This is a genomic window from Aquirufa aurantiipilula (assembly GCF_019923745.1).
GTDB classification, from domain to species: domain Bacteria; phylum Bacteroidota; class Bacteroidia; order Cytophagales; family Spirosomataceae; genus Aquirufa; species Aquirufa aurantiipilula.
The window spans coordinates 1-57,671 of sequence record NZ_JAANOG010000010.1 but is presented as its reverse complement, the minus strand read 5'-3'; the positions used below and the strand labels follow the sequence as shown (position 1 = coordinate 57,671).

Below are 57,671 nucleotides of genomic sequence, written 5' to 3'. Positions count from 1 at the left end.
CGATGTAGCGCACAGCTGACTCGGCTCTTCTTTGGGATAGTTTCTGGTTATATGGCACACTACCACGTGAATCAGTATGTGAACCTAATTCGATAGAAACATTGGTATTATCTCGTAAGAATTGAACAATTTTCTCTAATTCCTCTGAAGCATCATTTCTGATTTCTGAACGGTCTAAATTGTAATAAATAGGGTTGATTTGATACAATTGAGTAATCTCTTTCCCAACCTCGGCTTTGTCCATGACTATTTGCCAAACAAAAGTGGTATCTGTAAGTTCCTTTTTCAATAATCTTGCTGGGATTTCTCTTCCTTCCATGGAGAAAGTAGATCGCTTCGTTAAATATTCTTCTTTTTCACACACAAAATCGATTTGGTCATTTTCGCTTAAATCCATTATTTCTAAACGACCTTTCTTATTGCTATATCCAGGATCGATGCTTTGTCCATTCCTTCGCATACTAACCTTAACTGAATCTATTGGTTTACCCGTCGGGTCTACTATTTCTGTTTGTAAGAAGTATTGAACAATCTTATTGTCGGTGGCTGCGACCACTGGAGGTGCCTCATTGGTCCACCATCTTTCTGGATTAGCCGTTGGAGACTTGAAATAATAAATATCATCATCTCCTTTTCCTCCAGCTCGATTAGAACTAAAATAGCCTGAGACAGAATCTACTAAACTAATACCAAAATCATCGGAAATAGAATTCATAGGAACCCCCAAATGCTCAATGATGATGTCATTCTCATTGCGCGAGGCAACAAATAAATCAAGCCCACCTAAGCTAGGATGTCCATCCGACGAAAAGTATAATTTACCATCTTCACTGACAAATGGGAAAATTTCATCGCCAGGTGTATTAATGGCCGAACCTAAATTAATGGGTCTTCCAAATCTGCCTGAGTTATCCATTGGCGAGCGATAAATATCCAATCCGCCTTTTCCCCCTCGTCTATTGGAACTAAAATACAGGGTTTTGCCATCGGATGAAAATGCAGGGCTTCCATCCCAAGCAATAGAATCAGAAATAGCCAATCTTTCAGGTACAGACCAATCATTTCCATTTCTACGACTGATATAAAGGTCGACGTCCGGAGATAAATCCTTGTTTTTACCCGTATTACCTCGAGCAAAAACGACGGTATTACCATCTTTGGAAAAGGCAGGAGTTCCCTCATTGGCGTTTTCCTTATCAATCATCGGACTAAATAAATTCAGAGAACCAATTTCCACCGGACTTTTTATGGATGCCTTATACAATCCTAAATAAGGAAGTCCATTGTTTTTATAAATACTTTGTTTTCTAGAACTAGTAATAATCAACTCATCCCCCAGTTTTCTAGCAGAAAACTCAGCCATGGATGTATTGCCTTGGACTGCCTGAACACCAACAGGGCTAGTTTTTTTCTGTAATTCACTTACTTGAGGTAGATTCTCTAATTCAATTTCTGCTTTAAGTTTAAAGGATTTACTCGGTTTGTTCTGAAGGAAATCAGTTAGGGCAGATTGGGCCAAAGCATAATTTCCTGTGGCTTTGGCAGCAAAAGCTAAATTGAATCGAATTGTATTGTCAGTATTCCCTTTAGCTAATGCAGTTTGATAATAAGGTAAAGCAGAAGAAATCCGATTGGACAATCGATAGGATTCTGCAATAAAATAGCTGGTTTGATCTAATTGGTAGCCTTTTTCAGCTAAAGGTTTTAATTGTTGGATGACCAGCTCATATTCCCCTTTATCAAATGAATTTAGTGATTTTTTAAGCTTAAATTCATCTCCTTGGCAAGCAACAAGACATAGCGCAAAACATATTCCCAAGAAGGAATGTACGATCAAGCGCAATGTTGACTTTGGTTTGGCGTATTTCATGGAGTATAAAAGAAATTCAAATGTAACAACCTAAGCTCATTTATTTCATGTACCTTTGTATAAATTTCGAAAATCGAAATAATTACAAGACAAAAGCGTCTTGCTTCTTACAGCAGTGATGTTGCAAATTTATTATCATGAGAAAAAGAATTGAAAAGAACGACGGTCGTCGTTCAGATTCAAACCCCAAGTCTTCGGACGACCGCCGTTCAAGTAGAGGCGGAGAAAGAGCACCTTACGCAGGTCCTCGTTCCAATTCAGAAGGACGTTCCTATTCAGGACCACGTTCAGATAGCCCAAGAAGTTTTTCAGGCCCAAGAAGAGATTCAGGAGATTCTCGTCGCCCATTAGGAGACGGAGAGAGAAGACCTTATTCAGGACCAAGAAGTGATTCAGACCGCAAACCATACGAAGGAAATCGTGATGGTGGAGAGCGTCGTTCATTCTCAGGCCCAAGAAGAGATTCAGGAGATTCTCGTCGCCCATCAGGAGACGGAGAGAGAAGACCTTATTCAGGACCAAGAAGTGATTCAGATCGCAAACCATATGAAGGAAATCGTGAGGGTGGTGAGCGCCGTTCATTCTCAGGACCAAGAAGAGATTCAGGAGATTCTCGTCGCCCCTCAGGAGACGGAGAAAGAAGACCTTATTCAGGACCAAGAAGTGATTCAGACCGCAAACCATACGAAGGAAATCGTGAGGGTGGTGAGCGCCGTTCATTCTCAGGACCAAGAAGAGATTCAGGAGATTCTCGTCGCCCCTCAGGAGACGGAGAAAGAAGGCCTTATTCAGGACCAAGAAGTGATTCAGACCGCAAACCATACGAAGGAAATCGTGAGGGTGGTGAGCGCCGTTCATTCTCAGGACCAAGAAATGATTCAGATCGAAAGCCATACGAAGGAAATCGTGATGATGGAGAACGTCGTTCATTCTCAGGCCCAAGAAGAGACTTAGTAGATTCTCGTCGCCCATATGGAGATAGAGAAAGAAGACCTTATGATGCGAATCGTGAATTTTCTGAAGATAAGCCATTTGTGCCTAAAGACGAATTTCGTTCAGAGCCAACAGGCGATCAAGGAAATGATGAGGTAAAGCCAAGAGCTTATAGCAGTGAGCGTACTCGTCCGAATACCAGAAGAGACGATGCCCCAGAAAGCAGCAATTATTCAGAAGGTAGAAATGCGAAGTTTTCTAAGCGTGATACCTTTAAAAGTAGAAATCGCTATGAAGAGAAACCAGCATTTACTCCTCAATATAAATTAGACCGTTTTAGAGAAAAAGCTCCAGCACGCGTTCAGAAGAAATTCATTCAGGAAGAACGTAAAAATGATTCCATTCGTTTGAATCGTTTCATCGCCAATGCAGGTATTTGTTCTCGTCGTGATGCGGATAAATTGATTGAAGCAGGAGAAATCAAAGTAAACAACAAAGTGATTACAGAAATGGGCTATCAAGTTCAACCTACGGATATTGTAAAATACGGTAACCGTAAATTAAACAGAGAAAAGCCTGTATACGTACTATTAAATAAACCCAAGGATTTCATTACGACCACAGAAGATCCCAATGACCGTAAAACTGTTATGGAATTGGTGAAAAATGCTGGTGATGCTCGCATTTATCCAGTAGGTCGTTTGGATAGAAATACCACTGGTTTGATTTTGTTGACCAATGATGGAGAATTAGCAGATAAATTAACTCATCCTTCAAATGAAATTGAGAAAATCTATCAAGCTGAATTGGACAAGCCTTTGACTGATGAAGATTTGGAGAAGATTAAAGCAGGGTTAACGTTAGAGGACGGTGAAATCAAGGTTGATGATATCGCTAAGGTTACACCAGATGGCTATGTAGTTGGTGTGAAAATACACTCGGGCAAAAACCGTATTGTTCGTCGTATTTTTGAACATGTAGGCTATGAAGTGACCAAATTGGATAGAACTACTTTTGCAGGTTTAAATAAGAAAGATTTACCTAGAGGTAATTGGAGATATTTATCTGAAAGAGAATTGGTTAAGTTGAAATACTTAATGTAGTAACAAACAAAAGGCCCATTTTCATGGGCCTTTTGTTTTAGTCATCTAGAAGGTTTTCGTTGCCACGAACCTTTGATTATATATTCATTAATGATTCTCTTCTTCTCATTTTTCCAGCTGGAATACCGAACATCATTTTGAAACGACGGCAGAAATATGCGGTGTCTTTGTAACCCACTTCAGAACCAATGGCACGAATTGATTTTTTTGTAGTTCTCAATAAACCTACTGCAGCTTCCATGCGTTGGTATTCAATATAATCCTGTGGATTAATACCTGTTAGCATTTTGAAGTACTGTCCAACATAATCTTCCGATACGTTAGCCACGTTCGCTAGTACTTTGTTAGAAAGATCACCACCCAAATTGTCTTTGATGTAGGCGAAGATATCGATTAAGCGAGGGTCTTTGAAATATGTACTATTGGTAGCTAATTGCTCTACAAACAAACGGTTTCGGATGATGTAGCGAATTACTTCAATAACAATTTCTTCTGTCTTAATTTTGATGATACGTCCCTTGCCAATTTCCTCTGACATATCTTCTAACAAGATTTCCTTGATGGATTGAGCTAGGTCATCATCTTTTTTAATCAAAAATGGAGGAATGTCTAAGGAAGTAAAGAAGTTGACAGAGTCAAAAACCTTAGCTTCAAAAGCTACCATACCAAAAGAATTATCTGCTTTACCGATGGTATTTGGATCCATGTTTTGGTCAAAATACAATTCACGGTGAGTCATGAATTCTTCATTATTCACCGCTTTCGGTTTTTCGGAATTACCATAGGTCACACTGACCATTTTTCCGCCAGGTATAAAGAGCATATCACCCTCTTCAACAGGAGTGTCTTCTTCACCAAATGATACCTCCCCTTTGTACAAAATCAAGAGGGAGTTTTCGACATCATAATAATTTTTGATGCGGATTGGTTGTAATATTCTAATGTTTCTCGCCTTAATGAATTTAACACCAAGGGATTCGATAATTTTGTTATAATCTTCCATTTTTTTGCTCGTTTACAAACATTCAGAACATTTGTAGGATTAAACTTGGACAAAACTAATAAAACAGATAATAATTCCAAATTATTTAATCCAATTTTTTCCTTAAATTGACAAATAAATTATTGTAATAAACCTATAATTGGCCGCTTATGGGTAGGAAAGTATTCAAAGCGTACTTTTGATAGACTTTTATAATTATTTCGAGGATATTCCATTTTTTGGTTTAATTTAAATAATTAGCTCGTTTTTTATTGGTAAATTTGTTTTTTAGCTTTAGTTCAGCCACACGACTGGGGTATATTTTAGCAATCAATTATGGGAATTTTTAATTTTCTAACCAAGGATATTGCCATCGACTTAGGTACGGCCAATACCCTGATTATTCACAAAAATCAAGTGGTGGTAGATGAGCCATCCATCATCGCGTTGGATCGAACAACCAACAAAGTGTTAGCTGTTGGTAGACAAGCCATGATGATGCATGAAAAGACCAACGATAACATTAAAACCATTCGTCCATTGAAAGATGGAGTTATTGCAGACTTTACTGCAGCGGAGTTAATGATGCGTGGCTTGATTAAAATGATGGACAAAGGAAATTCATTTTTCTCACCAGCTTTACGTATGGTTATCTGTATTCCGTCGGGTATCACTGAGGTGGAAAAAAGAGCGGTAAAGGATTCAGCAGAGCATGCCGGTGCACGTGAAGTATACATGGTACATGAGCCGATAGCTGCGGCGATTGGAATTGGAATAGATATCGAACAACCTAACGGTTCTTTGGTAGTAGATATTGGAGGAGGTACTACAGAAGTTGCGATTATTTCATTAAGTGGTATTGTCGTTGAAAATTCCATCCGTGTTGCGGGGGATGAGTTCACTCGTGATATCAAAGATTATTTATTAAGAGAACACAAGTTGATTATTGGCGAACGGTCAGCCGAACAAATCAAAATTCAAGTAGGGGCAGCTTTACCAGAACTTGAAAATCCACCAGCGGATTTTGAAATTCGTGGTCGTGATCAGATGACTGGGATCCCGAAAGAGATTTTAATCAACTATTCTGAAATAGCTTATGCCTTGGATTCTTCTATTACTAAAATAGAGGTTGCCATCATGGAGACACTTCAAAGAGCTCCAGCTGAATTGTCGGGTGACATTTTTCACAATGGAATTCACTTAGCTGGTGGTGGCGCCATGTTGCACGGTTTGGATAAGCGTATCGAAAAGAAAACGCAATTGAAAGTCCATGTAGCAGATGATCCATTAAAGGCCGTAGTACGTGGAACAGGAGAAATCTTGAAAAATCTAGAGAAATATAAACCTGTTCTAATCACCTAGTCAAAAAAATTTAGGTATGAATCAATTGTTTCAATTCCTCTTACGACAAAGGAACTTCCTTTTGTTTTTCGTATTGGAATTGATCAGTTTGTGGTCTGTATTTAAATACAATGATTACCAAAGAACACTTTATTTTAATACTACAAATCAGTGGGTGGCTTCTTTGTTGGCTCAAAAGCAAGAAGTTCAGAATTACTATCAACTTAGGGATATCAACCGAGAATTGGCTGCAGAAAATGCAAAATTGCGACAAGATGTGTTTCAATTAAAAGCCAAACAAGCGCCCGATTTAAAATTACCTTATTTTATCAGTGAAGCCGTATTAAATCGCTATCAACCAGTTGCCTGTAAGGTAATCGATTTATCAACTCAGCAATCTCAAAATTATTTGACCATAGATAAAGGAACCAAGGATGGTCTTCATCCCGGAATGGCCGTTATTTCTTCCACAGGTGTAGTCGGTAAGATACTTTCTTGTACAGAAAATTTATCCTTGGTAATTTCCATTTTACATATCAATAATACGGTTTCTGCTAAATTGAAATCCAGTGGTGAGTTGGGATATGTTAAATGGGCAGGCTGGCAGCCTGAGGTGGCGGAAATGATGGATGTATCCAAATATAAAAAAGTAGTAAAAGGAGATACTGTAGTTACCTCGGATTATAATGCGGTTTTTCCTCCCAATGTGCCCATTGGTATTGTAGCTAAATTAGGTTTGAAAAAAGATGGCAATTTTCATGATATTAAAATCATGTTATTGACCCATTTTTCTACATTACAATATGTCTACGTGATCAAAAATCGATTGGCATGGCAACAAGCTAAATTGGAACAATCTAAACCTAAGCCGGAATAAGATGGGATCAAGTAATACATTTCGTTGGATATTGACGGTCACCTTCACTTTATTCATTCAAGTTCTATTTTTACGGGATTTGACCATCGCCTATTTCGCTTTTTGTTTCATTTATGTTTGGCCACTAATTAAAGCTCCTATAGATACACCTCCTGCCTATTTAATGTTGGGGGCTTTTATATTAGGCTGGATTGTCGATGTTTTTTATAATACCCACGGGATGCATGCTTTTGCTTCCGTTCTCATGGCTTCCTTACGCTCACCTATTTTCAGATTATTAACTCCCGCTAATGGATATGACGAGCGCTCCAGAGTAAGTTTACAAGAAATGAGACCATTGTGGTTTTTTTCGTATTTGTTTTTAATGCTATTTAGTCACCACACCATTTTGTTTTTATTAGAAGCTAGTGATTTGGATTTACTAGGTATAAGTCTCCTGAGAGGCTTTACAAGTTGTTTATTAGGAATCGTCGTATTCGGAATATTGGAGCTTTTCAATTTGAACAAATAAGCCTTTTTGTCATATTTTTCCTCTCTTTTTTCTTGGGCATAAAATTGTAGGAAGGAATGTACGTTATCAGAAAATGATAATGCCTTAATATAATGACTATGGACGTCCAAGTAGAAAATGAAATCGACCCTTCGCCTCAGGCGAGACTGATTTTTGAAAAAGAATTTATGCCGCATTTAGATGCGATGTATAATTTTGCTTTGAGATTGACGAATGATGAAGATGATGCACAAGATTTAGTGCAAGATACCTGCTTAAAAGCTTACCGATTTATTCATTCTTTTGAACCGGGCACTTATGCTAAAGCATGGTTATTTCGCATTCTGAAGAATAATTTTATCAATGATTACCGCAAAAAATCTCGAGGACCATCCAAAGTAGAATTTGAATGGGTGGAGCAATCTTTTGCTGGAGACGATGATCCTGAGCCATCTCATCAAGCAGATTTACACGCAGAGACTGTCAACGAAATGTTGGGAGATGAGATTACCAAAGCCATTCAGGCCTTGCCAGTAGACTTCCGCATGATAATTATTTTATGTGATTTGGAAGAGTTTAGCTATGAAGAAATGGCGAAGATTTTGAATATTCCTATCGGTACTGTACGTTCTCGTTTACACCGTGCCAGAGCATTATTGAAAGACTCTTTAGCCACTTATGCTAAATCAAAAGGATATGGAGCTGACACTTTGTCAGATTTGGATTGAACTTTTACACCAAGGCTTGCGTTAGCCCAAACAGAATGAATTAATTAATGAGCATGAAGAAGAGCTGTGAACATCAGAAAGATTGCATGAAGCTAATCCAGCGAATATTGGATAAAGAAGCAAGTCCAGAAGAGGAGGCTGCCTTTTTGGCCAATAAAGATCAATGTATCCCTTGTCAAGAAGGATATGAATTAGAAACCTCTCTGAAAAAGGCGATTAAAGAGAAATGTACAGCAAAATGTCCAGATGAACTTTTCGCCAGGATCAAAGAGAAACTTTTTCTATTAATTATCCTTATTTCCATCTTAATTCCCTTATTTTGTTAGCTTAAACAAACAACAATTTTTTGGAAGGGAAATTAATTATTTTTTCAGCACCTTCGGGTTCAGGTAAAACGACCATCGTTAAAGAACTCATCAAAAATAATTCCAATTTGGGATTTTCTATTTCAGCATGCACCAGAGATAAGCGCGGAAGATCCGAAGAGAATGGTAAAGATTATTATTTTTTAACACCGGAAGAATTTCGTCAAAAAATCAATGAAGATGCATTTGTTGAATGGGAAGAAGTCTATCCAGGAGCTTATTACGGCACTTTAAAATCAGAAATTGAGCGTATTTGGGCATCCGGCAAACATGTCATATTTGATGTAGATGTTAAAGGTGGTCTTGCCCTTAAGAAATATTACGGAGATCGCGCCTTAGCCATATTTGTGAAGGTTCCAACCTTAGAAATATTAGAAGAAAGATTGCGTTCAAGAGGTACAGAAAGTGAGGAGGCTCTATCCAAACGTATTTTTAAAATGAAGTTTGAATGGTCTTTCCAAAGTCAGTTTGATGTCATTTTGGTGAATGATAAATTAGAGGAAGCTATCGAGGAGGCTCAATCCCTTTTTGATGACTTTACCCAATAACCCATGAAAATTGCTCTTTTTTTTGGTTCGTTTAATCCCATTCATCATGGTCATTTGATGATTGCACAAGCGATTTTGAATCAAACGGATGTGCAACAGATTTGGTTTGTGGTTTCCCCTCAAAACCCACACAAAAAGAGTAAAAGCCTACTACATGAATTTGATCGCTTGGATTTAGTAGAAAGAGCAATCGCAGATAATTATCAATTCAAAAGCTGTGACATTGAATTCAGTTTGACAAAGCCTTCCTATACCATTGATACGCTGATTCATCTATCAGAAAAGTATCCGAATCATGAATTTGAATTGATTCTAGGTGGAGATAATTTGGAACAATTTAAAAGTTGGAAAAACTACGATAAGATTCTTGATTATTTTGGTCTTTACGTATATCCACGTGGGGAAGTTCCAACAAGTGACCTTTGGGATCACCCTAAAGTAAAAAAGGTCAATGCGCCTGTTTTGCACATTTCGGCAACTTATATCAGAGAATGCATTCAGAAAAACCAGTCGATTAAATATCTAGTTCCTGATAGCGTGGAGCAATTAATCGCTCAGAAAAAATTCTACATTTAGGCCTTAGCGCTTAAAATTTGTTTTCATTTTTCAGTCCATTCCCTTTTTTGCGAATTTGCCTTTGGTGGGTATTGGGGATTTTAATGGTTCCAGAAAATCCTCAAGAATGGGGTTGTACATTTCTTTTTTGCTTGTTTTTATTGGGGCTATTGATTCTCATCATTTGGGTAAAAAATAGATTCATATTCTTGTCATTTTTATTGTCCTTCGGCTGTTTTTGTGCAGGATACATAAGAACGAAAGACATAAAAAACGCCTTTCAAAAGCTTCCCAACAATGTAATTGCATTTCGATTTCAAGTTCTCAGCTCTCCAATTAAAAAGCCAAGAACCTATGCCTTTGTAGGTGAAATTTCAACCTTTTTGAATACAAAAGGAGAATGGAAAGAAGTTAAATCCAGAAGTCAATTTTACCTCGAGCATACTGCCGGGATTCCCAAATTAGGAGATTATTTTCTGGCAAAAGCCCATCTTCAAAACATCCGTCCTTCAGCGTTTCCTTTCGGTCAAAATTGGCCAGCTTACTATGCTAGAAAAGGAATTTATGCGACTGCCTATTTACCCGCTAAACAAACCAAAAGAATACAGCACAAGGAAGACGATTTTGTTTTTAAGGCATTTTTTGAACGAATTCAATATCAACTGTTACGACATCTTCATCGAGCGCTTCCAAATGAAAGGAATAGGGCTGTAGGGGGCGCAATGTTATTGGGAGGTCATGAAAGTATCGACTTTGAGACTAGAAGTAGTTATGCTGCTTTAGGAGCCATTCATATTTTGTCAGTTTCTGGGATGCATGTGGGAGTTCTTTTTTTGTGCATTCAGTTTTTTCTCCAATTTATACCAAAACGAAATCACATTACCACTGTTGGATCTTTCCTTTTACCCTTGTTTTTTATTTGGATGTATGCTGGGATAACTGGATTTTCTGCTCCTGTTTTAAGGGCTAGTTGTATGTTTTCGGTGGTGCTTTTTGCTCAGACTTTTCGATATCCCCTAAATTCTATCAATCTCTTGGCATTTACTGGATTTGTCATGTTGGTTTGGGATCCTATGCAATTATATGATGCAGGTTTTCAATTGTCGTTTTTAGCTGTATTAGGAATTCTACTTTTTCAAGTTAAGTTACATGCTCTTTGGGAACCGAAAATGAAGCATTCGTGGCTTCAGTATCTGCTTAAGCAAGTTTGGGCATTAACTACGGTAGCCATTACCGCTCAGGTTCTGACTTTTCCTTGGATCTTATTTTACTTTCATCAGTTTCCACACGTAGGAATTATGTTATTGGCGAATCCATTGTTGGTCTTACTATCCACTATTTCATTGATTTTGGGATTGGCTTTTTTGCTGATTGCACCCCTTTTATATGCTTTTGATATTACTTATTTCTATGTATTACTAGGTAAATGGTTGAATATAAGTTTCACTGTTTTACATGAAGTGATGTTTTGGATTGATCATACCCTTCAACCAACTACTCCATTTTTACATTGGGAGACTTGGATGTTTTTTCCATATTATTTGATATTACTATTGGGGATAATTTGGTGGGAAATCAGGCATAAAGTCATTTTAATCCTATTGGCTTCCCTGTTTTTGGGGAGTATTACATATTTTCAATGGGAGCAATGGCAGGCATTTAGAAAACAGAAAATTGCTTATTTGGGCCAGTATCGAGGAGAAACAGTATGGCTAGAAATACATGGTTTAAAAGCTAGGTTGCGGGCTTCGCACAAGATATTCCAAGACCCAGCATGGATTCAATCTAATATTTCACCTGTTTTGGCACATCATTTTATTCAGGATACCATTCATGAAAGATGGAAGTCCGAGGAGAATGTTTCTTGGACTTGGAAAGGGAAGAGATTTTATCTTGCTCATTATTCCACTGTTTTGTTTCCAAAAGGAATCAATGTAATGATTCTCGATAGCAAACTAAAAAAACAAGGTTTTGAATGGTTGAAATGGAGAAGACCGGAAAACAGGTTTTGGACTCAATCATTAACAGATTATTCTCAAAGGAAATTGAATCTAATAGAAACTAAACCCAATTTTCAAATGGCTTTGGATACCGTCACAGCCAAAGGGTATTAAAAAAGGCTGTCGTTTCGGACAGCCTTTGAAATTATTTATTTTTTTGCTCTTGACGTTTACGTTCGTTTGGATCTAAGAAGATCTTACGCATACGTAAAGACTTTGGAGTGATTTCTAAGTATTCATCTTTTTGAATGAATTCCATACACTCTTCAAGTGAGAAGTTCAATTTAGGAGCAATCTTGGTATTGGTATCAGTACCTGAAGCACGCATGTTAGTTAATTGTTTTGCATTCTGCAAGTTAACCTCGATGTCGTTTTGGCGATTGTGCTCACCAACAACCATACCTGAGTAAATCTCCTCACCTGGATCGATGAAGAACACCCCTCTGTCTTGTAATTTATCAATTGCGTATGGTGTAGCAACTCCTGTGTTCATAGAAATCAATGAACCGTTAATTCTTCCTGGGATTGGACCTTTGAAGGGCTCATATCCAATAAAACGGTGTGCCATGATTGCTTCACCAAAGGTAGCTGTTAACACTTTTGAACGTAAACCAATCAATCCTCGTGAAGGAATGTTGAATTCTAAGTGTTGTAAGTCACCTTTAGGTTCCATAATCAACAATTCACCTTTACCTTGTGTAGCTAATTCAATTACTTTACCTGCTACTTCTTCTGGAACGTCAACAACCAAAGATTCAATTGGCTCTAATTTTTCACCATTATCACCTTCTTTGTAGATTACTTGTGGTTGACCAACTTGTAATTCATAACCTTCACGACGCATGGTCTCGATTAAAACCGATAAGTGAAGGATACCACGACCAAAAACTAAGAATTTATCTTCACTTTCAGTAGTCATTACTCTCAAAGCCAAGTTTTTCTCTGTCTCTTTGAATAGACGCTCACGAATATGACGAGAAGTTACCATCTTACCTTCTCTACCAAAGAATGGAGAGTTGTTGATCGTAAACAACATGTTCATGGTCGGTTCATCAATAGCGATACGCTCCAATGCTTCTGGATTTTCTGGATCAGCTAATGTATCTCCAATTTCAAAATCTTCAATTCCGGTAACTGCGCAAATTTCTCCACATTCTACCGTATCAACACGTACTTTACCTAAGCCTTCAAAAACTTGAAGTTCCTTGATACGCATTTTTTTAATAGAGCCATCTGACTTACAAAGTGCAATAGGCATATTTTCTTTCAAAGTTCCACGCTCCAAACGTCCAATCGCGATACGACCAACAAATGAAGAATAGTCTAATGAGGTGATTTGCATTTGAGGAGTACCTTCCTGTACTTTAGAAGCAGGAATGTGCTCAATAATGGCATCTAACAATGGAATGATATTGTCAGTTGGAGTTTTCCAATCCGTATTCATCCATCCTTGTTTTGAAGAACCATATAAACAAGGGAAATCCAATTGCTCTTCTGAAGCGTTCAAGTTGAACATCAAGTCAAATACAGACTCATGTACCTCATCTGGGCGACAGTTTTCTTTATCTACTTTATTAACAACCACGATTGGCTTTAATCCTAAAGCGATGGCTTTCGATAATACGAAACGAGTTTGAGGCATAGGGCCTTCAAAAGCATCTACCAATAACAAAACACCATCAGCCATACGTAAAACACGTTCTACTTCACCTCCAAAGTCGGCGTGACCAGGAGTGTCAATGATGTTGATTTTCACGCCATTGTAGCGAACGGATACGTTTTTAGAAACAATCGTAATTCCACGCTCTCTTTCTAGGTCGTTGTTATCCAAGATAAGATCACCAAATTCTTGATTTTCTCTAAAAATCTTAGATGCATGAATGATTTTGTCGACTAGAGTAGTTTTACCGTGGTCAACGTGGGCAATAATGGCAATGTTGCGAATGCTTTGCATATAATAATGGCGCTTTGATGAAATCAAATCTCTCTGCCTGAGGAAATTTAAGGTGCAAAGGTAGGGATAATTTCTTAGAAAAGTACTAATTGAAGATAATGAAATCGTGAAATCTTAGTCTTGATTTACTTTCTGAGAGGCAGTTTTGATTTTCTTTGGATAGAAATCGGCGATTTTTTTCAGAATATTCTCAGAATCTATTCCACACAATTGGTATAGTTCATGAGGTTCGCCATGTTCAATAATGTCGTCAGGAACTCCTAAACGTAATATAGGTTTGTTGTACCCATGATCTAGCATGAATTCGGCAACGGCAGAGCCAAAGCCACCTTGAATGCATGCGTCCTCTACCGTGATGATCTGATTATATTGAGAAAATACTTCATGGAGCATCTCTTCATCCAATGGTTTGACAAAGCGCATGTCATAAAGTGCAGGTTTCATACCCAAAGACCTTGCTTTTTGGCAAGCTAATTCGGCTTCATTACCAATATGACCGATGCTTAAAATAGCAATTTCTTCTCCATCTAAGACTTTTTGGCCTTTACCAATTTTAATTTCCTCAAATGCCGTTCTCCAAACAGGCATCACGCCTGCTCCTCTTGGATATCGGATAGTTATGGCTTTTTGATGTTCTTTAAATTTATCCAAAGAAGCGGTGTACATGATATTGCGAAGTTCCTGCTCGTTTTTAGGAGCGGCAACAATCATGTTCGGAATACAACGCATGTAGGCCAAGTCATACAAACCATGATGAGTGGGTCCATCTGCTCCTGCGAGACCTGCTCGATCTAAACAAAAGATGACAGGTAGTTTTTGCAAACAAACATCGTGTACCACTTGGTCGTAGCCTCTTTGCATAAAAGAACTATAGATATTGCAAAAAACGGTTAAACCTTGTGTCGCCATTCCTGCTGAAAAAGTAACGGCATGTTGTTCTGCAATACCCACATCAAAAGCACGATCAGGCATAGCTCGCATCATGATGTTCAAGGATGAACCTGAAGGCATGGCAGGAGTAATTCCCATAATTTTGGGGTTTTGTTCTGCCAATTCTAAAATGGTATGTCCAAAAACCTCTTGGTATTTAGGAGGTTGTGGGTTATCAAATGTCTTTTTATGAATCTCCCCCGTGATTTTATCAAATTTACCTGGTGCATGCCACAGGGTTTGATCTTTCTCGGCCAAAGAATAGCCTTTCCCTTTGGTGGTAATACAATGCAAAATTTTAGGACCTGGAATGTCTTTTAAATCATTTAACACAGTAGTTAAATATTGTACATCATGTCCGTCAATAGGGCCAAAGTACCTTAAATTGAGAGATTCAAAAAGGTTACTTTGCTTGAGAAGGGTCGCTTTTAAACCGTTTTCGATTTTTGAAACAATCTCTTGGGCCGATTTGCCAAACTTGGACATCTTTCCCAAAAGATTCCAAACATCATCTTTCACCCGATTGTAAGTGTGGGAAGTAGTAATGTCTGTTAAATATTCTTTTAAAGCACCTACATTGGGATCAATGGCCATGCAATTATCATTCAAGATAATCAGCATATTATTGGGAATATCTCCCGCATGATTCATGGCTTCAAAAGCCATACCTGCTGTCATGGAACCATCTCCAATAACGGCAATGTGCTGTTTGTGAAATTCTTTCTTATATCTGGATGCCACAGCCATACCTAAAGCTGCAGAAATTGATGTAGATGAATGTCCTACACCAAAGGCATCATATTCACTCTCAGAGCGCTTTGGGAAGCCACTGATACCTCCTAATAATCGATTGGTATGAAATGAATCCTGACGGCCAGTTAAAATTTTATGTCCGTAAGCTTGGTGGCCTACATCCCAAACAAGCTGATCTTCAGGAGTATTGAATACATAATGAAGGGCTACGGTTAATTCAGTAACTCCCAAAGATGCACCAAAATGCCCACCATTTACTGAAACATGATCAATGATAAATTGACGCAATTCATGACAAACCGCAGGTAAATCTGCAGGGGACAACTTCCGCAAATCCGCTGGGGATTGGATTTTGCTTAAGATAGGTCCGGCTTGAAATTGCATCGTGGAGTGGGAAATTTTGATGAAGGGTTCTGGTTTAACAATACAAAGGTAAAAATGTTTTCGGCTGACTAGTCATTTTTTTGACTTGCTTTAAACAATCGTTTCTTTTCGTGCTTGCTTAGACTTTCATATCCTGAAGTAGAAATTTTGTCTAAAATCGCGTTTAATTCATCCTCTTCAATCTCTTCGGCCTCATTTTGTTCAACAAAATCTTGTATTTTCTTCTGGACAGTCATGGAGTAAGAATAAATTTTTTCTTCTGGGACCGGCCTTCTCGCTTGTCTTCTTTGATAAGAATATGCATAAAGAAAGCCTAATAAGGCTCCACCCAAATGGGCGATATTGCCTCCCGCATTTATCCCTGTAGTTTCAATCATAGACCATAGAATATAAAATGCAGCAACATATTTTATGGCGACTTCACCAAAGATCAGTAAGTGTACTTTATAATTAGGCTGTAAGGTTGCAGCACCTACTACAATTGCAAAAACACTAGCAGAGGCTCCATTGAGATAGATATGTCCTTTCATGACAAAATAGGAGAAACTATTCAATAGCAGAATGTAGGCAATAGCACCTGCTAAACCACCTAAAAAATACAATTGTATCAGACGTTTTTGACCGACGAAACTATGGATGATACTGCCAAACCAATACAGGAAAAGCATGTTAAAAACTAAGTGGAATATCTCAAAATGAGCAAAGAAATAGGTAAAGAATGTCCAAGGTTTGTATAAAACTACTTTGGGCTGAGATGAAAGAGCAATCTGTTCTAAAAGCTGGTTATACCACTCTTCCTTTCCTGCCAGAGATAAAAACACATGGCTCAATGAAATAACAACAAATACAAAGACATTGGCTAATATAAGTCGCCACAACCCATTTTCAGGGTTTTGAATGACGAGCTTAATGTCCTGCCAAATACTTTTCATCTCAATAGAAATTGTTTCTTTGTGTTTTCCAAACCTTCAAAAGAATCACGGCGAAAATCATTCCTCCAATGTGAGCAAAGTGGGCTACATTATCCCCTTGACTTTGCTGAATACCCGCATACAGTTCATATAGGCCATAAAAGGTTACGAAATATTTGGCCTTGATGGGTATTGGGAAAGGAAATAAAAACATTTCTGAATTTGGGAATAAATAACCAAAGGCCATGATGATTCCAAAAATGGCTCCAGAAGCTCCTCCCAATGCACCCATGTTGATGAGTGCTTCATAATTGGATATTACCCAATTGATATTTATTTGTCCACCTGGAGCGGATATAACTCCATAATGTTGGGCGTAATCAATCAAGTTATCCGAATTTGGGTTTGATAAAACGAGTTCAGTTGCCCTTCTTATTTCTGCGAAATCAATGAAATGTTGGATGCCCATATACAATAGACCTGCCCCAATTCCGCAAAAAAAGTAAAAGAAAAGAAAGCGCTGAGCTCCCCAAATGCGTTCTAAAAGTGAGCCAAACATATACAACCCGAACATATTACCTAATAGGTGCATGAAACTGGCATGTACAAACATATAGCTAACCACTTGGAAAAAACGAAAATCGCTGGCTCCAAAATAATGTAATGTGAGCAGTTCTTGAGGAAAGCCAAAGCCCTTGATCAAGTAAAGCCCCACATTAATTAATAATAAAGTACGAACTGTAGGTGTTAAGTTTTGTAGCATTTTCTTATTCTTCGTAACCCCAATCTATGGAGGTTTTCATGTCTTTAATGAGTAATCCCATGGATTTGAAAGTAGCCCTAATTTCATCCACTTTATCGTATTGCTTACTTTGTTTGAATTCAGCATACAATTGTAATAAGCCTTGAATCATACTTTCCCAATGATCAGGAAGTTCTTCTTTAATGCCTAATATATTTTCTAAGAATGAAATATAGCTAGTTTTTAATAAATCAAAAGACTTTTCACCGATGGACTCCAAGGAAACTTGACCCGTATACAACTGATTAATTTTCTTCAACAACGTGAATAAATGAGCTATAGTTACTGCTGTATTTAAATCATCGTTCATTCCATCGTAACATCCTTGAACAGCTGCTTCGATTTCTTCCCCATGTTTAGCCTCTATAGCTTCATGATTGGCATTAGCTGGGAAAGACATGTTTTTCACAATGCGAAGTCCATTAGCAATACGCTTATATCCTTTTTGAGCTGCCTTTAATGCGTCGTTAGAAAAGTCTAAGGTACTTCTATACTGTGATTGCAACATGAAAAAGCGAACTGTCATAGGGCTGTAAGCTTGATCCAATAATGGGTGATTCCCACTAAATAATTCAGAAGGCAAAAAGGAGTTGCCTAATGATTTACTCATTTTTTGCCCATTCACCGTTAGCATATTGGTATGCATCCAATAACGAACAGGGGCTTTTCCATAAGTGGCTTTGGCTTGAGCTATTTCACATTCATGATGAGGGAATTTTAAATCCATTCCACCACCATGAATATCAAATGTATCTCCTAAATATTTGTGGCTCATGCATGTACATTCCAAATGCCATCCAGGGAAACCTTCTCCCCAAGGTGATGGCCAATGCATCAAATGCTCTGGCGCAGCTTTTTTCCATAGGGCAAAATCCAAAGGATTCCTTTTTTCACCTACTCCATCTAAATCGCGAGTTTCTGTTAATAAATCTTCCAAAACACGACCAGAAAGTTTTCCGTAATCGCCTCCTTGTTTATTATACGTTTCTATGTCAAAATAGACTGAGCCATTGGATTCGTAAGCTAAACCTTTGTCCAGAAGTATTTTAGTGGTTTCAATTTGCTCCATGATGTGTCCTGTAGCCGTCGGTTCAATACTAGGAGGAAGTAAATTGAATTGTTCTAATACCTGGTGGAAATTTTGTGTGTAACGATGTACAATTTCCATGGGCTCAAGCTTTTCTAGCTTGGCCATTTTTCCGATTTTATCTTCTCCTTCATCCCCATCGCCCACTAAGTGTCCCACATCGGTGATATTTCTGACATAGCGTACTTGGTAGCCAATGTGGCGTAAATAGCGGTGTAAAATGTCAAATGAAGTGAAAGTCCTTAAATTACCCAGGTGGACATAATTATAGACCGTAGGTCCACACACATATAATCCTACATGTGGAGCATTGATGGCCGTGAATAATTCTTTTTCTCTACTGAGTGTATTATATAATTTTAAGGCTTGCATGGTCTAATTTTCCCTTTCGGAGCGGCTATTTATAAAAGAACTAAAATTACTTTGATTCTTTTAAACCACCAAACGATATATAAAGCTTGAATGTTTTATACTAGGGCGGATTGCTCGTCTCATTCTATTATCTTTGTTGAATAGTATCATTTCATTTCAAACCCAGCATGTATTTACGCGAAGTAGCTGAAGATAGCCAATTAAAAAAAGCTTTTTTAACCTTTCCTGTTAGCTTATACGCAAACGATGCTAATTGGATTCGGCCTTTGGATTCGGATATAGAGTCCATATTTGATCCTAAAAAAAATCCTCATTTTAAGCATGGGGATGCGATTCGTTGGATGTTATTCAATGAAGAAAATCAAATCATTGGTCGAGTGGCTGCATTTTATGATGGAAAACCAAGCAAAGAAGGTGAAATAGCTGCTGGAGGTATGGGCTTTTTTGAATGCATTGAAGATGAAAAGGCTGCTTTTATATTATTTGATGCTTGTGCAGAATGGTTGAAATCCAAGGGTTTAGAAGCCATGGATGGTCCAATTAATTTTGGTGAGCGAGATAGTTTTTGGGGTTTGATGGTGAAAGGTTGGGAATTTGAGCCAACGTATAAAATGCCTTGGACCAAAGAGTATTATATTTCCTTTTTTGAGCACTATGGATTTAAAGACTATTTTCAACAGTATGTGTTTGTTTCTCCCGTTTCTGCAGCAAATGTAGCTCCATCCATTGAAGAAAAAGCACAAAGAATTTATCAGAATCCGAACTACGTATTTCAGCATATTGAGAAGGCTGATTTAAGTAAATATGCAGAAGATTTTAAAGTAATATTTAATGCGGCTTGGGCTAAATTCCCTGGTGTTACCGCCATGAGCTCAGAACAAGCGCAAAAGTTAGTCAAGAAAATGAAGCCCATCATTGATGAGCAATTGCTGTGGTTCGCCTACACCTCAGAGGGAGATCCCGTAGCCTTTTTTATTGTTATTCCGGATTTGAATCAAATTGTCAAACATTTAAATGGAAAAATGAATGTTTGGGGAATGATCAAATTTTTACTCTTGAAATGGAAAGGAGCTTTGACTCGTTGCTGCGGTGTAATTTTTGGAGTAGTACCAGAACACCAAGGCAAGGGCGTTGAGTCTGCTATAGCCCTTCGATTCCGCCAAGCGGCCCGAGATAATCCTTTTTATCCATATGAAACCATGGATATGAACTGGGTGGGCGACTTCAATCCCAAAATGCTTCGATTTGTCTCTCAGTTAGGAGCCACCATCGATAAAACATACATTACTTATCGTTATTTATTTAATCCAAACCAGCCCTTTAGTCGTTGTCCTAAAGTAGGCTAAATAATTTAAAATGAGCTTATTATCAATTGGAACAGTGGCTTTTGATGCCCTGGAAACCCCTTACGGAAAAACGGATAAAATTATCGGTGGATCTTGTACTTACATTAGTTTATCAGCAGCATTCTTCTTACCTAAAGTGAATGTGGTAGCAGTGGTCGGAGATGATTTCCCAAAAGAATACATGGAAACATTGGAAGAGAAAGGCATCGATTTGACTGGTTTGCAGATCAAAGAAGGTGAAAAGACATTCTTTTGGGCAGGTAAGTACCATAACAATATGAATACGCGGGATACTTTGGTAACTGACCTAAATGTATTGGCCGATTTTCAACCTGCTATTCCTGCTGCTTATCAAGATTGTGATTATTTAATGTTGGGTAATTTAACTCCTCAGGTACAAATAGACGCTATTCAAGGTTTAAACAAACGTCCAAAATTAATTGTCATGGATACGATGAATTTTTGGATGAATGTAGCAATGGACGATTTGAAACGTGTACTGAAAATGGTTGACGTGTTATGTATCAATGATGAAGAGGCACGTCAATTATCTGAGCAATATTCTTTGAGAATTGCAGCTAAGATGATCATGGCTATGGGGCCGAAAACGTTGATTATTAAAAAAGGAGAGCACGGAGCATTGTTATTTCAAGAAGATAAGATGTTTTATTGCCCAGCTTTACCATTGGAGGAAGTATTTGATCCAACAGGTGCTGGTGATACATTCGTAGGTGGATTTATTGGTTACTTAGCTCAAAAGGATGATGTTTCTTTTGATAGCATGCGCCAAGCCATAGTTTATGGTTCTGCCATGGCTTCTTTCTGTGTGGAGAAATTCGGTACAGAACGTTTATTTGAGATTAGTCCTGCTGACTTGGAATCTCGCGTAAATGAGTTTAGAGAATTGGCTAGATTTTAAGCGCCAACCATCACCACATGTAATTCATCCAAGTTCAAGTACTGATTCGCTATCTCGCGCAGTTCTTGAGCTTGGCATTGAATAATCTGCTTTTGAAATTGATCATAGAAATCAGGGGCTAGGTTTTCTAACTGTATAACCTTAATTTTTTCAGCGATGTCAAAGGCTTGGGTGAGTTCTCCCGTGAAACTTCCCATCAAATAGTTTTTGACTAATTCTAACTCTTCTTCAGAAACCAATTCATTTTGTAATATTCTGATTTCCTTCTTGATTTCTTCTAAAGTCTGTTCGCTATTTTCCCCATTCACATCTGTCCCTGTAACCCAGTAAGCGGACTCTTGTAGTGGAACGATGGAGGATGAAATACCATAAGTGAATCCTTTATCTTCACGTATGTTATTTTGGAGTCTTGATCCAAAATAACCGCCCAAGATGGTATTTAAAATGCTGAATTTAAAATAGTCAGGGTGGTTTCTTCCAATGGCTAGTTTCCCTGCCCGTATGGAAGTTTGTAAGGCACCTTCTCGACGATCATGCTCGATTTGAACAGCTTGAGGAGATACAATCGGTAGATTACCTGGCCAAGACGCTTCAAAGCTTAATTGACCAATAAATCGGTCTAATAACTGTAATTGCTGGTCTGAAATTTTTCCAGAAAGGAATATAATTGGTTTGACATTTACCCAAGTGGAAGTGTAAAAATCAAATAAATCATTTCGGCTCAAATCGGCTAAACTTTCAGGAGAAGAATAGCGCCCATAGACATGATTACCAAAGATTTGACCGCGGAATAATTGGCTTGCTGCAAAGGAAGTTTTTTGCCAATTAAGTTTATTTTTTTGTATTTCAATGGCGATTTCTTTCTCATATTCCTCTTGACTAAAAGAGGCTTCTTTCATAATCTCCGCAACCCAAGGAATGAGTGACTCAAAGTGCTTGTTTAATCCGTATACAGAAAAAGTTGCGTTATCCAGATTCGCTTGAATATCCCAAAATGCACCTAAAAAGTCAAATGCTTCATGTATTACTTGTGCTGAGTGCGATTGAGTACCCCTTCTCATGAGATTGGCCGCCATATTAGCTAGACCAGCCTTTTCACCCGATTTGGCTCCAGCTGGACTGATAATTTCCAATTTGAATACAGGCTGCTCACCAAGATTAATGGAATATACAGGAATTCCATTACTTAGATGAAATACATCTACAGTAGGAAATTTCACTAATTCAATAGGATAGGCAGGAGGAGGAGTGGAGCGGTCCAGCATGGTTTATTAGGGTAAAAAACAAATGACATTCCGAGGAATGTCATTTGAAATCAAAACATGTATGTTAGCTTATTTCTTAGAACCACCGTTATTGATAGCAGCTAATAATGACACGCGAAGTGTGTTAGCTAATGGGCTACCAGAACCTGTTGGCACTAGGTAAGCAAAATCAAATCCGTATTTTTGGTCTAATTTAAAACCAACACCGAAAGTGAAATATTTACGATTTCCTTTCATTTCGCTTTCATTGAAATAACCTGTTCTTAAAGCGAATGAATTGTTGAATAAGTATTCAGCACCAATCGAAGTAGTGATTTCTTTTAATTCTTCACCGAATCCGTCTGGAGCATCAAACAATGAACTGAAGATACCACCGATAGCTGTTGCATCGTTTGGATCATTTCCAACTTTAGCACCATTAGCATCGATTGAATATGGAGTAGGTACCATTAACTTGTTGAAATCCAAAGTGAATGTCAAACGATTTCCTTCTGAAATATCTTTCGTTGTAGCAACACCAAAACGAAGGTTTGTAGGAATGAAGTTTTTGTCAACTCCACCGTATGAAACTTTCCCAGAGATGTTAGACAAAACTAAACCGTATGTGTATTTCCATTCTTTAGCAGAAACGCTGTTCCAATACAAAGCAACATCAGCTGCTACTGTTTGTGCTGGCTTCATGGCCACACCAGAACCGTTAGTTCCTGTGTAGTTTCCTAATAAATTGGAGTTGATGTATTTTAAATTAACACCCAATGATAAGGTGTTTGATAATTTACGAGCGTGAGTAGCAGTAATGGCATATTCTTTTGAATTGAAATTACCTGCACTTTGTCCTGTTGAAGTAGTTGCTTGGAATAAACCTTGATCAAAGTAATTGATCGAGAATCCAAATGCTTGATCCTTGCTAGTCTTTTTGTAACCAGCAATATTGTAAAGGGCCATATCATTTACCAAGTTTCTCAACCATGGAGTATAAGATATAGAGAATCCTAGGTCTTTCTCAGCCGTAGCTAATTTGGCTGGATTCCAATAAATGGCGTTTACATCCGATGAAATAGCGACACCAGCATCTCCCATACCAGCCGAACGTGCATCTGGGGCAACATTCAAGAATAACATGGTTGGTGTAGGAATTCTTCCTGAATTTATTTGACCAGAAACTAATGCTTGTCCAAATGCATAAGTACTAATCAAACCTGCTACCAAGGTTAATAATGCTTTTGGGAATAATGAATTGTTTGTCGTCATTGTTTAAAAAAATTAGAGAGTCTATTCAGCATAAAGCGAAGTCCAAAAATAGGCATTTTTACGCTAATTGTTGTTTTATAAGCTAAAATATTTGTCAAAATTTATTTTAAGGTAGCTATTTTGCCCTTGTACTTACGGAAACCTGAACCGAGCATATCATTGATTTCAAGTATATAATAAGCTCCAATTCCTATATTTCTTATCTCGTTTTCATTGAATACGAAAGAAAGATCTAGGTATTCTGTTCCTCCTCCCAGTAAATTTCCCGTTTTTTCAACAATTGTTTGGCCCAAGAGGTTGATAATTTTGAAATTATACGGATAATCTGACCAGAATTTATCTTGCCAAAGGCGAATTGTCACCTGATCAAGGAATGGATTGGGAAAGACTAGGCAAAAACTAGCTGTAAGATTCTCTTCCGAAACTTGAAAACGAAACGTTGACTCGCTCATGTTATTGTTTACATCATAACATTTTACTTGAATTTTGTAATTGCCAGATGGCAAATTTCGGAATGGGTACAATACCTTGCCTTCATTGGCTGAACCTGCGGATGGTTGGAAATAATCCAATAAGGGCACTTTTAATGTATCATTAACCAATAAGTAACTTATCTCTCCATTCACTTTTTGCCATAAAAAGCCTACATCATCTTTTAACTGAATCTCCAAAAGTGGTTTTGTGCTTGTGGCTAAAACATTGGGTTCATTTACTAAGCCAATTTGTATGTTTGGCGCTTGTGTGTCTTTACTAGCCTGATTGCTTGCTTTGAGAATTACCGATTTAGCACCTGCCCAAATTTTTCCGAACTTATCTTTTCCAATGATTTTCAGAATTACTCCTGACGTGTTGATATGTAACTGCGGTATACTTTTTGGCGAAAAAGACAGCTTCCCGTCTGTTATTTTACTGGAAATCTTCCAAAATAGTTCGCCTTCCGTCTCATAAGTATACGTGGGCGTTTTAGTGCCTAATGTTTTTTGAGCACGCTTAGGGCTGATTAAGTATAGTTCAACTTCATCTAAAAAGCTTGGCATGGGAATTGGAACAGCAATCTCGGACCCTACTGTGAGGGTATCTATTGTAAGGTTTATTGATTGATAGTTCCAAGGCAATTCCAAAGAAGGATCTCCTAGTAAACTGATATTTCGATTAATTACACCTGCATGACTTTGGTTTTTGGTATCTCGGAACAAATCCCCCATTCGGTAATTGCTATCTTGGCTGTGTTCTTGGATAAGACGATAAAAAGCTTGTCCAAAAACATAATTACTACTTTGAAAAACAGGTCTGGTGGTACTGATTAAACCAATAGCCCCTCCTTGATTGGATACTAGACTTAACTCGGCACCCGATAATACATTGGGATCATCAAATCTTCCAAATTGACATGTTGCTGTAAGTACCCAAGGAAGATGTTGTGCATTGTATAATTTTTGAATGTCCTCAGTTGTCCATATTTTCTCGTCCGTCCAAACCGTTTCTGCCCCATGACCAATAAAGTGAATGAAATCACCTTGTTTTTCCCAAGCCTTTTTCACCTGTAGTTTGGTAGTGGAAGAAGTATATATCCCATTGCTTAGTGCCATGGGATATTGGTCTAAGTAAATTTTTTGATTCGGGAAAAGGGGATTGCTCTTGCTTAAACTTGCCGAAAAATCTTCTGCATCTTGCACATGCAAATTGGAATCTCCATCATCGGCTATCCACGAAAATTGAAATAACGAAGCCCTTTTAGATTTTTGTTTTTCACTATAATCAATCAGTTTATTGACCAAAACCATGGCTTCCTGTGGGTTTCTGGCCGTTAATCTGCCAACACCAATGGAAAGACTTTCATTGATGGGGAAATTACCTTCTGTCCACTCACCTTGTCCCGGTGCTAGAAATCCATAATAGTCGTCCGAGGCGTAACTTAGTAGAGGATGGTGAGATTCTCTGCTTTCGTAAGTAGGAACATAACTCGCTTTTTCTGTTGCGTTAGCCACCGAATTTTTGTTTTTATAATCCACGGATGCATCGCCTAAAAGTATTACGTAGCGTAGTCGAGCGTCAGCTCTATTTTTTTGATTGTATAAAAAATCCCGAATGGCAGTAACATCTTGTTTACCTCCTGAATATTCATGATAAATTAAATCGGTACTTATAACAGAGGTCTTGAGGTTTACTTGGCTATTTTTGTATTGGGCAAGTTTTTCAGCGGCTTTACGAAGTGCCGGACTGCTCACTATGATGAGTTCGCTGGCAGGGCTTTGATTAATATCTTGGTGGTCAATATGCTGAATAAAAATTGGCGTATTTAATTTAATCGGATCAAATAACAAAAGTTGACTTCCTGGTTTCGCAGTGATTTTACCCTTGGCAATAGTATTGTTCAAACTAAGCCAATCTTGCTCACCATTTTTGAACCAAATCTGATGTTGTTTGCCCAGGTTTTGTATGGAAACAGTAAAAGTTGAATCTCCCGTGTTAGTGAAGTAGTACAAAGGGTTTTCATTTGTAGCATTCAAAATGCGAGGATAATTTAGCGAAAGGCTGTTGAGGTATCCGGTCCCCACGGAATTAGCGTAATTGATTTTCCAGGACCATTGATTGTTTTTAATGATAGGATAGACCCAAGTTGAGAATTCTTTGGTTTGGATTTTTTGATCATAACGATCTCCAGAAATACTACTTATGACCCAAGGAGAAAGAGTATTATTTTCTATGGTAAAGGAGAATGTACCCTCCTTTACAGAGCTGGAGGCTAATTGTCCAAAGATTTGTGCAGCTTTCCCTTCTTTATAATCTTTGATGGGATATTGAATAATTTTTTCACTATTCCCATAAAAGGCATCGCCAAGCCACGCTCTTCCAGATTGAATCGCATTGGTCAAGTCGGGTTGATAATGAAAGTGTGACCAAGCATAATCTAAAAAGGGCTCTGAGCCAGTTTCCCAGTTAGATGTTTTAATGCGCGTACTCTTCGGGCTATCCCAACGAATAAAATAGAAGGCGGAATCGCTGTAAGGGTGGTTCGTAGTTATCCATTTTTTCTGATTTTTATCCCAGCTCGTTAAGTGAGAAGATTCAGCATAAAAACTGATTTGGTCACTCTCATCCCAAATTCCATTTTCTTCTCCAAGGAATAAACTAGGTATTGGTTCTAAATCAGAGATTCTGGGACTTGTGGTCAGTTGAGGTAGAATACCGCGATGTCCTTGGTAAATAACTACTTTTTGTGGATTGATGCGGCTTGGGTCAATGTTGTTTTTACGAAGCCATTCTTTATTAATTTGGTATACCCCTGTCTGTCCAATGGCAATTTTAGTCCATTCACCTTCTGATAAAACGGAGTGGGTTTGTGATAAGCTGATGAAAGAAGTGCAGAAAAGAAGAAAGAAACCCAAGAAGAATTGTCCAGGATTAATCATTAGATTGATTTTCCAATAGGCTAACTTGGGCATTTTTGGCTACTAAATAGAGTTTTCCGCTAATCTGTTCTCTGCAAATGTAACGTGTTCTACGAAGTTTCCCTTTGACCAATCGGAGGTTTTTTAGAAAAAACAATTGATTTTCTTCTAATTCATGTAAACTGATGAGCGGAGTTTCTGGGTCAAAAGACTTTAATACTTCCACTAGGGGGGTGTACATAGAAGAAGATGCGGTAGGGTTCTTTAGGTAGGTTTGTAGTACAGAAACGAAGCGTTCAGGGAGTAATTCAGGATCTAGGATGGGTTCAAATAAGGTATAAAATTCCTGTTTCCATTCTTTTCCATGTGGAGACACTTTGTTTTTATAAGCTAAATAAGTAGTTAAATGAGCTACTTCATGAATGTAAGTAACTAAAAAAGCATAGGGATTGAGGTTGTGATTGACTGTAATCTGATGCCCTTTTGTGGGAGAGAAACGGTAGTCGCCCAATTTTGAGCCGCGTTCTTTACTAACGATAAAGTCAAAGGAATAATCTTGCCAAAGCTGAAAGCAATACTCAGCTACACTGGCTGGGAAATGATCGAAGAAGGATTGTATTCTTTTACTTTTGACCATTGGGTAAAGGGCATAAAAAAAGTCCTTCGCACGCGAAGGACCTTTCTCTCTTTTGCTTAGAAATTATTTCTTAGCAGCAGTGTCAGCAGCAGCAGTGTCAGCAGCAGCAGTATCAACAGCAGCAGCAGCAGCAGTATCAACAGCTACAGAATCAGCAGCAGCTTCAGTTTTTTTCTCACCACAAGATGCCAAAGTTACCATTGCAGCAACGAAAGCTAGAGCGAATACTTTTTTCATTTTTTTGATATTTAAGGTTTGAGCTACAAAACTAATGCATTGATTCGTATATACCAATTATTATGACAAAAATTTTAAGAAATTTTTAAGTATTGAGGTGTGTGTATTTAAAAATGCCTATTTAAATCAAATTTAAGCCATTTTTGAATCTTAAAAACATTAAGTAAATCTTAAGTATTTCTAAGAATTAATTAAAATTAGCGGATTAAATCTTTGAATCGGTCATAAAAACCGCTGCTTTTGAAGGTGAAAGATTTGTGTAAAACATAGTTTGACACAAAACTAAAGCCCATCCCATTGATGGTAGTAAGCACCTGAGTTAGGTTTATTTTTTTAACTGAATAGGGTATTTGCCATGAAATATCATTCATCATGGAGTGTAAACCTCGGTAAGGAAGAACACTAAAAAACCAGGTGACAAATCCTGAAAAGGAGGCAACCATCAAGAATTTGATCATTTCTCGTCGGGTTTGCTGAGATTGACGAGCATTGAAGGCAAATAATTTGGTTAAAATAAAGCCTACTACTAATGAAATATAGTAAGCGGGTAAAATAGATTCCTCATAGCTTACTTTAAACCAATCTTTAATCAGTCCTCCAGCCACTAATTGAACTACAGCTCCAGTTCCTGCAATGAGGAAATAGGCTAATAGGTCTTTTTTATTAAATAGTTTAGAGTTCGATTTGCTCAAAATAGGCGAAGATTAGAAAACGCTTTTTACTAAGCTAGGGTAAATACCTAAAATTATGGTTCCTAAAGTACAAGCCCAAAGTGCCATCTTAAACAGAGTGGGTACCTCGATCTTTTCAATTTCTCCTGCTTTTAAATAGACAGCTATGATGCCTTTGAAATAATAGTAAATACCTACTGCTGACATTAGGATGGCTAAAATAACAGGGTAAATTATATTTCTGCTGAAGGTATCTGAGAAGATAAAAAACTTACCCCAAAAACCTGCAGTCAATGGAATTCCTGCTAATGAAAGCATAGAAATACTAAAGCATAAAGCTAAACCAGGGTTGTTTTTAGCTAAACCTTCAAATGAACTAAAGTTTTCAGGTTTCTCTACACGCGCACTTTGATATTCTGATACTAAAATCAATACAGCAAACGCAACTACAGTCGCTAATGTATAAGATAGAGAATAATAAAGAATACTTGAAGTCGTGCTGATTTGTTTGGAACTAACCGTTAATATAAGATAACCAGCGTGAGAAATACTTGAAAAGGCAAGCATTCTTTTAACACTTTGTTGGTAAACGGCTGATATATTTCCAACCACCAATGTCAACATACTGATGAAATAGACCGGGAGAACCCAAACGGTATAGAGGCTTCCAAAAATACCTGAGACCAATTGGAATAAAGCAGCAAAACTAGCAGTCTTTACAATAGTCGACATGAACATGGTAAAGATGGTTGGTGCACCTTCGTAAACATCGGGTGTCCAAAAATGGAAAGGTGCTGCAGATACTTTAAATAATAGTCCTACAATGATTAATAATACACCGATGAACAAAAAGCTTGGCATGGATTCTGGAGCCGTGGTAGTTAGTATTGTTCCAATGTTGGAAATATAAAAAGAACGCGTAGCACCATAAACTAAGGTGATTCCGAAAAGTAAGAATCCTGTAGTAAATGAACCCATTAAGAAATACTTGATGGCAGCTTCATTCGATCGAAGATTTCTTTTATCACTACCTGTCAAGACGTACATGGCAACTGACAGAATTTCTAATCCCACAAATAATACGATCATGTGGTCAAAAGAAACCATTAATATTGCCCCTACAACCGAAAATAACATAATGGCATAATACTCCGCTGGATGTGTATGTTCGTCATCTTGTCCGAATGCTTTGGAAAAGGCGACCACAAAAAATGCGGCTAATTGAATGATCAGGCTGAAATTAATGGAAGTATTGGTGGTGCGGAACATATTTCCAAACCACAATAGCTCGTGATTCCAGTCGGAAACAGTCAAAGCCATCGACACCACTAAAAACAATAGGGTGACCAATTGTATTGTTTTTCTTGGGAACCAAAATCCTAAGAATAAATTACTAATGCCAAAAAGAGATAAAGCAATGATAGCCGTCATAATTGTATGCGATGCTGTTTATATATTTTTTGGTTTCTACTTTAATAAAGAAACCAATGCCTGAACACCTGGTTCAGTGAAATTTAAAATCCATGTAGGGTAAACTCCACCCAAAATAACGAAAGCACAAAGTGGAATTAATACCCATTTCTCAGCTGCACTTAAGTCTTCAAAGTCTTTGGTGATGCGAGAAAAGTTACCAAACATTGTTTTTTGAATAAGACGTAAGGTATATACAGCACCTAAAATAATGGAGATACCTGCAACAATACCTATAATCATATCATGATCAAAAACGCTTTTTAAGAGTAAAAACTCACCGATGAAACCATTGGTTAGTGGCAAGGCCACGGAACCTAAACTTAGAATAACAAAAGCTACCGTTAACACATAGGAGTATTGAGTTATACCACCCAGTTGAGCGATTTCTCTCGATTTGGTTCTTCTTTCAATGATTTCAATGATGAAGAATAATCCGACAATATTGATACCATGTGACAACATTTGGTATAAAGCTCCTTGAATACCTTCTAGACTTTGACTTAAAATACCTGCTGACATCAAACCCACGTGCGCAAAAGACGAATAGGCTAATAAACGCTTAGCATCTTTTTGTTGAATTGCGATTACCGAACCATAAATGATTCCGATAACTGATAAAATGATAGCGGTGTTTCCCCAAGTAATGATGCCCAATGGGAACATCGGTAATACCAAACGGATAAGTCCATAAGTACCCATTTTCAACATGATACCTGAAAGAAGCATCGTGGCTTGGGTTGGAGCTACCGTATAGGTGTCTGGTTGCCAAGTGTGAAAAGGGAAAATGGGCATCTTGATTGCGAAAGCAATAAAAAAGGCTAAGAATAAATTCCCCTGAATTCGCTCTGGCAACATTGTGGCCGTTTGGTATAGCGTTTCAATATCGGATGAATGACTACCAGGTGTAACTAAATACACATAGATTAAACCAATCAATAAGAATAAGGAACCAAATAAAGTGTACACGAAGAATTTGAAGGTAATCGCATTTTTATTTTCTCCACCGTAAATGGCAGCCAAGAAATAAATCGGTAGTAAAGAAGCTTCGAAGAAAAAGTAAAACAAGAAAGCATCTTTTGCTAAAAATGCTCCCATCAAAGCTGTTTGCATGGCCAACATTAAACCTTGGTATTGCGAATTATTAGCCTTGTCAGAATTAGCTGTTGTGGCAACAATAAATGGGACCATCAGCGCACACAAACCAATAAGTATACCATTAACTCCATCTACCCAAAGAGAAAAGGAAATACCAGCTTCTTCAATCCAGGGTTTGGTGAATACTAAACCATTTTCAGCAGTTGCGGCATCTTTTAATACTAAAATGGTGGCAACTAATTCAATGATGGACGCTATCAGCGAGATAGCAAAAGCTTGCTTAGGCTTAGCAACCAAAAGTATGGCGCCTATGACAAGTGGAAAAAAGAGTATAAAAAGTAAAGACATACCTTATTATTTCAAAGATGAATTATAATATTCGTGAGCGAAGCGTTAAAACTAAGATAAGCGCAATAGAAAGTACCATCATAAAAATATAGTAACCTACATTTCCAGTTTGGGCTTTTCTAATTTCATCTGAAGCCGTTTTAACTGTTTTGCCAACACCCTCCACGATTAAGTCAATCACCAAGAAATCAATCACCTGCGCAAAGAAAGTGGATAATACTTGGATCGGACGAACAAATACGAAATCGTAAATTTCATCAATGTAGAATTTACGATAAATGACTTTTTGAATACCTTGAACTGACTCATCATTTCCTGGAACTGCTTTTTGAATTCCGAAATAGTAAATGGCAAAAATGGCAGGTAGAAATGCCGCTACTAATGGCGCGCCCATTTCTAAACTGAAGAATGAAACTTCTCCGACTTCATGTGGCTCTGGTAATATTGGAGCTAACCAATGTGCCAAGAATTCATTGCCCCCTGCAAAGTGCGGAAGATTGATTAAACCTCCTCCAACGGAGAATACCGCCAAAATAATCAAAGGTATTGTCATGCTCCATGGAGATTCGTGTAAATGATGCGCTTGCTTCTCAGTCCCTCTGAAATCACCCCAAAACGTCAGAATGAATACACGGAACATGTAAAAAGAAGTTAAGGCAGATCCTAAAATCGCTAAACACCACATTGCAAAATCATGGTGGTACAATGCAGCTAAAATCTCATCTTTGGAGAAGAATCCAGCAAATGGAGGAATACCTGAAATGGCAATGGTACCTAATAAAAAAGTCAAATAAGTAATTGGCATTTTGCTTTTAAGGCCACCCATTTTGCGAATGTCTTGCTCATCCGACATAGCATGGATAACAGAACCTGCTCCCAAAAACAACAATGCTTTGAAAAAAGCGTGAGTCATCACATGGAAGAATGAAGCGGTATAAGCAGATGCGCCTAAGCCCATGAACATATATCCCAGTTGGGATACAGTTGAATAGGCCAATACTTTTTTAATGTCATTTTGGAATAGACCAATGGCTGCACCTAATAAAGCGGTAGCTAATCCAATCCATCCCACAAAATGCAACACTTCTGGACTTAATTCAAATAAGGCATTAGCACGAATAACCATGTAAATACCTGCTGTCACCATGGTAGCCGCATGTATCAATGCAGAAACTGGGGTTGGACCAGCCATGGCATCAGGCAACCAAGTAAATAAAGGTATTTGGGCTGATTTACCCATAGCACCAATGAAAAGGCAGAATGCAATTAGGCCAATATTACCTACTTCGGTACCGTCTTTAATGGTTGAAAAAATTGTTTGATAATCGGTTGTACCAAATTCTTGAATCAATAAAAAGATACCCACTAAGAAACCCAAATCGCCTATTCGGTTCATGATGAAGGCCTTTCTAGCAGCATCACCATAACTGTTTTTCTGATTCCAGAATCCGATCAATAAATAAGAACATAATCCTACACCTTCCCAACCAATGAATAAAACGGTGAAGTTGGCGCCTAGAACCAAAATCAACATAAAGAAGATGAAGAGGTTCAAAAAGGAGAAAAATTTACCAAAACCAGCATCATGAGCCATGTAGCCCATGGAATACAAATGAATCAAGGTGCCCACACCCGTGATGACCAATAGCATCATGATGGATAGGGCATCTATTTGGAAAGCAAAAGGAATACTTAAGTCGGCTACTTTAATCCAATCTGCTAATTGAATGATTTGTGTTTGACCATCAAAATTTAAAAATAGCTGAAGAGAAATAACAAAAGCTACCAATGGAGGGATAGTTCCCACGATTCCAGCAATTGATTTCGATAATTTAGGATAAGCCAAACCGTTGATGGCAAAACCAATCAGCGGTAAAAGGGGAATTAAAAGGAGTAATGACATAGTCGAATATGCGATGAAATTGTGCTGAAATTAATTTTTTAACTTATTAAGCACACCAATATCGATGCTTTGAATGTTACGATAAATCATAACGATAATCGCCAATCCCACAGCCACTTCGGCAGCAGCTACGGCCATAATGAAAAAGACAAATATTTGTCCAGAAGGATCGGAGTAATAAGAAGAAAATGCTGCTAGCAATAAATTAACCGCGTTAAGCATCAATTCTATGGCCATAAAAACGATGATGGCATTTCGGCGAGTAAGTACACCCAAGATTCCTATACAAAACAATGCTGAACTTAGCATGATGTAATTGGTCAGTGGAATGGTACGTATAATTTCTGGTATAGATTGCATGATAAAATTGTAATGGTCAAATAAACAAATTGCCTATTCAAACGAATGCTTTTATGCGGGGCAAAAATAGGAAATAAACTGACAAAATAGAAATAAAATAGGGGCCTAACGCTGAAATCCTTTTAATTTAATTTCGGTCAATTTCCGTTTGGTGTCCATCGGGAAATCCCCTTTCATGATCCAATCGTAATAGGAAGGATCAGATTTTAACACTTCTGCTATTGGCCTTCCAATGTGTTTGCCAAAATTGAAAACCGCAACTTGATCTTTATTGTACACCATACGATTGGCAAAATCGATGGAATTGGAAGCACTTAATTGATGTAAAACAGCGACATCATTCTGAATGGGGTAATATTCATTCCCCTCAGCATCTTTCATGGCTGTTTTTTCATAATGCTTCACCTGGGCATTTAAGACTTCCAAAGTTGCCAATACATCTGCCTCCGCACCATGTGCTCCAATCAAATCCTTTTGGCAATAAAATTTATAAGCTGCTGTTAAATTACGAGGTTCCATCATGTGGAATATTCGTTGTGCATCAACTAAGCGCCTGTTTTTTGTATCAAAATCAACATCACTGCGAAGAAATTCCTCCACCAACATGGGTACGTCAAAACGGTTCGAGTTGAAACCCGCTAAATCACAACCTTCTAAAAATGAGGCCATAGATTTAGCAATCTGTTTGAAATTTGGCTCATCCTTGACATCCTCATCATAAATTCCATGAACCAAAGATGCTTCTAAAGGAATCGGAATCCCCGGATTTACCCGACGAGTTTTGATGTCAACCGAGCCGTCTATATTTGCCTTGGCTATGGAAATCTCCACGATTCTATCTTTTTGTACCTGTATTCCGGTTGTTTCTAAATCAAAGAAGGCAAGCGGTTTGGTTAATTTCAATTGATGCTCCATAGTATATTGCTCATAAAGGCTTCGCAAAGGTAAATGATTATTACCTTTGTTGGATGATATTTCAGCCTAAAGCCATTTTTTTTGATTGGGACCATACCTTATGGGATCATGACCGCAATTCTAAGGAAGTGATAATAGACTTGATAGAAGAATTTGGCCTAGATAAACAGAGCCCCCTGTCAATCGCTTCTATTTGGGAGACCTACCAACAAATTAATACGGCATTATGGGATGATTATCAAATGGGATTAATTTCGCAAAGTGAATTGCGTGAATCTCGTTTTCTGCGTTTTTTTGATGCTATTCAAGTAAAAGGTCCTGCTGAAGAGTTTTCGGAACAGTTTTTGTACAGAACCCCACGTAAAACACATTTGATGGAGGGGGCCCAAGAGTTAGTGGAATCCCTTTCTCTGCATTTTCCCTTGTATATTTTAACCAATGGTTTTGAAGATATACAGCATATTAAAGTAGCTTCTTCTGGCTTGGGGCATCATTTTAAGGAATTAATTACCTCCCAGGGTGTTGGGGCAAAAAAGCCTGAAATGGCTTTCTTTGAATATGCCCTCCAACGAGCGAATTGTCAATCACATGAAGCCTTGATGGTAGGGGACAATTGGCATGCCGATATTCATGGTGCCAATCAGGCAGGGATTCCTGCTATCCACTATAATTTGTCAGACAAGTCCGATGCCATTTGGCAAATCTCTGACTTGAAACATGTGAAAAATCACTTGGAAATTTATTCGAATAAGGATAATTGATTGTCATTTGCCTTGCGGTCAAATATCTTTTTATCCCGAATGAATTTTTTGTTTTCCTCTAAAAAAGATAAAAAACTCTCAATTTGCTGGTAAAGTGGATTGAAATCTACGGATTGTAAGTGATAGGATTCCACATAGACATCTTTAAAATCGGTGATGACATAATCCAATTGTTCAATACCGTATTTCTGAAGACCTAATAAATAGAGATTTTGGTGGTTTTTTGCAAAGCGACCGGGTTCATAAAATGAAGTACTTTTTAAATCAAAAGCAGTTTTATCTCCCACGCCATCCACATAGCCATAAATCATGGAGTTTTTATAGCGTGATTCCACATAAAACTGGGTTTTATATTTATTGGGCAATAATTCCCTTGCTTTGTCAATAACTCCTTCTTGGAATAATTCTTCCCCTTCACCTAATGTTACTGCCCGTTCAAAATCCACTCCCTTTTTTTGAGCTACGGTTGTTGGTTTTTTTACTCGATTGATACGCTCAATCATCTCGATTTCATCGACAATAATTTTGCCGTTTCCATCGCGAGATTGATTGAGATATAAAGCGTAAGAATTGAGTAGGGTAGGGTATAAACGATACAGCATGGTGCAATTTATCCAATTTCAAGGCGAGATACAATCTCGTTTCCAATTAAGTGTTTTTCTGTAATTTCAGCGACATCTTCTAATTGAACATTGCCATAAAATACCCCTTCTGGATATACGACCATGCTTGGGCCTTTACCACAGAAATCTAAACAACCCGCTTTTTGAATTCGAATCTTTTGATCACTTCCTGTTTCTGCCCATTTAGCTTTGAAGGCTTCTACTAAGGCCATACCATGTTCTGAACCACAGCATTTTTTAGGTGCAGGCTTATCGTTGGTACAAATAAATACGTGTTTTTCGTAGTGCATTATAAATTAGTTTAGATGTATAACCACTGGGCAGTGGTCAGAATGTTTTACTTCTGGCAATATCTGAGCGTGTGCAATTCGATCACGTAAAGATTCACTTACAAGGTGATAATCAATTCGCCAACCTAGATTCTTGCCTCTTGCACCGGCTCTATAACTCCACCAGCTATACTGATGTGGATCTGCATTGATATGTCGGAAGGAATCCACAAACCCAGAATTTATGAAATTTTCCATCCATTCCCTTTCCTCTGGTAAAAATCCCGAGCTATTGGCATTGGATTTAGGGTTATGAATGTCAATCGCTTTATGACAAATATTGTAATCACCTGAAATGATCAGCTGAGGAATTTCTTTTTTTAACTCATCAATGTATTGGTGGAAATCCGACAGCCAAATCATTTTGAAACCTTGTCGTTCATCGCCACTAGAACCAGAAGGCATGTATACGCTCATCACTGAAAAATCCTCAAAATCAGCTCTGATGACTCTACCTTCTGCATCGTATTTTTCAATACCACATCCAATAGTGACAGCTTTTGGTGCTATTTTAGAAAAAATAGCAACGCCAGAATAACCTTTCTTTTGGGCGGAATGCCAATAAACTTGATAGCCCAATGCTTCGATGGCTGTAATATCAACTTGATCGATATCTGCTTTCAATTCTTGTAAACAAAGTACATCAGGATTTTCTTCCTTCAACCAATCTATAAAACCCTTTTGAATAGCGGCTCTGATACCGTTTACATTGTAAGATATAATTTTCATAAGCTTAAGCTTGTTCTGGGCTAAACACTTCTGATTTGAAATACTGAATAATATGCGCTTTGATGAGAATCTCTTGTTCTTTGAGGGGCATTTGCGGAACCGCTTGAACTAAATTCCAATGCGGCCATCCCTCGGTATCTAGTCCTTCTAGCGCATAAAAACCACTGAAGCTCAGCACTTTGCATGTAGCTATGTGCATTAAATCTTGTTTTTGCTCTTTACTGAAAGTAGCATGACCCTTTCCTAATTCTTGCACTCCAATCAAGAAAAGCACGGAATCGACATCTGCGGGCCTTTTATTAAATTGAGATTCAAGGAAATCAAGAACTTGATTCCATTCAGTAGAAACGATGCTAGGTTCAAAATCCATAGGTAAGCAAGAACAATTAGTTCTGCAAAGCTACTTTGAATTTAGCAGATTCAAGCACGGCTTGTTGTCCTTTTGGATTATTAGCGATGAGAATTAGTTCGCCCTCGACAAAATTTGACGATATTTTAGTGATATTGACCCGGCCTACGCCATTCTTAACTCCTTCTTTATTTGGCAAACTAGATTCGAAGAAATTATTTTTATCTTGATAATTATCTAGGTTTTTAATCAAATTACCGATGTTAGAAATTTCCCCATCACCCGGTATAAAGTAGGTTCCAGGACCTTTAATCTTATATATCTTCAAATAAACGGATTCCAAGTTTTTTTCCTGTGTACAAGTAAGTGTCAATACAGGATTCCCCATTTCATTTTTTACTTGAGCCTCAATATTCTTTGTTTCAATACGGTGATAATTCTCATCATCAAAAACGATTTTACCAGCAAAAAAGCCAGGTTCAACGGGTTTTTCTGAAAAAGAAGATTGATAACTAAACATGAAAACAATGATTCCCAAACCCGCATATAATATGTTTATGGGGTATTTTACGAAAGAAATGAAGAAAACACCAATGGGGTTTTTATCAATTTTCTGCCAAAATCGGACTTTCGATGAAGTAGATTTGTTCATACTTTTTTTTGGCTTAACGGGTAGAAACAGGAATGTTGAGAAGAAAATCAGCTACAAAAATATTATAACTATACTGATTTGCCAAGATTTACTCGATTATTTAATGAGCGATTTATTAAGTGGTTATTTTTTTAATAGTGAATAGAATTGTAAATCAATTGGTAAATTTGAAAACTGTTAATCAATTTATTAGTTAATAAGGTTGTGTAAATGAAAGAGGATCTTGATCAATCTGTTTTAAAGTATCGGTTTACCCATGGTAGAACTGAAAAAAGAAATTTTAAAAAAATGAAGTCTTTTTCAATACCCTCTTTGTTTAAAAGTGAATTGATTAGTCGGGTCAAGGAAGTACGTCGTTTAGGGGATAAGCTCAAAAAGAATTTCAATCCTTCCGTATTTGATTTTGGTCCCGTAGAGATATTACTTTCTCGGCATTTTGGTTTTTGTTATGGTGTCGAGAATGCTGTTGAAACAGCTTATAAGATTATCGAAGATAACCCTCAAAAGCGCATATTTTTACTTTCCGAAATGATTCATAATCCTGCCGTTAACGCAGATTTATTGGATTTGGGGGTCAAATTTGTTCAAGATACCTATGGCAATCAGTTGGTGCCTTGGAAAACCTTGACCAAAGAAGATATTGTCATTATTCCCGCATTTGGAACAACGCTGGAGGTTCATGCCATTTTAGATAAAATTGGAATTGATTTATATGCTTATGATACTACCTGTCCATTTGTAGAAAAAGTATGGAATCGTGCGAATCAAATTGGACAAAATAAATATACGGTGGTAGTGCATGGCAAACCTAGTCATGAGGAAACCAAGGCCACTTTTTCTCATTCTCAAGTAGTTACGCCTACCTTGATTGTCAAGGATTTAGAACAGGCAAAACGCTTAGCCTACTACATTCGAAAAGAAAAGACTTCTCAAGAATTTTATGAGGAATTTGAGGGACAATACTCGCAAGGATTTGATCCAGAAAAAGATTTAGAGCGAATTGGTGTCGTAAATCAAACGACTATGCTGGCGATTGATACTCAAGAAATCGTGGAATATTTGAAAGCAGAAATTGTCCGTTTTTACCAATTGGAAGCCCATCAAGTTACCTCTCATTTTGCGGATACTCGGGATACCTTATGCTATGCGACCAATGATAACCAAAGCGCTACGTATGGTTTAATCGCGGAAGAAGCCGACTTCGCTATCATTGCTGGTGGATATAATTCGTCCAATACCTCCCATTTAGTTGATTTATGTCGAGAAAAGTTGCCTTCTTATTTCATCAAATCAGCTGAAAAATTGATTTCAGAACAAGAAATTCTTCATTTTGATAACAAGAAAAAAGAAGAGGTTTCTATTTACGGTTTCATTCCTCAAAAACCCAAAGTTAGAGTTTTGTTGACTTGTGGGGCATCATGTCCAGACGCAGTCATTGAAGAAATACTTCGAAAACTAGTATCCTTTTTTCCTGAAGCCAAAGATGTAAATGAGGTAGTGGAAAACTGGGCCTTAGCTCAGGCTTAATTCAAGTACGAATCTAAAATCTTATTAACCGCTGGCAGATATCCCTCTCCAAATAGATTGACATGTACCATTAACGGGTATAAATTGTATAAAGGAATACGCTCATGAAATCCTTTCGAGATTGGGAATGATTCATGATATGCTTCGTAAAATTCTTTTTCAAATCCTCCAAACATGGTAGTGAAAGCAATTTCTGCTTCTCGTAAACCAAAATAGCAGGAAGGATCTACCAAGCTCACTAATCCATGTTGATTGACCATGGCATTTCCTGACCATAAATCTCCGTGAATTAATGCCGATTGCTCATTAGGGATGATAGAAGGCGTTTTTTCATATAGTCTTTCAAAAGCTTCACTGGTAGTGCCATCTATTTTTCGATGGTATAAGGCTGTATCGACTTGGTACTTTAAACGATTTTGAATGAAAAATGCTACTCCATCTATATTCCAAGTATTGATCTGTTTGGCAGCACCGATGAAATTGTCATAGTCTAAACCATGTCCTTGAGGGGAGCTCGTTTGATGTAAATGAGCCAACTTGACGCCAAAGTCACTCCAGTAATTATCTTTTTTCTCAGCTGATGGAATACATTCCATGACTAAGTATTCCTTTTCGTCCAATTGTCCTACACCTAATACTTGAGGAACAGGAATGGTGTTGGTGGAGGCAATCAAAGCCAGATTTTTGGATTCGGCTTGGAATAAGCCTTGATGATCACCTTGATTCCATTTGATGAAATATTCTCCTTGAGCTAACTTGACACGAACAGCTAGATTGAAATTCCCCCCATAGAAAAATTGAAAGTCCTCAATGGTACCAATTTCGCCTAAATTTTGGCGGAGTATACTTTCAATAAATTGATACTGTTCTTGTGATTGTTGCGACATGCTGGAGTCAATATTCTTCAAAAATACCAAAATAGAAACTCATGGGCAATTTTATTTTGTCGCAATCATGAATGGTATGCGTTTGAAAATTCGTATTTTCAAGTTCTGACTTGTTCTGATTAGCAAAACCCGTGTACAATCCGCTACTAAACCAATTACGAAACTACCACCGGCAACTTTCTCGAAAAGAGTTGTGGAAATCCTTGATACATGCTGCTATCTGGATCGTGTGTTTGGCATTATTCTTGATTTTATTGGAATACGTGGCTTGGTTTTCATCGACCATTCGCGGGGTATTTTTATATACATTTTTTGTAGGTTCTATCGGGATCGTTTTCTTCTTTTTACGCAAATCTGTTTGGGATTTATTGCGCCCTCTGGGTCAGGAGGATTATTATCGGCTTGCGATTGGTTTGGGAAAATATTTGCCTAGTAAGCATGCGGATGCTTTAATTAACGTCCTTCAATTACAAAATCAAGAGCCAGACCATTCCTTAGAATTGTGGCATGCAGCTATTGAGGAAAAACAGTCCTATTTGAAACAATATTGCTGGGAAGATTTCATTCAATTAAAAGAGTTGAAACAACCATTATTCTTGTTTTTAGCGCTTTTTGCTTTGTTGGGAATTGGACAGTTGACCTTCCCCAATTTATTTCGAAAGCCAAGTTTACGTATTTGGAATTATTCATTCCATTATCCCAAGGAATTGCCATTTGAATTTGTGATTTTGAATAAACCATTTCAAGCTGTATCCGGAGAAAATACAGAATTTATGCTTGAATTAAGGGGTAAAAATGTTCCAAGTGAAGTCAGTTTACATTGGGATGGTGAGCGTATACCGTTAAATCCCACAGAAAAAGTAAATCAATTCAAGGGAATAATTCCCGCAGTTCAAGAGGATAAATGGTTACAGTTTGAGGCTGGTGGATATTTTTCTGAGCCACAGCTTTTACCCGTGGTACATAGGCCTGGTTTAAAGGAAATGACAATACAGTTGACATTCCCTAGCTATTTGAAGAAGCCTAGTGAAACGATACACCAAGCAATACCTTTGAAAGTTCCAGAAGGTACCGTTGTACGTTGGGAAATGACATCTTCTGGTGCAGATGATTTGGGAATTCAGTTTCAAAATAAATCCTCAGTTGATTGGGCAAGTCTTAATTTGTTGCGAACAAGATATCAATTAAGCAGGACTATCAATCAAAATAGTGGATATCAAGTTGTTGCAAAAAACGCGCAGATGCCTATTCAAAAAAGTGTTATGCAGCCAATTGAGGTTATTTTTGACCAAAAACCGACTTTGCAAACACAGTGGTTAGACGATACCTTGTATTATCGATTTAGGGTATTAAATGCTTTGATAGAAGATGATTATGGATTAGGACAAATGCGCTTGACATATCAAATTAAGCGAAAAGATGCTAAAAATTTGTCCACCAAAAAGACACAATGGATTCCCTTGCAATCTAGGGCTACACGCCTAGAAGTGGAGTATATCTGGCGTATTGATTCATTGTCATTGAACCCAGGGGATCAAGTTCTTTATCGAGTGGAAGTTTCAGATCAAGATGGTTTACACGGACCCAAATGGACACAAACAGGCCTCCAAATTTGGGAGTATCCAGAGCTTCAGCGTTTAGAAAAGAAAATGGATCAGCAAGTAGATCAAGCGGAGAAACAAGTCTTGAATTCTTTGCAAAAGGCACAAAACATGAAGCAAGAGATCAACGAGTTAACCAAACGAGTTCAATTGGGGAAGGAAGTTGATTTGAAAGCTTTACAAGAAGTATTGGATAAAGAGGCGGCATTGAAAAAGACCATTGAGGAGCTTAAGAAAATGCAAGAACAATGGATGGGTCAACAAATGAGTTTTCAGAAAGTAGATCAAGCTTGGATGAAGAAGATGGAAAACTTGCAGAAAATGATTTCCCAGCTTTGGGATCCGGATATGGAAAAGCGCAGAGATGCCCTCTTGAAAAACTGGGAAAAAGAGTCAGCAACGCTTTGGCAGAAACATCTGGATCAAATGCGTAATCAAGGTAAGAATATGGAGCGGGAGTTGGAGAGATTACAACAATTTTATCAAGAATTGAAAGTTGAAAAGATGCTAGATGAATCCATTTCTCGTTGGAAAGAATTAGCCAAAAAGCAAGAGGAATTAAGTGAAAAAAATAACGGTAAAAACGATCAAGAATTAGCCAAACAACAAGAAGCGTTGAATAAGGAAGTAGAAGAGGAGAGGAAAAAATTGGATGAAATAGCTAAAGAGAAAAAAGAAATTCCGGGTGAACAAGATTTGGATAAGGAAGATCAATTGCAAGAGGAGATGGAAGAGAATTTAGATAATGCAGAAGAAAATTTAAAAAATAAGCAGTCGAAACAAGCTGAAACGAATCAAAAGAAAGCGGCAGAGAAAATGAAGAAGTTGGCCAAGAAATTGGAAGAACAACAGGAGCAACAAGAATCCATGGAAGTGGCTTTGAATTTAGCTCAATTGCGTTTGTTGATGGAAGATTTATTGCAATTGTCTTTTGATCAGGAACGTATCATGAAGGCCTATAAAAAGATTCCGGCTGGGGATTTGGCCGTTAGACAAATTGCTCAGGAACAAAGTAAATTGGGCGATATGGCCAGTGTTTTGGAAGATAGTTTGATTTCATTGGGTAAAAAGTTAATGCCATTGTCGCAGACAATCACGAAGGAAACGGCTAATATGAAACAAAGAATGCAGGAAGCATCCCGCATGATGAAAGAACGAAAATGGGATATTGTTCCGGTAAGGCAACAAGAAGCTATGGCGGCTACCAATCAATTAGCTGTTTTGCTATCTGATTTATTAAGACAAGTACAAGATCAAGCCGCCCAAGCCAAATCCGGAAAGAAGGGTAAGTCGAAAGGTAATTCAAAAGGAAATTGGGGTCAAAGGCAACAGCAATTGAATCAAAAAGCCAGAAAAATGGGCTCGCAGCCTATGATGATTACTAATGAGGAATTGATCAAAATGGCTGAAGAGCAAGCCCAGATTCGACAAGAGATGGAGCAGAAGATGAATGAGTTACAAGGGCAACCAGGTAGTCAGGGTTTACAAAAATCATTGTCTGACCTAATCAAAGATATGGACAAAAACGAGTCAGATATCGTTAATAAGCGCTTGAATAATTCCTTACAGCAACGCCAAGATCAAATGCTTCCACGATTGATGGAGGCTGAAAAGGCCTTAAAAGAACAAGGAGAAGATCCCAAACGAGAATCAAAAACCGCAGTACAAAAATGGAAGGAAAACCCTCCACCCAACTTAATTCCATTCCTTAAAAGACAGAAAGAAAATCGAGATTTATTTCAACAAGTACCCGTGGATCTTTTGCCCTACTACCAGCAAAAAGTGATGCAGTATATGGAAAAGATTAAGCAAAAAATGAAATGATTTTTGCCTAACGCTGTCAAGGTTTCAAACCTTGACAGCGTTGTCAAAACGAATGAGATTTTGAACTTATTGTCCAATAAGTTGATATTCAAATGACTGAAAAATCACTAAACAAATGTTAAGATTTTTTCTTGAAAAGAGGGACCGTACTACAAGGTTCGCCAAAGAATAAACTCTTTACCAAAGGCTGAAGTTTTTGTGCAATTTGTACATATGTATCTGTCGGTACTGATTCTTTCGAACAACCCTTAATCACGACTCTCGCACCTTGTAGGTCTTCAGTAGATAATTCATCTATACTTTGTTTGAACAACGTTTTTTCTAAATCCTCCAATGTCCCAAAAACAATAGTTTTAGCAAATGGACTTAGGTGTATGCTGATCAGCATAAATGCCCAAGTAGGTATTATGGCATCATTACTGCAACCAACTGCGACATGTTTATCTTGATAACTAGCCCAATCATGTTCAGCCAGGTAATTCCGAAAGTCCTTTTCTTTCAAAACTAGTTCCATGAATAGCTGGGGCTTAATGTCCAAAAAGATTCGTTCACCTGGAATACGCATTTCTTCCAAGTCCAATTGAATTAAACCACTTTGTTTTACTCGATTGACGATTTCTTCTTCCATTACAATGCTTTGTTTTTAGGCTGAGTTCCCATGAATTCCTTTAGATAATCAGGTTCTAGGCTAACCAAATCTTGGAAGTTTTTGTTCAAATATTCTTGATATGCCAAATTCCCCATGAATTGAGCCTCTGGATACATTGGTTCATTAATGAATTGAATATCAGGATGCTGGCAAGTACTTTGCCATTTTTGAGCTCCATTCCCAAAAGCCAGCAAGGATTTCCCCGATAATTCAACAAAAGAGTTTTCATCTAATATGACAGCTTTTGAGGCTTGAACCTCCTGCAAATCCTCTAATTCATAGCAAGCGGCATACACTTCCATTCTTCTTGCATCTAGCATAGGAAGTAATCGAACTGAGGAATGATTTGTTTGGATCTGACGAAAACCTTGTGCTAATATTTTTAAAGTAGGTAGTGCTATTAATGGAATGTCCAATCCGAAACATAAGCCTTTCGCTGTGGCTAAGCCAATTCTTAAACCCGTATATGATCCTGGTCCCATAGAAACAGCTATGGCAGCTATATGGGAAAAGTTCAATCCATTTTCTTCCAAAAGTGAATCAATTAAAACGGTTACTTGCTTGGAATGGCCTCCTTCTTCTACAATTAATTTTTGTGCTATTAAGTCACCATTTTGATGTATCGCTACAGAGCAAGTCGGAGTAGACGTTTCTATACTAAGAATCAAATTCATGTTATTTTCCTGCCAAAATCGATTGAAAACGAGTATTCTGATCAAATAATTTTAAAGCTTCACGAATGGAAGGGTCCTTGGAGAACGACCATTCATTCATCCCTTTCTGAAGGTAATAATGTTGGACAATCTCTTGTTCCAATAGGGTAAGGATATCTGATTGGTAGGCCGATAACTCACGGTCTAAATTGGAAGCCCATTCTTTTCTGAAATTTTGAAGTGCCGGTTCCATGCTCGCATAGGATTTATCCTTTTTGGCTAATTCGCTAATCACATGAAATTGCTTCTCAATTTGACTTTCAAATTTGAAATTTTGTTTTTTCAACCAAGTACTAAAGGCTTGGAATTCTGTTGGATTTAAACTGAAATCTTTAGCAGCAGAAATATTTGGATGCGTACTTCTATAATAACAAGCATATAAGAAAATCATATGCTGTTTTTGTAAGGCATTGGTAAAGGGAGATGTACTAATTTTTTCTACTGTGATATCAGGAGTAATTCCTCCGCCATCGACCACCTTACGGTGATTCTTGGTGTAAAATGTTTTGCTATTTGAATCTTTTAATGCTACTGCACTTCCATCTGGATTTCGATGTTGATAGTCGATTGCTTGGATACAACGACCGCTAGGGATGTAATATTTCGCCGTGGTTATCTTCATTTTGGTTCTGAAAGGTAAATCACGAGTTACTTGTACCAGGCCTTTTCCAAAACTTTTTTGACCAATTAATACGGCGCGGTCATAATCTTGCATGACTCCAGCTACAATTTCGGAAGCAGAAGCAGAATGATTATTGATCAAAATGATTAGGGGCAATTCTGGCTCTGTGCTTGGATTTAAGGCATTGTATGTTTTGTTCCATTCTTCCACTTTCCCTCGAGTAGAAACTACTTCCGAGTCTTTTGGTAGGAATAAATTACAAATATCCACTGCCTGAGTTAAAAGTCCACCTGGGTTTTCTCTCAAGTCCAAAATTAACTTTTTCATGCCCGCTTGCTTCAAGTTTTGCAAGGCATTTTTTAATTCTTTGGCTGCCGAAGCATTAAAATCTTCTAGTAAAATATATCCGACCCCTGGTTGAATAATACCAGAATATACCACATTTTTGATTTGTACCGTTTCGCGATTGATACTAATTTCTTGTGGAGTCGTTTGCCCATTTTTGAGCACTTTGACTACAATTTTAGTGCCTGCTTGTCCGCGTAACAGTTTGGAAGGATCAGCTTCTGGTTTATCAGAAAGTGCAATACCATTGACGGAGATGATTTGATCACCTATGCCCAAGCCTGCTTTTAAGGCTGGACTATTTTCTTCGATGAATGAAATCCGAAAAGTTTGATTTATTTCTGCAAGAATGATACCAATACCTTGGTATTTTCCTGTCGTCATGGTTAAAAAATCTTCTAGTTCATCTTCAGGATAGAAGACAGTGTAGGGGTCAAAGCTTTTTAATAGGGCGTCTATTGAAGTCTTTACTGCTTGATTTGGGTTCACCTCGTCCACATAAAACTTATTCAATTCCTTGAAAACAGAGGCATAAATATCTAGATTTTTAGCAATTTCAAAGAAACGATCTCCGGGGGAGCTAAATGCTAAGACGCATACGATACTGATTCCAGAAAGGGAGGCGATGAGCCAATGTTTGATGGACTTAGGAGATTTCTGTGGCATCTTTTTTGGTATTGCTAAATTCTTGCAAGACTTGCTGCATTTTTTTATTGATCCGATCAAAAGGCTCAATTGTAGAAGCAATATAAACAAAAGCCAGAAAATCTGGTAATTTCTCTTTCCCTTCTCCTAGGTGAAAGGATTTGTTCAAGCGATAAGCTTCGCGGATTCTTCTTTTGATGAGGTTCCTGTCCACCGCTTTTTTGAACTTGCGCTTAGGGACGGAAATAAGAATTTGTGGGAATGCTAATGGCTGAGGGCCAAATTGATATAAAACTCGAAAAGGATAGACAAACCGTTGTGCTACGATTTGACTATCCTTTTGGAATAGTGAATCTATGATTTTGACTTGCGTAAGTCGCTCGGATTTTTGAAAAGTAAACTTCACGGCATGAAACTTGTTGTACAACTAAGCTAACCTGAAATCTTCTTTCCTAAGATCTAAGGCTTATTTTCCTCTCTTCTCGTCAGAAACTGAAAGTTTGTGACGACCTTTAGCGCGACGTGCTGTTAACACACGACGACCATTAGCTGTAGACATACGCTCACGGAATCCGTGCTTATTTTTTCTTTTTTTAACCGAAGGTTGAAAAGTTCTTTTCATTTCTTTAACATTTAAATATTCGAAACTGATTCGAATTGGGTTTGCAAAGGTACAAAAAAAATATTTTTAACAAAGCATTCGGTTTAAAAAAATCGAAAGAGTTTTTGATGTGACTATTTATTTCACAGTAGACCTTTCTATTCCGATTAAATAGGTTCCCCAGAATTGAATAATTCCCAATTTCTTCCGACAATCTCTATCTTTGTGAAATCTATGAATTTACCCAAGGTTTCCATCATTACTGTTTGTTATCAATCTGCCGCTACACTCCGACAAACCATCGAAAGTGTATTGGCTCAAGATTATCCTAATCTAGAATATTGGGTTATTGACGGAGGTTCTAAAGATGACAGTTTATCCATATTAAAGGATTACGAAGGCAAAATTCACTACATCTCGGAAAAAGATCAAGGAATTTATGATGCCATGAATAAAGGCTTGGCACGGGTGACGGGAGAAATTATCGGGATGATTGGAGCAGATGATTTTTATCCTGCAAACGATGTCATTTCCTCCGTAGTTACTTGTTTTCAAGAAAAAGGTACAGATACCGTATATGGCGATATTCAATTTGTTGATCCAATCAGCGGAGCATTAGTTCGGTTTTGGTCGGCCGGGGAATACCAGCGCGACAATTGGTTGTGGGGTTGGATGCCTCCGCACTTGTCTTTTTATGCCAAAAAATCTGTTTATGATGAAATTGGTCCTTTTCGGACAGACTTCACTTGTGCTGGGGACTATGATTGGATGTTGAGAGCTTTATATAAAGCCAAAAAAACTGCCGCATATTTACCCAAAACCCTCATGACCATGCGTAATGGAGGCACAAGCACCGCCTCTTGGAAGCATCGTTTGGTAGCCAATCGGGAAGATCGACAAGCCTGGAAAGATAATGGACTTCAACCATATTTTTTTACTTTATTCCTAAAGCCCGTTCGGAAGATTTTTCAATTGTTTAATTCAGAGAAAAAAGCAGTGAGTAAATTATAAATGGTAAATGATGAATTATAAATGATTTATAATTTTTAGCATGAAAAATACACCCATTCACCATTTATAATTAAAAAAGGTCTCCGTATTGCTACAGAGACCTTTTTCATTTGGAACTAGAAATCATTAAACTTTGATTTCTACATCAACTCCTGATGGTAATTCCAATTTCATCAACGCGTCCACAGTCTTAGCTGAAGAAGAGAAAATGTCAATTAAACGCTTGTAAGTGCATAATTGAAATTGCTCACGTGCTTTTTTGTTCACGTGTGGTGAACGTAAAACAGTGAATTTCTCAATCTTAGTAGGAAGTGGGATAGGGCCAGAAACAACTGCTCCTGTAGCTTTAACCGCCTTAACGATTTTTTCAGCTGACTTGTCAACCAATGAATGGTCGAAAGATTTCAACTTGATGCGAATTTTTTGATTCATGTTGTTTGGTTCATTAAGTGAATAGAGAGCGAAAGAACCATTTACTCCGTTCCCCATAATATTCCCTGCAAAGGTAAGTCAAATTTTTAAACTAGCAAAGAGGTGCTAAGTGATTAGTTATCAGTTATTAGTGGTTAAGATGTCTTGGGTTGGAATTATTTGATTGAATAAATCCTCCTTGCCCTAATCACTAATCCCTAAAAACTAATTGAACTTCTGCCTATTTATCGCCTTTTCCTTAGCCTGCGCAAAAGCGACAGTATATGATTGGAATAATTCAGGATCTAATTTTTTTAAACGAGCCATAGCTTCTTCTGCATAGCTTATTTCACCTTGTTGAAAAGCCTCTTGTATGTACATAGGATAAAATTCAGCCAATTCCTCATTCCATTGAACCGCAGCTAAACTGGCTTGATAGGCTTCCTGGTGTTTTTTAGCTTGATGTAATAAAGGGAGTGCTTGTTGTAGTATGCCAACACTAAAAGGATAGGATTGAATAGCTGCGCTAGCCTGTTCAAAGTTTTCTATCTTAACCTTGGCTTTTATCTCCAATAATGCCTGTTTCCAATGTTGTAATATAAGACGGTATTCTATTGCCTTACTTTCATTTTCCTTTTGAACTAGCAAATCCAACTTATTTAATGCTCGTAAAGGTTGTTGGTGATAATAATCTTGCCAAGCATCCAAGAAAGTTATTTCTGGAAATTTTTGAAGCCAATTGGGATCTTTAATCCATTCTTGGATGGGGTAGAGGTCCAACTGCCCTTTGAAATACAGGCTACTATTGTAAAGCAAGGCAAAATCTCGCACATCCACTTGAACAGCAAATGCTTCTTGATTGAATTCGCGAGGTAAAGCTTGTTTATTTTTCCAAAGCTTAGCTAGTAAATTGCTCTTAACGGCATGGTCTGAACTTGTGGACCAGCCGTCTATTTCATCTTTATGAACAAGTTGACTTCCATGATGCACATCAAAATACAATAAATTAGCCTCATTCATCGGAGATTTAGGCGCAAGTTCTTTAGCCATAACTGCATAGTAAGCCGCTGAATCAATCTGTTTTAATTGTTCATAGGCCCGACTTAATTGGGTGGCAATAGGAGCACTTTCAGGAAACAATTGTTGTGCTTTCTTGAGTGTAAATAAAGATTCAAACCATTGGTTTTCATTGCCATAAATGTTGGCAAGAGCCACAAAGGTTTTCTCTAGCGGATATTTGATCTGACTAGTTTGTAAATAATAAGCTTGTTTTTCTACATCTCCAGCAGCCTGTGATATTCTGGCCAAACTCAAATTGCTTTTTTGATTTAACTTACTGTGAATCATGGCATTCTTGTAAGCCATTTCTTCCAGCATTCGATCTCCTCCAAAATGCTCCACATCTCCTTGTTCATTGTAATATGCAGCCACAATTTGGTGCCAAGCTGTACCTTGTCGAGCGAAAACCCAGGAAACACACACGATAAATAACCCAATTTGAATTAAAAATAAAGGAATGAAATGTGCTTTATGAATAACCTTATAGATAGCTAAATTTTGCTGAATGGGCTCTTTGAAATTTGTCCAAAGAAAAACAGGAAACAGTAAGCACATGGCTATATGTGTCATGATGCCCCAGCTTTCCAAGGCTCTTATCCCAACTTCATTGTTATTCCATAAAAAGGGGATTAAAATGGAATGACTTAAGAGAAAAAGGGCAGCGTATAATTTTTGTTGGGATTTTTCTTCCAAACGAAGACTTCGAGCCATCCCTAATGCAAAACTAATTTCTAATAGAATAAATGTGGGCACATATAGAGTTGAGGTCCAAAATCCCCATAAATTCCCCATGCTTAAGATTAGATTGATCAAATAAAACAGCATGAAACCCATGTATTTCTTCTGGCTGGAGACTTTGTCTGAGCTATGTGAAATTTCTAAGAGAAATGAAGGTATAGCAGAACTGCTTAAGATACTTAGCAAGGCAATTGCCATACTAGCTATCATGACCCATGGACTATGTAAAAAGCTGAACCATTCCATGGCGCTTAGGTCTACATTTCTCCAAAATATTATACCGCACCAAATCAGAATTCCTAAAAAGATTTGCTTCCAGGAGATTTTTGCCCAGGACTGAACAAACTGCCCCAGGAGAGCTAAGCCAATTATGCCTAAAATAGCTCCTAATAAGATGGGCCAAAATTCTGGGCTTATGGATTGAACATAGTAATGTTGGCGTACTAAAAATATAGAAGACTGTAAGTTGGTATTTGATTCAGGAAATAATGAGACACTTTGGGGGATTAATTCACTAATTTCTTTCCAAGCTAAACCCTCTTTTCCGCCCCAAACGTATATTCCTAGGCAAAAGATGCTCAGTAGGGAGGAAAATAGAAACCAGATGGCAGGTATTTGATCAATTCGCTGTTTCATGCAGGAGAAAAAAATAGGCAATGGCTATATAACGTAAATTTCTACATAAACTTTAATTCATTCAAAGAAAAGGGCGGATATCGACAAAAAATAGCAAAAAAATACAAACTTCAGTTTTGCTAATTGGAATTTACCGACTAATTTTGCAATCCGAATGTCAATAGCATTCGATTCAATAACAATTCTTAGTTTTTAAGCTAACAAATTTATTTTTCAAATGGCAAACGCAGTTAATAAAGGAAAAGTAGCTCAGGTAATTGGCCCAGTAGTCGATGTAAGCTTCGAAGGTGAAGGCTCTCACTTACCAGCTATCCTAAATGCACTTTCTGTTACCAAAACCAATGGACAGGAACTTATCTTAGAAGTTCAACAACACTTAGGAGAAGATCGAGTAAGAACCATTGCGATGGAAGGTACTGAAGGACTTCAACGTGGACAAGAGGTAATTGACAAAGGAACACCGATGACAATGCCAACTGGCGATGGAATTAAAGGCCGTTTGTTTAATGTAGTAGGAGAGGCGATCGATGGTATTACACAGCCAAAATCAGCTGGAGGATTACCAATTCACCGTTCTGCTCCAAAATTTGATGAGTTAGCAACAACTACAGAGGTTTTATTTACAGGTATCAAGGTAATCGACTTATTAGCTCCTTATGTAAAAGGAGGTAAAATCGGTTTGTTTGGTGGTGCCGGTGTAGGTAAAACGGTATTGATCATGGAGTTGATCAACAACATTGCAAAGGCATACGAAGGTTTGTCTGTATTCGCAGGTGTTGGAGAGCGTACTCGTGAAGGAAATGACTTATTACGTGAGATGATTGAATCTGGCGTTATTAAATATGGTGAAGAGTTTAAGCATGCTATGGAAGCTGGTGAGTGGGATTTGACGAAAGTTGATGAAAACGAATTAGTAAAATCACAAGCTACTCTAGTGTTTGGTCAAATGAACGAACCTCCAGGAGCGCGTGCTCGTGTAGCTTTGTCTGGTTTGACGGTTGCGGAACACTTCCGTGATGGAGATGGCGAAGGTCAAGGTCGTGATATCTTATTCTTTATTGACAACATCTTCCGTTTTACTCAAGCAGGTTCTGAGGTATCAGCTTTATTAGGTCGTATGCCATCTGCGGTAGGTTACCAACCTACTTTGGCAACTGAGATGGGTGCTATGCAAGAGCGTATTACATCAACTAAGCGTGGATCAATTACTTCCGTACAAGCGGTTTACGTACCTGCGGATGACTTAACTGACCCAGCTCCAGCAACAACATTTGCTCACTTAGATGCTACCACTGTACTTTCTCGTAAAATTGCTGAATTAGGTATTTATCCAGCAGTGGATCCATTGGATTCCTCTTCTCGTATTTTATCCGCAGAAGTTTTAGGAGAATCACATTACAATACAGCGCAACGTGTAAAAGAAATTTTACAACGTTACAAAGAGTTACAAGATATCATTGCAATCCTTGGATTGGATGAATTATCCGAAGAAGATAAATTAGTTGTATCTCGTGCTCGTCGTGTTCAACGTTTCTTGTCTCAACCATTTTTTGTGGCTGAACAATTTACAGGCTTAAAAGGCGTTTTGGTAGACATCAACGATACCATCAAAGGTTTTAATGCCATTATCGACGGTACTTACGATCACTTGCCAGAGGCAGCGTTCAACTTAGTAGGTAGCATTGAAGATGCCATAGAAAAAGGTGAAAGATTGTTGGCAGAAGCTGCTAAATAAATAATAGATATGTTTGTAGAAATTATTACACCCGACCGTAAAGTGTTTTCCGCAGAAGCTTCTGTGGTGACTTTACCTGGCGTTAATGGTTCCTTCCAAATTTTGAATGATCACGCAGCTTTAGTAAGTACTTTGAAAAAAGGATTACTAACTGCCGACAAAGAATCATTTGAAATTGAGGGTGGAGTTGTGGAAGTATTAAATAATAAAGTGCTTATCCTTGCAGAAGGCGTTAATTAATTCCATGAAAAACTTAGCCATTGTTTTGTTTGCTGTAGTCCTTTTAAGCAGTTGTTCGCAACAAGCTTATTTGACGGGCTCTTTGATGACTTTAATCAAAGAAAACCAACTTCCCTTAGAGAAGATTCAGTTTTATAATGACAATGCCCTTTTTCTAGAAAGAGAATTAAATGCTTCTGATGCTAATGTTAAATCAGGTAAGATTATTTTAATCAATGGTAAGTCAATCAATCGCGTAACCTTAGAACAGCAGACACCTGGTATTTTAGTGAAGCAAGCCAATGATCAATTGTTAATTTCCTTTGAAGCCGGTGCTGGTGAAGAAAAAAGTTTGCACTTCGGTCCAGTTGTAGGTGAAAGAGGGGAGTATTATTATCAATTGGTGGATGATGCAGGTAGCCCGACCTTTTCTCGATTGAATTACGATGGAAATAAATACTTACTTTATAACAAAAAGAAAGTTCGTTTGATGATTATGAAATCTTCATTCTCTGGTTTGAAGGTGAATAGCAAAAGAATGCGCGGTAATCGTGTGAGATAATCAGAAATATTTAGGAATTTTGAAAATAGGATGCTTGCATCCTATTTTTTTTTGTTTCATTTTTACATAATGGTATGCAAGCATACTAAATTAATTCCTTGATCATGAAAGCAGAAAGTACCTTTGATTTCCAAATTAAGTCAGCTTGGTATGCCATAAGTAGGATGTATAACACCTATGCCGCTCAATTTGACATGTCCATGGCTATAGGATACGTTTTGCTACATATAGATAAAGACGGAACTCCAGCTACCAAAATAGCACCTGCCTTAGGTCTAGAAGCCCGTAGTTTGACGCGTATGCTGAAAACATTGGAAGATAAAAAATGGATACGCCGAGAGACTAATTATGCCGATAAGCGCGTTGTTAAGATATTCTTAACTGAATTGGGAAAGAAAAAAAGAGACGTAGCGAAACAAGGCGTTATTTTATTTAACGAAAAGTTATTTGAACGAATAGGAGCCGAGCAATCACAGGAATTTTTTAAAGTGATACAATCAATTAATCAGTTTTTAGAAGAAGATGCAACGGAAATTCTTCAGACATTGAATCAGAAATCATAATTACACTCATCAACAAACAACATTACATTCATCAACATTTTAAATTAAATACCATGGCTACTAACAAAACAATGAAAGGGGGAGAGTTTTTAATTCGCCCTCTCTTGCCCGAGGAATTATTCATTCCAGAGGAGTTTTCAGAGGAGCAAAAAATGATAGGTCAAACTTGTATTGACTTTATTAAAACAGAGATTCAACCTCGTTTGGAAGAAATGGACGGGGCCAAAGATACTACTGTCATGGTAGACATGATGGATAAGGCGGGAAGTTTAGGCCTATTAGGAACCTCTGTGCCAGAGGAGTATGGTGGATTTGGTATGGATTTCAATACCTCTATGCTAGTTGCAGAGGCCTGTGGTTCAGGACATTCATTTGCTGTGGCATTATCAGCTCATACAGGAATCGGTACATTACCTATATTATATTACGGTACTGAAGAACAAAAACAACATTATTTACCCAAGCTGGCTTCCGGTGAATGGAAGGCTGCCTATTGTTTGACTGAACCAGATTCAGGTTCTGATGCTAACGCGGCTAAATCAAAAGCAGTTTTATCAGAAGATGGAAAACATTATTTGATTACAGGTCAAAAAATGTGGATTACCAATGGTGGTTTCGCCGATGTCTTTATTGTTTTTGCGAAAATAGCAGACGATAAAAACTTAACAGCCTTCATTGTAGAGAAAAGTTTTGGTGGCATAACCATGAATGAAGAGGAACGGAAAATGGGAATTAAGGGAAGTTCTACCCGTCAAATCTTTTTTAATGATTGTCCAGTTCCAATAGAAAACTTATTATTCAAACGTGAGGGCGGTTTTAAAATAGCAGTCAATATTCTGAACATTGGGCGAATAAAATTAGCAGCGGCAGTTATTGGAGCAGGAAAACGAGTAATTGACCAGGCGGTTCAATATGCCAATGATCGTAAACAATTTGGTCAGTCCTTACATCAGTTTGGAGCAATTAAATATAAGATTGCTGAAATGATTGTTAAAAATTATGCCAGTGAATCTGCCTGTTACCGCGTTGGACAAAACATTGATGATACGATAGCTGAGTTGAAAGCAGCTGGAATGAATGATTCTGAAGCTAAATTAAAAGGAGTAGAGCAGTTTGCAATAGAGTGTGCCTTATTGAAAGTGCATGGTTCAGAAACATTAGATTATTCAGTAGACGAAGGAGTTCAAATTTATGGAGGAATGGGATTTTCTGCAGAAGCACCCATGGATCGCGCCTATCGCGACTCAAGAATCAACCGTATTTTTGAAGGAACCAATGAGATCAATCGTTTATTGGCAGTAGGAACTGTGATCAAGCGCGCTATGAAAGGTGAGCTGGATATCATGACAGCCGCGATGGCCGTGGGTAAGGAAATATTAGGCGTACCAGATTTTTCAACATCAGTCCCAGAGGGAGTTTTTGGAAAAGAATATAAGGTGATAGCCAACTTAAAAAAGGCTTTACTCATGTCGGCAGGTGGGGCTCTTCAAAAGTATACCACTGAAATTGAACAGGAGCAGGAAATCTTGATGTCTTTAGCAGATATGATGATTGAAATCTATGTGGCTGAGTCCGTTTTAGTACGAGTGGATAAATTAATTCAACAATCTGGAGAGGCAGCCAATGAAATCGCCAAAGAATGTGCCTTGGTATATTTACATGAGGCAGTAGATAAAATCCATCACCATGGCAAAGAAGTAATTACTGGTTTTGCTAGCGGAGATGAGTTAAACGTTATGTTAATGGGATTGAAGCGCTTTACAAAAATAGATCCTAAAAACTTGAAAGAAGCTCGACGTAAAATTGCGGAGGCCGCTATTCTTAAAATGGGCTATATTTTTTAAAAAAAAATGCGAATAAGGACAAGAATTAGCGATTTCATTCATACTTTTGTGGCAATTATATTTTAAACATTGAGTCATTAACCCCCAAACCGAATCATCATTATGAAAAAATTACTTTTAGTAATCGCTCTGATGCCGTTTTTCTTTTCTTGTGCGAGCAAAAAGAAAATTGCTGATTTGCAGTCACGTTTAACAGAACTACAAGCTAGTAGTGACCAATCGCTTGCTAAATCAAGAGCTGATCTTGCTGATTGTCAATCTTTAACAGCTAGTTTACAAGCTGAAATTAAGAAGAGAGATGGTGAATTAGAAGCTAGAACTGCTTCTTTGAAGAACTTGCAAGAGCAATTGGATTACATGAAGAGAACGAATACCAATTTATTAGATCGTTTGTCTGATTTGTCAGTTATCAATAAATCAGGTGCTGAAAGTATCCGTAAGTCATTGGATGCATTGAATGAGCAAGGAAAGTACATCAAGGATTTGAACTCAACTATCCAACGTAAAGATTCTATTAATTTGTCATTGGTGATGAACTTGAAGCGTTCTTTGGCTGATGTAAATGATGAAGATGTAACTGTTGAAGTGAAAAAAGGAGTTGTTTATATCTCAATCTCTGATAAGTTAATGTTTGCTTCTGGAAGTTCAGTGATTAATTCTAAAGCTGAGGCTGTGTTAGCTAAAGTTGCTAAAGTAATTAATGATCACAAAGACTTGGATATCTTAGTTGAAGGCCATACAGACAGTGTGCCTATTTCAACAGATTGTATCAAGGATAATTGGGATTTAAGTGCTAAGCGCGCTACTTCAGTAGTTCGTTTATTGCAAACTAAATTCTCTGTAGATCCAGAGCGTATGACAGCAGGTGGACGTGGTGAGTTTGAGCCACAAGCTGAAAATAAGAGCAAGGATGGACGTAAGATGAATCGTCGTACTGAAATCATCGTAACGCCTAAATTGGATCAATTCTTTAATTTGTTAGCTCCTCCATCTGGAAAGTAATCAAATAAGCCATAATAGAAAAGGGCCTCAATTGAACTGCACCCAAAAAGTTAGACAACTTTTTGGGTGTTTTTATGTCAAGAAAAGTCAAGTATTCCTACAAGTTTAATCTTTCGTGCGTGAAAGCCGTTGTTGAGCTTCATCAGCCTATTTTATATGTTCGTGGAAAGTATAATGTCCCTAAAACATTATTGACCCGCTGGCTTACTGTCTATCGTCAAGTTGGTTTGATTGGTT

At 37.8% G+C, this 57,671-nt stretch carries 52 protein-coding genes (1 of these 52 running past the window's edge); 21 read left to right on the top strand and 31 right to left on the bottom strand.

The window, feature by feature from the left end; all coding sequences use genetic code 11:
* Window positions 1-1,870, bottom strand: partial view of an OmpA family protein gene (locus tag G9H60_RS11175; RefSeq protein WP_223144139.1) — the 5' portion only. 155 nt of this gene lie to the left of the window's left edge; 1,870 of the gene's 2,025 nt are visible here — the first part of the coding sequence; its start codon is at window positions 1,868-1,870; the stop codon falls past the left edge of the window.
* Window positions 1,871-2,007: 137 nt separating this feature from the next.
* On the opposite strand from G9H60_RS11175, the gene G9H60_RS11170 reads away from it, so the two are divergent.
* Entirely contained in the window at window positions 2,008-3,906 is a 1,899-nt protein-coding gene (locus G9H60_RS11170) for a pseudouridine synthase (RefSeq protein ID WP_223144138.1), read from the top strand.
* A 76-nt stretch (window positions 3,907-3,982) separates the two neighbouring features.
* Here the strand turns inward: G9H60_RS11170 and G9H60_RS11165 are convergent, their stop codons facing one another.
* Window positions 3,983-4,909, bottom strand: coding sequence for an AraC family transcriptional regulator (locus G9H60_RS11165; protein WP_109324300.1), 927 nt, complete (start codon window positions 4,907-4,909; stop codon window positions 3,983-3,985).
* Between the two features lie 315 nt (window positions 4,910-5,224).
* On the opposite strand from G9H60_RS11165, the gene G9H60_RS11160 reads away from it, so the two are divergent.
* The 8 genes from G9H60_RS11160 to G9H60_RS11125 all read left to right on the top strand — a co-directional run bounded on the left by G9H60_RS11160 (window position 5,225) and on the right by G9H60_RS11125 (window position 11,906).
* A complete protein-coding gene (locus tag G9H60_RS11160) occupies window positions 5,225-6,250 on the top strand; it encodes a rod shape-determining protein (RefSeq protein WP_109324299.1) in 1,026 nt (341 codons plus the stop codon).
* A 16-nt stretch (window positions 6,251-6,266) separates the two neighbouring features.
* Window positions 6,267-7,106: a rod shape-determining protein MreC gene (gene mreC / locus G9H60_RS11155; RefSeq protein ID WP_223144137.1), complete on the top strand. Its 840-nt coding sequence runs from the start codon at window positions 6,267-6,269 to the stop codon at window positions 7,104-7,106.
* A gap of 1 nt (window position 7,107) precedes the next feature.
* The gene (locus G9H60_RS11150) at window positions 7,108-7,617 is read left to right on the top strand and encodes a hypothetical protein (protein WP_223144136.1); all 510 of its coding nucleotides are present in this window, start codon (window positions 7,108-7,110) and stop codon (window positions 7,615-7,617) included.
* A gap of 92 nt (window positions 7,618-7,709) precedes the next feature.
* Window positions 7,710-8,324, top strand: a complete 615-nt coding sequence (locus G9H60_RS11145; protein ID WP_262900022.1) for a sigma-70 family RNA polymerase sigma factor — start codon at window positions 7,710-7,712, stop codon at window positions 8,322-8,324.
* A 53-nt stretch (window positions 8,325-8,377) separates the two neighbouring features.
* On the top strand, window positions 8,378-8,650 hold the full coding sequence (locus G9H60_RS11140; protein WP_166229664.1) for a phosphohydrolase: 273 nt from the start codon (window positions 8,378-8,380) through the stop codon (window positions 8,648-8,650).
* 20 nt (window positions 8,651-8,670) lie between these two features.
* A complete protein-coding gene (gene gmk / locus G9H60_RS11135; protein ID WP_223144135.1) occupies window positions 8,671-9,237 on the top strand; it encodes a guanylate kinase in 567 nt (188 codons plus the stop codon).
* Window positions 9,238-9,240: 3 nt separating this feature from the next.
* Window positions 9,241-9,813 (top strand): nicotinate (nicotinamide) nucleotide adenylyltransferase, encoded by a 573-nt coding sequence (nadD, locus tag G9H60_RS11130; RefSeq protein ID WP_223144134.1) that lies wholly within the window; start codon window positions 9,241-9,243, stop codon window positions 9,811-9,813.
* 83 nt (window positions 9,814-9,896) lie between these two features.
* Entirely contained in the window at window positions 9,897-11,906 is a 2,010-nt protein-coding gene (locus tag G9H60_RS11125) for a ComEC/Rec2 family competence protein (RefSeq protein ID WP_262900026.1), read from the top strand.
* Window positions 11,907-11,937: 31 nt separating this feature from the next.
* Here the strand turns inward: G9H60_RS11125 and typA are convergent, their stop codons facing one another.
* The 5 genes from typA to cysS form a co-directional block, all read right to left on the bottom strand.
* Window positions 11,938-13,746: a translational GTPase TypA gene (gene typA, locus G9H60_RS11120; RefSeq protein ID WP_223144132.1), complete on the bottom strand. Its 1,809-nt coding sequence runs from the start codon at window positions 13,744-13,746 to the stop codon at window positions 11,938-11,940.
* 114 nt (window positions 13,747-13,860) lie between these two features.
* Window positions 13,861-15,813: a 1-deoxy-D-xylulose-5-phosphate synthase gene (gene dxs, locus G9H60_RS11115; protein ID WP_223144131.1), complete on the bottom strand. Its 1,953-nt coding sequence runs from the start codon at window positions 15,811-15,813 to the stop codon at window positions 13,861-13,863.
* A 68-nt stretch (window positions 15,814-15,881) separates the two neighbouring features.
* Window positions 15,882-16,745 carry a rhomboid family protein gene (locus G9H60_RS11110; RefSeq protein WP_223144130.1) on the bottom strand — a complete coding sequence of 288 codons (864 nt, stop codon included), beginning with the start codon at window positions 16,743-16,745 and terminating at the stop codon, window positions 15,882-15,884.
* A 1-nt stretch (window position 16,746) separates the two neighbouring features.
* On the bottom strand, window positions 16,747-17,487 hold the full coding sequence (locus G9H60_RS11105) for a rhomboid family intramembrane serine protease (protein ID WP_223144129.1): 741 nt from the start codon (window positions 17,485-17,487) through the stop codon (window positions 16,747-16,749).
* Between the two features lie 4 nt (window positions 17,488-17,491).
* The gene (cysS, locus tag G9H60_RS11100; protein WP_223144128.1) at window positions 17,492-18,985 is read right to left on the bottom strand and encodes a cysteine--tRNA ligase; all 1,494 of its coding nucleotides are present in this window, start codon (window positions 18,983-18,985) and stop codon (window positions 17,492-17,494) included.
* A gap of 167 nt (window positions 18,986-19,152) precedes the next feature.
* On the opposite strand from cysS, the gene G9H60_RS11095 reads away from it, so the two are divergent.
* Both G9H60_RS11095 and G9H60_RS11090 read left to right on the top strand, forming a co-directional pair.
* Window positions 19,153-20,331, top strand: a complete 1,179-nt coding sequence (locus G9H60_RS11095) for a GNAT family N-acetyltransferase (RefSeq protein WP_223144127.1) — start codon at window positions 19,153-19,155, stop codon at window positions 20,329-20,331.
* Window positions 20,332-20,341: 10 nt separating this feature from the next.
* Window positions 20,342-21,250, top strand: a complete 909-nt coding sequence (locus tag G9H60_RS11090) for a PfkB family carbohydrate kinase (RefSeq protein WP_223144126.1) — start codon at window positions 20,342-20,344, stop codon at window positions 21,248-21,250.
* Here G9H60_RS11090 and G9H60_RS11085 read toward each other — a convergent pair.
* The 11 genes from G9H60_RS11085 to G9H60_RS11035 all read right to left on the bottom strand — a co-directional run bounded on the left by G9H60_RS11085 (window position 21,247) and on the right by G9H60_RS11035 (window position 34,797).
* Window positions 21,247-22,515, bottom strand: a complete 1,269-nt coding sequence (locus tag G9H60_RS11085; RefSeq protein WP_223144125.1) for a M16 family metallopeptidase — start codon at window positions 22,513-22,515, stop codon at window positions 21,247-21,249. The two genes, G9H60_RS11090 and G9H60_RS11085, sit on opposite strands and share 4 nt — an antisense overlap.
* A gap of 69 nt (window positions 22,516-22,584) precedes the next feature.
* Window positions 22,585-23,766 (bottom strand): type IX secretion system outer membrane channel protein PorV, encoded by a 1,182-nt coding sequence (gene porV, locus G9H60_RS11080; protein ID WP_223144124.1) that lies wholly within the window; start codon window positions 23,764-23,766, stop codon window positions 22,585-22,587.
* Window positions 23,767-23,867: 101 nt separating this feature from the next.
* A complete protein-coding gene (gene porU / locus G9H60_RS11075) occupies window positions 23,868-27,212 on the bottom strand; it encodes a type IX secretion system sortase PorU (RefSeq protein WP_223144123.1) in 3,345 nt (1,114 codons plus the stop codon).
* Complete coding sequence (locus G9H60_RS11070) at window positions 27,172-27,795, bottom strand: SprT-like domain-containing protein (protein WP_223144122.1); 624 nt, start codon at window positions 27,793-27,795, stop codon at window positions 27,172-27,174. Before G9H60_RS11070 ends, porU begins: the two co-directional genes overlap by 41 nt.
* A gap of 63 nt (window positions 27,796-27,858) precedes the next feature.
* Window positions 27,859-28,032, bottom strand: coding sequence for a hypothetical protein (locus tag G9H60_RS11065; protein ID WP_223144121.1), 174 nt, complete (start codon window positions 28,030-28,032; stop codon window positions 27,859-27,861).
* A 197-nt stretch (window positions 28,033-28,229) separates the two neighbouring features.
* The gene (locus G9H60_RS11060) at window positions 28,230-28,724 is read right to left on the bottom strand and encodes a GtrA family protein (RefSeq protein ID WP_223144120.1); all 495 of its coding nucleotides are present in this window, start codon (window positions 28,722-28,724) and stop codon (window positions 28,230-28,232) included.
* A gap of 12 nt (window positions 28,725-28,736) precedes the next feature.
* Window positions 28,737-30,134 (bottom strand): NADH-quinone oxidoreductase subunit N, encoded by a 1,398-nt coding sequence (locus G9H60_RS11055; RefSeq protein ID WP_223144119.1) that lies wholly within the window; start codon window positions 30,132-30,134, stop codon window positions 28,737-28,739.
* Between the two features lie 36 nt (window positions 30,135-30,170).
* On the bottom strand, window positions 30,171-31,619 hold the full coding sequence (locus tag G9H60_RS11050) for a complex I subunit 4 family protein (RefSeq protein ID WP_223144118.1): 1,449 nt from the start codon (window positions 31,617-31,619) through the stop codon (window positions 30,171-30,173).
* A gap of 22 nt (window positions 31,620-31,641) precedes the next feature.
* Window positions 31,642-33,522, bottom strand: a complete 1,881-nt coding sequence (nuoL, locus tag G9H60_RS11045) for an NADH-quinone oxidoreductase subunit L (protein WP_223144117.1) — start codon at window positions 33,520-33,522, stop codon at window positions 31,642-31,644.
* A gap of 30 nt (window positions 33,523-33,552) precedes the next feature.
* Window positions 33,553-33,882, bottom strand: a complete 330-nt coding sequence (gene nuoK / locus G9H60_RS11040; protein ID WP_109324234.1) for an NADH-quinone oxidoreductase subunit NuoK — start codon at window positions 33,880-33,882, stop codon at window positions 33,553-33,555.
* Window positions 33,883-33,987: 105 nt separating this feature from the next.
* Window positions 33,988-34,797 (bottom strand): 3'-5' exonuclease, encoded by an 810-nt coding sequence (locus G9H60_RS11035; protein WP_223144116.1) that lies wholly within the window; start codon window positions 34,795-34,797, stop codon window positions 33,988-33,990.
* Between the two features lie 53 nt (window positions 34,798-34,850).
* Here G9H60_RS11035 and G9H60_RS11030 point away from each other — a divergent pair, with 53 nt between their 5' ends.
* Complete coding sequence (locus G9H60_RS11030; protein ID WP_223144115.1) at window positions 34,851-35,558, top strand: YjjG family noncanonical pyrimidine nucleotidase; 708 nt, start codon at window positions 34,851-34,853, stop codon at window positions 35,556-35,558.
* Here G9H60_RS11030 and G9H60_RS11025 read toward each other — a convergent pair.
* Genes G9H60_RS11025 through G9H60_RS11005 form a run of 5 tightly spaced genes read right to left on the bottom strand, consistent with a single transcriptional unit; the run spans window position 35,537 to window position 38,240 of the window.
* A complete protein-coding gene (locus tag G9H60_RS11025) occupies window positions 35,537-36,160 on the bottom strand; it encodes a hypothetical protein (RefSeq protein ID WP_223144114.1) in 624 nt (207 codons plus the stop codon). The two genes, G9H60_RS11030 and G9H60_RS11025, sit on opposite strands and share 22 nt — an antisense overlap.
* A gap of 8 nt (window positions 36,161-36,168) precedes the next feature.
* Window positions 36,169-36,471 (bottom strand): (2Fe-2S) ferredoxin domain-containing protein, encoded by a 303-nt coding sequence (locus G9H60_RS11020; protein WP_223144113.1) that lies wholly within the window; start codon window positions 36,469-36,471, stop codon window positions 36,169-36,171.
* A gap of 6 nt (window positions 36,472-36,477) precedes the next feature.
* The gene (locus tag G9H60_RS11015; protein WP_223144112.1) at window positions 36,478-37,239 is read right to left on the bottom strand and encodes an exodeoxyribonuclease III; all 762 of its coding nucleotides are present in this window, start codon (window positions 37,237-37,239) and stop codon (window positions 36,478-36,480) included.
* Window positions 37,240-37,243: 4 nt separating this feature from the next.
* Window positions 37,244-37,609 carry a hypothetical protein gene (locus tag G9H60_RS11010; RefSeq protein ID WP_223144111.1) on the bottom strand — a complete coding sequence of 122 codons (366 nt, stop codon included), beginning with the start codon at window positions 37,607-37,609 and terminating at the stop codon, window positions 37,244-37,246.
* A 16-nt stretch (window positions 37,610-37,625) separates the two neighbouring features.
* Entirely contained in the window at window positions 37,626-38,240 is a 615-nt protein-coding gene (locus tag G9H60_RS11005; RefSeq protein ID WP_223144110.1) for a hypothetical protein, read from the bottom strand.
* A 210-nt stretch (window positions 38,241-38,450) separates the two neighbouring features.
* Between G9H60_RS11005 and G9H60_RS11000 the strand changes: the two genes are divergently transcribed.
* Entirely contained in the window at window positions 38,451-39,767 is a 1,317-nt protein-coding gene (locus G9H60_RS11000; protein WP_223144109.1) for a 4-hydroxy-3-methylbut-2-enyl diphosphate reductase, read from the top strand.
* On the opposite strand, the gene G9H60_RS10995 is transcribed toward G9H60_RS11000, so the two are convergent.
* A complete protein-coding gene (locus G9H60_RS10995) occupies window positions 39,764-40,654 on the bottom strand; it encodes a fructosamine kinase family protein (RefSeq protein WP_223144108.1) in 891 nt (296 codons plus the stop codon). The genes G9H60_RS11000 and G9H60_RS10995 overlap by 4 nt on opposite strands.
* Window positions 40,655-40,785: 131 nt before the next feature.
* On the opposite strand from G9H60_RS10995, the gene G9H60_RS10990 reads away from it, so the two are divergent.
* Entirely contained in the window at window positions 40,786-44,079 is a 3,294-nt protein-coding gene (locus G9H60_RS10990) for a DUF4175 family protein (RefSeq protein ID WP_223144107.1), read from the top strand.
* A 118-nt stretch (window positions 44,080-44,197) separates the two neighbouring features.
* Here the strand turns inward: G9H60_RS10990 and G9H60_RS10985 are convergent, their stop codons facing one another.
* The 5 genes from G9H60_RS10985 to rpmH are packed head-to-tail and all read right to left on the bottom strand — an operon-like array spanning window position 44,198 to window position 47,675.
* Entirely contained in the window at window positions 44,198-44,707 is a 510-nt protein-coding gene (locus G9H60_RS10985) for a DUF2480 family protein (protein WP_223144106.1), read from the bottom strand.
* Window positions 44,707-45,402 carry a tRNA (adenosine(37)-N6)-threonylcarbamoyltransferase complex dimerization subunit type 1 TsaB gene (gene tsaB, locus G9H60_RS10980; protein WP_223144105.1) on the bottom strand — a complete coding sequence of 232 codons (696 nt, stop codon included), beginning with the start codon at window positions 45,400-45,402 and terminating at the stop codon, window positions 44,707-44,709. The genes G9H60_RS10985 and tsaB overlap by 1 nt, the downstream gene beginning before the upstream one ends.
* A 1-nt stretch (window position 45,403) precedes the next feature.
* Complete coding sequence (locus G9H60_RS10975; protein ID WP_223144104.1) at window positions 45,404-47,074, bottom strand: S41 family peptidase; 1,671 nt, start codon at window positions 47,072-47,074, stop codon at window positions 45,404-45,406.
* A complete protein-coding gene (rnpA, locus tag G9H60_RS10970; RefSeq protein ID WP_223144103.1) occupies window positions 47,055-47,459 on the bottom strand; it encodes a ribonuclease P protein component in 405 nt (134 codons plus the stop codon). The genes G9H60_RS10975 and rnpA overlap by 20 nt, the downstream gene beginning before the upstream one ends.
* A gap of 60 nt (window positions 47,460-47,519) precedes the next feature.
* Window positions 47,520-47,675, bottom strand: coding sequence for a 50S ribosomal protein L34 (gene rpmH / locus G9H60_RS10965; RefSeq protein WP_109324196.1), 156 nt, complete (start codon window positions 47,673-47,675; stop codon window positions 47,520-47,522).
* A 213-nt stretch (window positions 47,676-47,888) separates the two neighbouring features.
* On the opposite strand from rpmH, the gene G9H60_RS10960 reads away from it, so the two are divergent.
* Window positions 47,889-48,665, top strand: coding sequence for a glycosyltransferase family 2 protein (locus tag G9H60_RS10960; protein ID WP_223144102.1), 777 nt, complete (start codon window positions 47,889-47,891; stop codon window positions 48,663-48,665).
* Window positions 48,666-48,791: 126 nt separating this feature from the next.
* Here the strand turns inward: G9H60_RS10960 and rpsJ are convergent, their stop codons facing one another.
* Together rpsJ and G9H60_RS10950 are read right to left on the bottom strand one after the other, a co-directional pair.
* Complete coding sequence (rpsJ, locus tag G9H60_RS10955) at window positions 48,792-49,097, bottom strand: 30S ribosomal protein S10 (RefSeq protein WP_130895342.1); 306 nt, start codon at window positions 49,095-49,097, stop codon at window positions 48,792-48,794.
* A gap of 204 nt (window positions 49,098-49,301) precedes the next feature.
* Window positions 49,302-51,509 (bottom strand): tetratricopeptide repeat protein, encoded by a 2,208-nt coding sequence (locus G9H60_RS10950; RefSeq protein ID WP_223144101.1) that lies wholly within the window; start codon window positions 51,507-51,509, stop codon window positions 49,302-49,304.
* A 217-nt stretch (window positions 51,510-51,726) separates the two neighbouring features.
* On the opposite strand from G9H60_RS10950, the gene atpD reads away from it, so the two are divergent.
* From atpD to G9H60_RS10920, 6 genes are all read left to right on the top strand, one after another.
* Window positions 51,727-53,244 (top strand): F0F1 ATP synthase subunit beta, encoded by a 1,518-nt coding sequence (atpD, locus tag G9H60_RS10945; protein WP_166373869.1) that lies wholly within the window; start codon window positions 51,727-51,729, stop codon window positions 53,242-53,244.
* Between the two features lie 9 nt (window positions 53,245-53,253).
* Complete coding sequence (locus G9H60_RS10940) at window positions 53,254-53,484, top strand: F0F1 ATP synthase subunit epsilon (RefSeq protein ID WP_109324192.1); 231 nt, start codon at window positions 53,254-53,256, stop codon at window positions 53,482-53,484.
* Window positions 53,485-53,488: 4 nt separating this feature from the next.
* Window positions 53,489-54,025 carry a hypothetical protein gene (locus tag G9H60_RS10935; RefSeq protein WP_223144100.1) on the top strand — a complete coding sequence of 179 codons (537 nt, stop codon included), beginning with the start codon at window positions 53,489-53,491 and terminating at the stop codon, window positions 54,023-54,025.
* Between the two features lie 104 nt (window positions 54,026-54,129).
* Complete coding sequence (locus tag G9H60_RS10930; RefSeq protein WP_223144099.1) at window positions 54,130-54,588, top strand: MarR family winged helix-turn-helix transcriptional regulator; 459 nt, start codon at window positions 54,130-54,132, stop codon at window positions 54,586-54,588.
* A 53-nt stretch (window positions 54,589-54,641) separates the two neighbouring features.
* Window positions 54,642-56,432, top strand: a complete 1,791-nt coding sequence (locus G9H60_RS10925) for an acyl-CoA dehydrogenase family protein (RefSeq protein ID WP_223144098.1) — start codon at window positions 54,642-54,644, stop codon at window positions 56,430-56,432.
* Window positions 56,433-56,534: 102 nt separating this feature from the next.
* Window positions 56,535-57,434 (top strand): OmpA family protein, encoded by a 900-nt coding sequence (locus G9H60_RS10920; protein ID WP_223144097.1) that lies wholly within the window; start codon window positions 56,535-56,537, stop codon window positions 57,432-57,434.
* Window positions 57,435-57,671: the final 237 nt, after the last annotated feature.

Excerpts from the sequence above, each read along its gene's own strand:
- G9H60_RS11170 (WP_223144138.1), top strand. The coding sequence starts at position 2,008 with ATGAGAAAAAGAATTGAAAAGAACGACGGTCGTCGTTCAGATTCAAAC.
- G9H60_RS11165 (WP_109324300.1), bottom strand. The coding sequence starts at position 4,909 with ATGGAAGATTATAACAAAATTATCGAATCCCTTGGTGTTAAATTCATT.
- G9H60_RS11160 (WP_109324299.1), top strand. The coding sequence starts at position 5,225 with ATGGGAATTTTTAATTTTCTAACCAAGGATATTGCCATCGACTTAGGT.
- mreC (WP_223144137.1), top strand. The coding sequence starts at position 6,267 with ATGAATCAATTGTTTCAATTCCTCTTACGACAAAGGAACTTCCTTTTG.
- G9H60_RS11150 (WP_223144136.1), top strand. The coding sequence starts at position 7,108 with ATGGGATCAAGTAATACATTTCGTTGGATATTGACGGTCACCTTCACT.
- G9H60_RS11145 (WP_262900022.1), top strand. The coding sequence starts at position 7,710 with ATGACTATGGACGTCCAAGTAGAAAATGAAATCGACCCTTCGCCTCAG.
- G9H60_RS11140 (WP_166229664.1), top strand. The coding sequence starts at position 8,378 with ATGAAGAAGAGCTGTGAACATCAGAAAGATTGCATGAAGCTAATCCAG.
- nadD (WP_223144134.1), top strand. The coding sequence starts at position 9,241 with ATGAAAATTGCTCTTTTTTTTGGTTCGTTTAATCCCATTCATCATGGT.
- G9H60_RS11125 (WP_262900026.1), top strand. The coding sequence starts at position 9,897 with ATGGTTCCAGAAAATCCTCAAGAATGGGGTTGTACATTTCTTTTTTGC.
- typA (WP_223144132.1), bottom strand. The coding sequence starts at position 13,746 with ATGCAAAGCATTCGCAACATTGCCATTATTGCCCACGTTGACCACGGT.
- dxs (WP_223144131.1), bottom strand. The coding sequence starts at position 15,813 with ATGCAATTTCAAGCCGGACCTATCTTAAGCAAAATCCAATCCCCAGCG.
- G9H60_RS11110 (WP_223144130.1), bottom strand. The coding sequence starts at position 16,745 with ATGAAAAGTATTTGGCAGGACATTAAGCTCGTCATTCAAAACCCTGAA.
- G9H60_RS11105 (WP_223144129.1), bottom strand. The coding sequence starts at position 17,487 with ATGCTACAAAACTTAACACCTACAGTTCGTACTTTATTATTAATTAAT.
- cysS (WP_223144128.1), bottom strand. The coding sequence starts at position 18,985 with ATGCAAGCCTTAAAATTATATAATACACTCAGTAGAGAAAAAGAATTA.
- G9H60_RS11095 (WP_223144127.1), top strand. The coding sequence starts at position 19,153 with ATGTATTTACGCGAAGTAGCTGAAGATAGCCAATTAAAAAAAGCTTTT.
- G9H60_RS11090 (WP_223144126.1), top strand. The coding sequence starts at position 20,342 with ATGAGCTTATTATCAATTGGAACAGTGGCTTTTGATGCCCTGGAAACC.
- G9H60_RS11085 (WP_223144125.1), bottom strand. The coding sequence starts at position 22,515 with ATGCTGGACCGCTCCACTCCTCCTCCTGCCTATCCTATTGAATTAGTG.
- porV (WP_223144124.1), bottom strand. The coding sequence starts at position 23,766 with ATGACGACAAACAATTCATTATTCCCAAAAGCATTATTAACCTTGGTA.
- porU (WP_223144123.1), bottom strand. The coding sequence starts at position 27,212 with ATGCCCAAGTTAGCCTATTGGAAAATCAATCTAATGATTAATCCTGGA.
- G9H60_RS11070 (WP_223144122.1), bottom strand. The coding sequence starts at position 27,795 with ATGGTCAAAAGTAAAAGAATACAATCCTTCTTCGATCATTTCCCAGCC.
- G9H60_RS11065 (WP_223144121.1), bottom strand. The coding sequence starts at position 28,032 with ATGAAAAAAGTATTCGCTCTAGCTTTCGTTGCTGCAATGGTAACTTTG.
- G9H60_RS11055 (WP_223144119.1), bottom strand. The coding sequence starts at position 30,134 with ATGACGGCTATCATTGCTTTATCTCTTTTTGGCATTAGTAATTTATTC.
- G9H60_RS11050 (WP_223144118.1), bottom strand. The coding sequence starts at position 31,619 with ATGTCTTTACTTTTTATACTCTTTTTTCCACTTGTCATAGGCGCCATA.
- nuoL (WP_223144117.1), bottom strand. The coding sequence starts at position 33,522 with ATGTCATTACTCCTTTTAATTCCCCTTTTACCGCTGATTGGTTTTGCC.
- nuoK (WP_109324234.1), bottom strand. The coding sequence starts at position 33,882 with ATGCAATCTATACCAGAAATTATACGTACCATTCCACTGACCAATTAC.
- G9H60_RS11035 (WP_223144116.1), bottom strand. The coding sequence starts at position 34,797 with ATGGAGCATCAATTGAAATTAACCAAACCGCTTGCCTTCTTTGATTTA.
- G9H60_RS11030 (WP_223144115.1), top strand. The coding sequence starts at position 34,851 with ATGATATTTCAGCCTAAAGCCATTTTTTTTGATTGGGACCATACCTTA.
- G9H60_RS11025 (WP_223144114.1), bottom strand. The coding sequence starts at position 36,160 with ATGCTGTATCGTTTATACCCTACCCTACTCAATTCTTACGCTTTATAT.
- G9H60_RS11020 (WP_223144113.1), bottom strand. The coding sequence starts at position 36,471 with ATGCACTACGAAAAACACGTATTTATTTGTACCAACGATAAGCCTGCA.
- G9H60_RS11015 (WP_223144112.1), bottom strand. The coding sequence starts at position 37,239 with ATGAAAATTATATCTTACAATGTAAACGGTATCAGAGCCGCTATTCAA.
- G9H60_RS11010 (WP_223144111.1), bottom strand. The coding sequence starts at position 37,609 with ATGGATTTTGAACCTAGCATCGTTTCTACTGAATGGAATCAAGTTCTT.
- G9H60_RS11005 (WP_223144110.1), bottom strand. The coding sequence starts at position 38,240 with ATGAACAAATCTACTTCATCGAAAGTCCGATTTTGGCAGAAAATTGAT.
- G9H60_RS11000 (WP_223144109.1), top strand. The coding sequence starts at position 38,451 with ATGAAAGAGGATCTTGATCAATCTGTTTTAAAGTATCGGTTTACCCAT.
- G9H60_RS10995 (WP_223144108.1), bottom strand. The coding sequence starts at position 40,654 with ATGTCGCAACAATCACAAGAACAGTATCAATTTATTGAAAGTATACTC.
- G9H60_RS10985 (WP_223144106.1), bottom strand. The coding sequence starts at position 44,707 with ATGGAAGAAGAAATCGTCAATCGAGTAAAACAAAGTGGTTTAATTCAA.
- tsaB (WP_223144105.1), bottom strand. The coding sequence starts at position 45,402 with ATGAATTTGATTCTTAGTATAGAAACGTCTACTCCGACTTGCTCTGTA.
- G9H60_RS10975 (WP_223144104.1), bottom strand. The coding sequence starts at position 47,074 with ATGCCACAGAAATCTCCTAAGTCCATCAAACATTGGCTCATCGCCTCC.
- rpmH (WP_109324196.1), bottom strand. The coding sequence starts at position 47,675 with ATGAAAAGAACTTTTCAACCTTCGGTTAAAAAAAGAAAAAATAAGCAC.
- G9H60_RS10960 (WP_223144102.1), top strand. The coding sequence starts at position 47,889 with ATGAATTTACCCAAGGTTTCCATCATTACTGTTTGTTATCAATCTGCC.
- rpsJ (WP_130895342.1), bottom strand. The coding sequence starts at position 49,097 with ATGAATCAAAAAATTCGCATCAAGTTGAAATCTTTCGACCATTCATTG.
- G9H60_RS10950 (WP_223144101.1), bottom strand. The coding sequence starts at position 51,509 with ATGAAACAGCGAATTGATCAAATACCTGCCATCTGGTTTCTATTTTCC.
- atpD (WP_166373869.1), top strand. The coding sequence starts at position 51,727 with ATGGCAAACGCAGTTAATAAAGGAAAAGTAGCTCAGGTAATTGGCCCA.
- G9H60_RS10940 (WP_109324192.1), top strand. The coding sequence starts at position 53,254 with ATGTTTGTAGAAATTATTACACCCGACCGTAAAGTGTTTTCCGCAGAA.
- G9H60_RS10935 (WP_223144100.1), top strand. The coding sequence starts at position 53,489 with ATGAAAAACTTAGCCATTGTTTTGTTTGCTGTAGTCCTTTTAAGCAGT.
- G9H60_RS10930 (WP_223144099.1), top strand. The coding sequence starts at position 54,130 with ATGAAAGCAGAAAGTACCTTTGATTTCCAAATTAAGTCAGCTTGGTAT.
- G9H60_RS10925 (WP_223144098.1), top strand. The coding sequence starts at position 54,642 with ATGGCTACTAACAAAACAATGAAAGGGGGAGAGTTTTTAATTCGCCCT.
- G9H60_RS10920 (WP_223144097.1), top strand. The coding sequence starts at position 56,535 with ATGAAAAAATTACTTTTAGTAATCGCTCTGATGCCGTTTTTCTTTTCT.